The sequence below is a fragment of the Pseudomonas sp. Tun-23181 genome, assembly GCF_057415455.1.
In genome coordinates this window covers 5573629-5631299 of the sequence record NZ_CM171630.1, presented here as the reverse complement: position 1 = coordinate 5631299, position 57671 = coordinate 5573629, and the positions used below count along the sequence as shown (strand labels likewise).

46 protein-coding genes (2 of these 46 only partly in view) are annotated in these 57671 nt (G+C 63.7%); 20 read left to right on the top strand and 26 right to left on the bottom strand.

Going from position 1 to position 57671, the window contains the following annotated elements; genetic code table 11:
* Positions 1 to 217, bottom strand: partial view of an efflux transporter outer membrane subunit gene (locus ACDI39_RS26455; RefSeq protein ID WP_000078291.1) — the beginning only. Its footprint begins 1187 nt before the window's first position; only the first 217 of its 1404 coding nucleotides appear in the window; the start codon lies at positions 215 to 217; its stop codon lies beyond the left edge, outside the window.
* 100 nt (positions 218 to 317) lie between these two features.
* Here ACDI39_RS26455 and ACDI39_RS26450 point away from each other — a divergent pair, with 100 nt between their 5' ends.
* From ACDI39_RS26450 to ACDI39_RS26410, 9 genes are all read left to right on the top strand, one after another.
* Complete coding sequence (locus tag ACDI39_RS26450; protein ID WP_024944154.1) at positions 318 to 959, top strand: TetR/AcrR family transcriptional regulator; 642 nt, start codon at positions 318 to 320, stop codon at positions 957 to 959.
* A complete protein-coding gene (locus ACDI39_RS26445; protein ID WP_003092290.1) occupies positions 956 to 2122 on the top strand; it encodes an efflux RND transporter periplasmic adaptor subunit in 1167 nt (388 codons plus the stop codon). The genes ACDI39_RS26450 and ACDI39_RS26445 overlap by 4 nt, the downstream gene beginning before the upstream one ends.
* 24 nt (positions 2123 to 2146) lie before the next feature.
* On the top strand, positions 2147 to 5251 hold the full coding sequence (locus ACDI39_RS26440; protein ID WP_003092293.1) for an efflux RND transporter permease subunit: 3105 nt from the start codon (positions 2147 to 2149) through the stop codon (positions 5249 to 5251).
* A gap of 80 nt (positions 5252 to 5331) precedes the next feature.
* Positions 5332 to 5679, top strand: a complete 348-nt coding sequence (locus tag ACDI39_RS26435) for a DMT family transporter (RefSeq protein ID WP_038421338.1) — start codon at positions 5332 to 5334, stop codon at positions 5677 to 5679.
* Positions 5680 to 5694: 15 nt separating this feature from the next.
* Positions 5695 to 6315, top strand: coding sequence for a DUF3313 family protein (locus ACDI39_RS26430; protein ID WP_000837791.1), 621 nt, complete (start codon positions 5695 to 5697; stop codon positions 6313 to 6315).
* The gene (locus ACDI39_RS26425) at positions 6312 to 7469 is read left to right on the top strand and encodes an MlaE family ABC transporter permease (RefSeq protein WP_000063629.1); all 1158 of its coding nucleotides are present in this window, start codon (positions 6312 to 6314) and stop codon (positions 7467 to 7469) included. Before ACDI39_RS26430 ends, ACDI39_RS26425 begins: the two co-directional genes overlap by 4 nt.
* 5 nt (positions 7470 to 7474) lie before the next feature.
* Positions 7475 to 8287, top strand: a complete 813-nt coding sequence (locus tag ACDI39_RS26420; protein WP_024944155.1) for an ABC transporter ATP-binding protein — start codon at positions 7475 to 7477, stop codon at positions 8285 to 8287.
* Between the two features lie 91 nt (positions 8288 to 8378).
* On the top strand, positions 8379 to 9308 hold the full coding sequence (locus tag ACDI39_RS26415) for an MlaD family protein (protein WP_000433686.1): 930 nt from the start codon (positions 8379 to 8381) through the stop codon (positions 9306 to 9308).
* A gap of 92 nt (positions 9309 to 9400) precedes the next feature.
* Positions 9401 to 10000: an ABC-type transport auxiliary lipoprotein family protein gene (locus tag ACDI39_RS26410; protein ID WP_003124411.1), complete on the top strand. Its 600-nt coding sequence runs from the start codon at positions 9401 to 9403 to the stop codon at positions 9998 to 10000.
* 66 nt (positions 10001 to 10066) lie between these two features.
* On the opposite strand, the gene ACDI39_RS26405 is transcribed toward ACDI39_RS26410, so the two are convergent.
* The 9 genes from ACDI39_RS26405 to ACDI39_RS26365 all read right to left on the bottom strand — a co-directional run bounded on the left by ACDI39_RS26405 (position 10067) and on the right by ACDI39_RS26365 (position 17525).
* Positions 10067 to 12070 carry a relaxase/mobilization nuclease domain-containing protein gene (locus ACDI39_RS26405; RefSeq protein WP_000132148.1) on the bottom strand — a complete coding sequence of 668 codons (2004 nt, stop codon included), beginning with the start codon at positions 12068 to 12070 and terminating at the stop codon, positions 10067 to 10069.
* A gap of 448 nt (positions 12071 to 12518) precedes the next feature.
* Positions 12519 to 13106, bottom strand: coding sequence for a S26 family signal peptidase (locus ACDI39_RS26400; RefSeq protein WP_003092304.1), 588 nt, complete (start codon positions 13104 to 13106; stop codon positions 12519 to 12521).
* Entirely contained in the window at positions 13103 to 13660 is a 558-nt protein-coding gene (locus ACDI39_RS26395) for a DUF2840 domain-containing protein (RefSeq protein ID WP_023093372.1), read from the bottom strand. Before ACDI39_RS26395 ends, ACDI39_RS26400 begins: the two co-directional genes overlap by 4 nt.
* Positions 13657 to 13920 carry a hypothetical protein gene (locus ACDI39_RS26390; protein ID WP_000147048.1) on the bottom strand — a complete coding sequence of 88 codons (264 nt, stop codon included), beginning with the start codon at positions 13918 to 13920 and terminating at the stop codon, positions 13657 to 13659. The genes ACDI39_RS26395 and ACDI39_RS26390 overlap by 4 nt, the downstream gene beginning before the upstream one ends.
* Entirely contained in the window at positions 13917 to 14555 is a 639-nt protein-coding gene (parA, locus tag ACDI39_RS26385; RefSeq protein ID WP_003092312.1) for a ParA family partition ATPase, read from the bottom strand. The genes ACDI39_RS26390 and parA overlap by 4 nt, the downstream gene beginning before the upstream one ends.
* Before the next feature lie 241 nt (positions 14556 to 14796).
* Entirely contained in the window at positions 14797 to 15642 is an 846-nt protein-coding gene (locus ACDI39_RS26380; protein WP_022652188.1) for a replication initiator protein A, read from the bottom strand.
* A 26-nt stretch (positions 15643 to 15668) separates the two neighbouring features.
* Complete coding sequence (locus ACDI39_RS26375; protein WP_001247107.1) at positions 15669 to 15953, bottom strand: helix-turn-helix transcriptional regulator; 285 nt, start codon at positions 15951 to 15953, stop codon at positions 15669 to 15671.
* Between the two features lie 111 nt (positions 15954 to 16064).
* Positions 16065 to 16835, bottom strand: coding sequence for a DUF2285 domain-containing protein (locus ACDI39_RS26370; RefSeq protein WP_003092318.1), 771 nt, complete (start codon positions 16833 to 16835; stop codon positions 16065 to 16067).
* 342 nt (positions 16836 to 17177) lie between these two features.
* Positions 17178 to 17525 (bottom strand): DUF2958 domain-containing protein, encoded by a 348-nt coding sequence (locus ACDI39_RS26365; protein ID WP_016487838.1) that lies wholly within the window; start codon positions 17523 to 17525, stop codon positions 17178 to 17180.
* Between the two features lie 287 nt (positions 17526 to 17812).
* Between ACDI39_RS26365 and ACDI39_RS26360 the strand changes: the two genes are divergently transcribed.
* Positions 17813 to 18106 (top strand): helix-turn-helix domain-containing protein, encoded by a 294-nt coding sequence (locus ACDI39_RS26360; protein WP_006379425.1) that lies wholly within the window; start codon positions 17813 to 17815, stop codon positions 18104 to 18106.
* A gap of 312 nt (positions 18107 to 18418) precedes the next feature.
* Here ACDI39_RS26360 and ACDI39_RS26355 read toward each other — a convergent pair whose 3' ends face one another.
* The 5 genes from ACDI39_RS26355 to ACDI39_RS26335 form a co-directional block, all read right to left on the bottom strand.
* Positions 18419 to 18733 (bottom strand): DUF736 domain-containing protein, encoded by a 315-nt coding sequence (locus ACDI39_RS26355; protein ID WP_001273857.1) that lies wholly within the window; start codon positions 18731 to 18733, stop codon positions 18419 to 18421.
* A 775-nt stretch (positions 18734 to 19508) separates the two neighbouring features.
* Positions 19509 to 19718: a hypothetical protein gene (locus ACDI39_RS26350; protein ID WP_022580212.1), complete on the bottom strand. Its 210-nt coding sequence runs from the start codon at positions 19716 to 19718 to the stop codon at positions 19509 to 19511.
* Between the two features lie 61 nt (positions 19719 to 19779).
* Positions 19780 to 21849 carry a ParB/RepB/Spo0J family partition protein gene (locus ACDI39_RS26345; protein ID WP_000994919.1) on the bottom strand — a complete coding sequence of 690 codons (2070 nt, stop codon included), beginning with the start codon at positions 21847 to 21849 and terminating at the stop codon, positions 19780 to 19782.
* An 80-nt stretch (positions 21850 to 21929) separates the two neighbouring features.
* Positions 21930 to 22757, bottom strand: coding sequence for a DUF932 domain-containing protein (locus ACDI39_RS26340; RefSeq protein WP_003092327.1), 828 nt, complete (start codon positions 22755 to 22757; stop codon positions 21930 to 21932).
* A gap of 599 nt (positions 22758 to 23356) precedes the next feature.
* Complete coding sequence (locus tag ACDI39_RS26335; protein ID WP_010793081.1) at positions 23357 to 24661, bottom strand: IS1380-like element ISPa33 family transposase; 1305 nt, start codon at positions 24659 to 24661, stop codon at positions 23357 to 23359.
* Between ACDI39_RS26335 and ACDI39_RS26330 the strand changes: the two genes are divergently transcribed.
* The gene (locus ACDI39_RS26330) at positions 24634 to 27171 is read left to right on the top strand and encodes an ATP-binding protein (protein ID WP_486537170.1); all 2538 of its coding nucleotides are present in this window, start codon (positions 24634 to 24636) and stop codon (positions 27169 to 27171) included. The two genes, ACDI39_RS26335 and ACDI39_RS26330, sit on opposite strands and share 28 nt — an antisense overlap.
* 66 nt (positions 27172 to 27237) lie before the next feature.
* On the opposite strand, the gene radC is transcribed toward ACDI39_RS26330, so the two are convergent.
* From radC to ACDI39_RS26305, 5 genes are all read right to left on the bottom strand, one after another.
* Positions 27238 to 27747, bottom strand: a complete 510-nt coding sequence (radC, locus tag ACDI39_RS26325; RefSeq protein WP_003092330.1) for a RadC family protein — start codon at positions 27745 to 27747, stop codon at positions 27238 to 27240.
* 351 nt (positions 27748 to 28098) lie between these two features.
* Positions 28099 to 29163 carry a PDDEXK nuclease domain-containing protein gene (locus tag ACDI39_RS26320; protein ID WP_003092331.1) on the bottom strand — a complete coding sequence of 355 codons (1065 nt, stop codon included), beginning with the start codon at positions 29161 to 29163 and terminating at the stop codon, positions 28099 to 28101.
* A complete protein-coding gene (locus tag ACDI39_RS26315; RefSeq protein ID WP_001062689.1) occupies positions 29160 to 30359 on the bottom strand; it encodes a tyrosine-type recombinase/integrase in 1200 nt (399 codons plus the stop codon). Before ACDI39_RS26315 ends, ACDI39_RS26320 begins: the two co-directional genes overlap by 4 nt.
* Before the next feature lie 235 nt (positions 30360 to 30594).
* Positions 30595 to 31524 carry an electron transfer flavoprotein subunit alpha/FixB family protein gene (locus tag ACDI39_RS26310; RefSeq protein WP_225790371.1) on the bottom strand — a complete coding sequence of 310 codons (930 nt, stop codon included), beginning with the start codon at positions 31522 to 31524 and terminating at the stop codon, positions 30595 to 30597.
* Positions 31525 to 32274, bottom strand: a complete 750-nt coding sequence (locus ACDI39_RS26305) for an electron transfer flavoprotein subunit beta/FixA family protein (RefSeq protein ID WP_225790370.1) — start codon at positions 32272 to 32274, stop codon at positions 31525 to 31527.
* Between the two features lie 590 nt (positions 32275 to 32864).
* Between ACDI39_RS26305 and ACDI39_RS26300 the strand changes: the two genes are divergently transcribed.
* Positions 32865 to 34529 (top strand): electron transfer flavoprotein-ubiquinone oxidoreductase, encoded by a 1665-nt coding sequence (locus tag ACDI39_RS26300; RefSeq protein ID WP_410045688.1) that lies wholly within the window; start codon positions 32865 to 32867, stop codon positions 34527 to 34529.
* A gap of 167 nt (positions 34530 to 34696) precedes the next feature.
* On the opposite strand, the gene ACDI39_RS26295 is transcribed toward ACDI39_RS26300, so the two are convergent.
* The 3 genes from ACDI39_RS26295 to ACDI39_RS26285 all read right to left on the bottom strand — a co-directional run bounded on the left by ACDI39_RS26295 (position 34697) and on the right by ACDI39_RS26285 (position 37267).
* Positions 34697 to 36022 (bottom strand): MFS transporter, encoded by a 1326-nt coding sequence (locus ACDI39_RS26295; RefSeq protein WP_225790368.1) that lies wholly within the window; start codon positions 36020 to 36022, stop codon positions 34697 to 34699.
* A 70-nt stretch (positions 36023 to 36092) separates the two neighbouring features.
* On the bottom strand, positions 36093 to 36578 hold the full coding sequence (locus tag ACDI39_RS26290; RefSeq protein WP_368816149.1) for a histidine kinase: 486 nt from the start codon (positions 36576 to 36578) through the stop codon (positions 36093 to 36095).
* A 212-nt stretch (positions 36579 to 36790) separates the two neighbouring features.
* Entirely contained in the window at positions 36791 to 37267 is a 477-nt protein-coding gene (locus ACDI39_RS26285) for a sigma-70 family RNA polymerase sigma factor (protein ID WP_225790366.1), read from the bottom strand.
* Positions 37268 to 37483: 216 nt separating this feature from the next.
* Here ACDI39_RS26285 and ACDI39_RS26280 point away from each other — a divergent pair, with 216 nt between their 5' ends.
* The 3 genes from ACDI39_RS26280 to ACDI39_RS26270 are packed head-to-tail and all read left to right on the top strand — an operon-like array spanning position 37484 to position 42040.
* Positions 37484 to 38662 (top strand): efflux RND transporter periplasmic adaptor subunit, encoded by a 1179-nt coding sequence (locus ACDI39_RS26280; RefSeq protein WP_253080419.1) that lies wholly within the window; start codon positions 37484 to 37486, stop codon positions 38660 to 38662.
* Positions 38663 to 40627: a MacB family efflux pump subunit gene (locus ACDI39_RS26275; RefSeq protein ID WP_486537169.1), complete on the top strand. Its 1965-nt coding sequence runs from the start codon at positions 38663 to 38665 to the stop codon at positions 40625 to 40627.
* Positions 40628 to 40630: 3 nt separating this feature from the next.
* Entirely contained in the window at positions 40631 to 42040 is a 1410-nt protein-coding gene (locus tag ACDI39_RS26270; protein ID WP_253091008.1) for an efflux transporter outer membrane subunit, read from the top strand.
* A 120-nt stretch (positions 42041 to 42160) separates the two neighbouring features.
* Here the strand turns inward: ACDI39_RS26270 and pvdP are convergent, their stop codons facing one another.
* Entirely contained in the window at positions 42161 to 43783 is a 1623-nt protein-coding gene (gene pvdP, locus ACDI39_RS26265; RefSeq protein WP_225789855.1) for a pyoverdine maturation tyrosinase PvdP, read from the bottom strand.
* A 179-nt stretch (positions 43784 to 43962) separates the two neighbouring features.
* Here pvdP and pvdM point away from each other — a divergent pair, with 179 nt between their 5' ends.
* From pvdM to ACDI39_RS26240, 5 genes are all read left to right on the top strand, one after another.
* Positions 43963 to 45315, top strand: a complete 1353-nt coding sequence (gene pvdM / locus ACDI39_RS26260) for a pyoverdine-tailoring dipeptidase-like protein PvdM (RefSeq protein ID WP_225789856.1) — start codon at positions 43963 to 43965, stop codon at positions 45313 to 45315.
* An 8-nt stretch (positions 45316 to 45323) separates the two neighbouring features.
* Positions 45324 to 46604, top strand: a complete 1281-nt coding sequence (pvdN, locus tag ACDI39_RS26255) for a pyoverdine-tailoring periplasmic protein PvdN (protein WP_253080422.1) — start codon at positions 45324 to 45326, stop codon at positions 46602 to 46604.
* A 28-nt stretch (positions 46605 to 46632) separates the two neighbouring features.
* The gene (gene pvdO / locus ACDI39_RS26250; RefSeq protein ID WP_410896960.1) at positions 46633 to 47553 is read left to right on the top strand and encodes a dihydropyoverdine dehydrogenase; all 921 of its coding nucleotides are present in this window, start codon (positions 46633 to 46635) and stop codon (positions 47551 to 47553) included.
* Between the two features lie 114 nt (positions 47554 to 47667).
* The gene (locus tag ACDI39_RS26245) at positions 47668 to 49317 is read left to right on the top strand and encodes a cyclic peptide export ABC transporter (RefSeq protein WP_225789858.1); all 1650 of its coding nucleotides are present in this window, start codon (positions 47668 to 47670) and stop codon (positions 49315 to 49317) included.
* Positions 49318 to 49419: 102 nt separating this feature from the next.
* Positions 49420 to 51861 (top strand): TonB-dependent siderophore receptor, encoded by a 2442-nt coding sequence (locus ACDI39_RS26240; protein ID WP_225789859.1) that lies wholly within the window; start codon positions 49420 to 49422, stop codon positions 51859 to 51861.
* 110 nt (positions 51862 to 51971) lie between these two features.
* Here ACDI39_RS26240 and ACDI39_RS26235 read toward each other — a convergent pair whose 3' ends face one another.
* A complete protein-coding gene (locus tag ACDI39_RS26235; RefSeq protein ID WP_225789860.1) occupies positions 51972 to 52910 on the bottom strand; it encodes an alpha/beta hydrolase in 939 nt (312 codons plus the stop codon).
* A 63-nt stretch (positions 52911 to 52973) separates the two neighbouring features.
* A protein-coding gene (locus ACDI39_RS26230; protein ID WP_486537168.1) for an amino acid adenylation domain-containing protein crosses the window boundary here: on the bottom strand, positions 52974 to 57671 show its end. 7143 nt of this gene lie beyond the right edge of the window; 4698 of the gene's 11841 nt are visible here — the last part of the coding sequence; its start codon lies off the right edge, out of view; it ends in the stop codon at positions 52974 to 52976.

Sequence of the window (57671 nt, the reverse complement as noted above, 5' to 3'; positions counted from 1 at the left end):
TGAGGTGCGGATCGCCGTAGGCCGTCCACCAATCGACGGGAAGAGTACGGCGGGACGATTTGTCCAAGATGCCTTCACCTCCCTCTTCATTTGAGAAATGGGCCGGTACATCCAGGCGAGGTGGATCGGCAGAGTGCGGGGCATGGCTGCAGGCCGCAAGAAGCAGTAGCGGAGAAATCATGGCAATGAGGCGATAGCGTTCAAGAATTTGAGACATGGCAGCTCCTTGCGCTCCGAAAAAGTCTTGACGGACTGTTGTATGGCTTCTACTATACCGTCTGGACTGTATATGACTCAAGCTTTTTTGGAGCACGACCATGCCGCCCCGCGCTAAAACAAAGTTGCCCCCCCCGTCCACTGCCCATAGCAGCGCCGATGCGCAGCCCGGCCTCCAGCAAGGAGCCCAGCGAACTCGCGACCGCATCCTGCAGGCCGCCCGCGAACTGGTGCTGGAGGAAGGTGCCAGTCGCTTGACACTGGACGCCGTCGTTGTGCGGGCCGGGTTGAGCAAAGGGGCGTTTCTCTATCACTTCAAGACCAAACGCGATTTGTTCGTGACACTGATCGACGAGATGATCCGGGCGTTCGACGCGGTACAAGCCAATCACGAGCGCAGGTTTGCCGGAGATCCGGACCCCTGGCTGTCGAGCCAGGTGGAAGCGATGCCCGACGACGAGATGCAGAAGATGGGCGCAGCGCTGCTCGCGGCAGCTGCGGAAGATCCAACACTTCTCGACCCACTGCGCGAGTGTTACCGCGTGCAGTACGAACGCGTGCGTCGATCCCCGCGTGGCACCGAGACCGCGGCACTCATCATGCTGGCATTGGATGGCGCCCTGTTCGCCGATCTTCTGGGTTTGCCAATACTCGCACCCGCAGAGCGGCGGCATTTCTTTCGGGCGCTCCAGGATCTCGCCTCGGGCCATCTCGAACTTGTCCCGGCAAAAGGACGCACATGAGTCGCGTCCGTAGCGGTGTCATGACCGCGTGCGCACCGCGCTCCTTGGCGGTTGCTTGCACACTATCCATTTCGACTCTGCTCTCAGGGTGCGGAAACTCGCAATCCACCGTATCCGAGCCTCCGCGCGCAGTGAAGCTCGCCGCCGCGCAGTCGGATCTCCCGCATAGCTCTCGCATCGAATTGACTGGCTCGGCGCGAGCAACCGAGCGCAGCATCCTAGGATTTGAAACAGGAGGACGGATCGCCAAGTTGAACGTCGACGTGGGTGAACGGTTCTCCCGCGGCCAAGTCCTGGCAGAACTTGATGCGCAACCTGACCGGCTTCGCGTGACACAAGCGCAAGCATCCCTGGCGGCCGCCGAAGCCGGCCTGATGGATCGACGTGTACAGACAGATCAACAGCGCCGGTTGCTCGAAAGCGAAGTCATCTCCCCTGCTGCGTTCGAGAGCGCGAAGGCGCAGCTAGCGGTCGCAGAGGGTCAAGCGCGCACTGCCAAGGCGGCGCTTGGCCTGGCCGAACGAGCACAACGTGGCACGATGATCGTCGCTCCTTTCGATGGTGTCGTGGCGGAAAAGCTGGCTTTGGCGTTCACCGACATTGCTGCTGGTGCGCCGGTATTTCAGGTCGACGGCGTGCGCAGTGGCACTGAGATCATCGCGAACGCGTCTACTACACAGGCACCTCACATAGATGTCGGCCAACGCGCAGAACTGAGCTGGAGCGGAGCCGAACAACCAATCCGAGCGGTGGTACGTCGTGTCGGTCTGCGCGCCGAAAATGGCTCGCTCCTACCCGTGGTGCTAGTGCCTGAAGATAACGCGCAAGCGCGCGCACTTCGGCCAGGTATTCCCGTACAGGTCGTGCTCGACGCACCTGCGGCAACCTCCAAGACCTCTCGGCCCGAGACTGTATCCATACCTTATGCCTCGCTGGTGCTCGGCACGAAGCCGGGCGAGGCTTCCGTCTTCGTCTACACCCCTGAAGATAAGAAGGTGCACCGTCGCGCGGTGCGCTTCACGCCGGTACAGGAAGGAGACAGCGCGCGCGTCCTCGCTGGACTCAAGCCCGGCGAGACGGTGGTTGCCGCCGGAGGAGGATGGCTCACCGATGGACAGCCAGTGACACCACTGGAAGCCACCACTCAATTGACCAAGCGCTAACGCGATCCACCAGGTTACTTCATCATGAAGATCACCGAGATGGCGCTGCGCGCCAGTCGACTTACCTACTTTGTAGCGCTCATCATTTTCGTCGCCGGCATCGCGACCTTCCTGAATTTTCCTTCTCAGGAGGAGCCGACTGTCACGGTCCGCGATGCGATGGTCACGGCGTTGAACCCGGGGCTGCCCGCCGAACGCGTTGAGCAACTCATTGCCCGGCCGATCGAGGAGCGCTTGCGCGAACTGGCAGAGGTCAAGCGCGTGACGAGCACCGTGCGCGCAGGCAGCGCCATGATCCAGGTCACGATCTGGGACCGCTACACCGACTTGGCACCGATCTGGCAGCGCGTCCGGGCCAAGGTCGCCGATTCGAAGGATGCCTTACCACAGAGCACGATGGGGCCTTTCGTCGACGAAGACTTCGGCCGCGTCGCGGTTGCCTCGATTGCGGTCACTGCACCAGGTTACTCCATGAGCGAGATGCGCGTCGCGCTCAAGCAGATGCGCGACCGCCTGTACACCGTGCCTGGTATTGAGCGCATCACTTTCTACGGCCTGCAGGAAGAGCGCGTCTATCTCGAATTCGATCGGCCTAGGCTCGCGCGATTGGAGCTGACACCACAGGGGGTGATCGACCAACTCGTCAAACAGAACGTCGTCGCTTCGGGTGGACAAATTGTTGTCGGCGGCATCAATGCAACCTTGGCGGTCAGTGGCGAAGTGCGTGACGCTCCCTCCCTGCGAGCAATGCCGATCGCGCTGCCACGACCGCAAAGTAGTACGGCGCCCGTGCCGACGATCGCATTGGGTGAACTGGCGCAGGTGAGTGTGCGGCCAGCCGATCCGCCGGAATCTGCTGCCATCTACAAAGGCCAGCCCGCTGTCGTCATGGCGGTTTCGATGGCCTCCGGTCAGAACGTGGAGCAGTTCGGAAAAGCGCTCAAAGCACGGGTTGCAGACCAGGAGAAGCTGCTGCCGGCGGGTTTCGATCTGTCATACGTCACTTTCCAGGCCGATGTCGTCAAGCACGAGATGGGCAAAATGAACCACGTCATGATGGAGACGATCATCGTCGTCCTCGGTGTCGTCGTGCTATTTCTCGGTTGGCGCACCGGGATCATCGTGGGCATGATCGTGCCGTTGACGATCCTCAGTGCACTCATCGTCATGCGCGCGATGAACATCGAGCTTCAGAACGTCTCGATGGGCGCCATCATCATTGCGCTCGGCTTGTTGGTGGACAACGGCATTGTGATTGCCGAAGACATCGAACGCCGCCTGGCCGGTGGCGAAGATCGTAAGCATGCCTGCCTCGAGGCGGGCCGCACGCTCGCCATTCCGCTGCTCACGTCCTCGCTCGTGATCGTGATCGTGTTCTCGCCGTTCTTTTTTGGCCAGAACGCCACGAGCGAGTATCTGCACAATCTCGTGGTCGTGCTGGCACTGACGTTGTTCGCTTCGTGGCTGCTGTGCCTGACTGTCACGCCCCTATTGTGCTACCACTTCGCCAAACCCCATCACAAGCAGGAGCAGGGCGACGCCTATGACACCCGCTTCTACCGTGGCTACCGGCGCGTACTGGAGTGGGTGCTCCACCATAAGGCGGTCTATGTAGCGTCGATGATCGCGGCGCTTGCCATTGCGCTGTATGGCTTCACCACCCTGCCGTACGATTTCATGCCCAAGTCCGACCGGCTTCAGTTCCAGATTCCGGTGCAGCTCGCCCCCGGTACCGACTCGCGCGAAACGCTCGCCCGCGTGAAGCAGATCAGTGGTTGGCTGGGCGACACGAACATCAATCCAGAAGTCTCCGATCACATCGGCTACGTCGCCGATGGTGGCCCGCGCTTCATCCTTAGCCTGAATCCACCACTGCCGGCATCGAACATCGCGTACTTCGTTGTCACATTGAAGCCGAAGAGCGACATCGACGCCGTCCTCGCCCGCACCCGCAGCTACTTTGCGCAAGCACATGGCGACGTGCGCGCCGAGCCCAAGCGTTTCTCGCTCGGTGCGACCGAGTCAGGGACTGCCATTTATCGCGTCAGCGGTCCGGATGAGGAGGTATTGTTGGGGGCCGCGTCCAAAATCGAAGCAGCGCTGCGCAAGCTGCCCGGCACCATCAACGTCAAGAACGATTGGGATACGCGCGTTGGCCGCATCGACGTACGGGTCGACCAGGACCGCGCGCGTCGGGCGGGCGTGACGACTGAAGACATCGCTGGCGGGCTGGATGTCCGCTACAGCGGCAGATCGATCTCGGTTATTCGCGACGGTGACACCTCCGTCCCGATCGTCCTGCGCAGTATCGTAAGCGAGCGTCGCAGCACGGCAGACGTAGGCGCGACGCTCATCTATCCCACCAACGGCGGTCCAGCGGTGACGCTGGCTCAGGTCGCAGACGTATCGCTCGCGAGCGAGCCCTCGGTCATCCAACGGCGCAATCTCATCCGCACGATCACCGTGCAAGGACAGAACACCTCTTACACCGCCCAGGAGATCATCAACCGCCTGGCGCCTAGCGTCGCTGCCCTGGACCTGCCCGCGGGCTACTCGGTTGAACTTGGCGGCGAGATCGAGGAAGCCGCCGAATCGAACGCCGCGCTGTCGACCTACATGCCCCTCGCATTTCTGGCGATGCTGATGCTGTTCGTATGGCAGTTCAATTCTTTCCGCAAGCTCGGTGTGATCCTCGCGACGATCCCTTTCACGCTTATCGGCGTGGTATTGGCTCTGAAGCTGACCGGCACACCTTTCAGCTTCATGGCGACCTTCGGCGTACTGGCCCTGTTCGGGATCATTGTCAACAACGCCGTGCTCTTGCTGGAACGCATCGACCAGGGGCTAGCGGAAGGCCTGCCACGCCATGAAGCCTTGGTTGGGGCCGCGATACAACGGCTTCGTCCAATCGTGATGACCAAGGTCACCTGCATTTCGGGACTGGTGCCACTCATGCTCTTCTCCGGACCATTATGGAAAGGGATGGCGATCGCGATGATCGGTGGGCTGGCACTCGGAACGCTGGTGACGTTGGGCTTGATTCCGCTGCTTTACGAAGTCCTGTTTGGAATCAAGCGAATTGGGCCGTGGAACCTGAGTGTCGCCACCGCGCATGGAGATCGCTCATGAGTCTCTTGCGAGCCGCCGCGTGCTGCGCATTCTCAGAATTCGTATGCACCCACGCTTCATGCGTATGTCTCGCTAGGCTTATGCGATTCAGCACCCATCCGCTGATCTGGAAATCCTGGTCGATTGTCATTGCCGCAGGGGTTCTAGGAGCGGGCTATCCACTGGGCCTGCGGGCCATCACGGCGGGCGGTCCGATGCGCTGGGTCGGCCTCTGTGTGGCAGTGACGTGCATGGCGGCCAGCGGCGCACTTTTGTGGTTCGCGCTCAAGCGGATTCCGATCAGCGCGGCCTCTGCAGCCTGGGCAGGAATCGGGCTACTTGGAAACTTGGGCGTCGGCGCCCTCCTACTAGGCGATGTCGCATCGGTAACGCGCTGGTCTGGCACCGCCCTCATCGCAGCAGGCATTGCCTGTCTTAGTTTCGTTTGATCAAGGAGACCCATTATGAAGAGCAAAACTGCATTGATCCGCGGCGGCATCTTTTTTTGCGTAGCAGGCGCGCTCTCTGGATGCGCGACCAACAGCATGACGCGCTCCGGATTTCTCGGCGACTACGAGAAGTTATCGCCGACACGATACGAGAACGTACTGATGTACCGCGCAGCGGGATTCGAGCCCAAGCGTTATGCCGCTGTCGTGGTGGAAGAAGCGCAGATCAAGACCGCCTCGGGTCGCATCGATGGGCTCGATGACGCGCAGCAGCGCGAAGTGCTAGACCATGTGACGAGCGAACTGAAACGCCAGGAAGGCAAAAGTCCCGCCCCCCCAGGTGGCGCGGGACAGGTTCGGGTGCGTGTAGCGGTCACCGAACTGCAGACACCGAATCGGGCAGTCAATGCAATGACGACCCTGCTGGTTGGACCCGTGACGACGGGTGGTGCCAGCCTAGAGTTCGAAGCAGTCGATTTAAGGACGGGACGCCGGGTTGCTGCCGCCAGTTGCTTCGAGCGCGGCAACGTCATTAAAGAGTTCGCCGGTTCGTACACATTGCTGGGTCATGCCAAAGCGGCGATCACGAACTGCATCGAGCGCATCGACAGCGCTTGGCGGGACACGCAGCCATGAGCAACGCTTCACAGGCTTGGCTCCGGCAGGATGCCATGGTCGGCGGTGATCACAAATGGCTGGCGGGTGGCGACTGGACGATAGAGCACTACGCCAGTCTGGCAAAATCCGTGTCCGCCGCCCGCATCAGTCATGCCGAGGGGTACGCCACTCCCTTACTCGACTGGACGCAAGTCCAGAGACTGGACACCGCCGGCGCGGCTCTGCTGGTGGAAATTCTCGGGCCAGACTCGATACTCGACCGGCCGGAGGCAGCTCCAAATCTGTCCTCGGATCGCCTCGCCCTAATGAGAGCGCTGGCCGCCGCTGCTACCGATCAGCAGAAGACGGAGAAAGCAGCGGTGAGCGGGAATCCTCTGCTCCGCGGTCTGGGACGCATAGGCCTGACCTTGGAACAGGGCTGTCGTGCGTGTCTTGGTCTGGCCGGGTTCGTGGGCCAGATCATCGAAACATGGAGCCGTACCGTTCGTCACCCGCGTCGCTGGCGCGCGACCTCGGTGATCGCTCAAATCCAGCGATCAGCGGTGGACGCCATTCCCATCGTGGCGCTACTGAGCTTCATGGTAGGAATGGTGGTGGCGTTCCTGGGAGCAACGGTGCTGGCCAACTTCGGTGCGAGCATCTTCTCGGTGCATCTGGTCGCCTTCTCGTTCATGCGCGAGTTCGGAGTGCTGCTCCCGGCCATATTGATTGCAGGCCGTACCGCAAGCGCGTACACCGCCCAAATCGGTTCGATGAAGGCAAATGAAGAGATCGATGCGCTTCGCTCCAACGCGCTCGACCCCATCGAGTTACTGGTGCTGCCACGCGTGCTGGCGCTTCTTGTGTCCTTGCCACTGCTCACCTTAGTAGGCATCTTGGCTGGCATTGCGGGCGGCGCCACCGTATGCGCACTGAGCTTGGAAATTCCTCCCGCACAGTTCCTTGCCATCGTGCAGGAAAAAATCGAGGTGCGCCATTTTCTTGTCGGAATGAGCAAGTCCCCGCTCTTCGCGGTGATGATCGCCGCTATCGGCTGCCATGAAGGGTTCAAGGTCGCCGGTAGCGCTGAGTCGGTAGGCGACCACACGACGTCTAGTGTCGTGCAATCAATCTTCATGGTGATCCTGATAGACGCCATCGCTGCACTGTTCTTCATGGAGATGGGCTGGTGAGCGCGGTGAAGCAAGACACCGACAACGGTGTGCGACACGCTATTGAAGTGCGCGGCCTGGACAACAGGTTTGGAACCCAGCAGGTCCATCAGGACCTAGACCTGGACGTGCGGCGCGGGGAAATCCTTGGCGTGGTGGGAGGGTCAGGCACCGGGAAATCCGTGCTCTTGCGTAGCGTCGTCGGGCTGCAGAAGCCGCATTCGGGCGTGGTCCGTATCGGGGGGCGCGACCTACTGCGAGCCCAATGGCTTGCGCGCGCGCGTATGGAGCGAAGGTTCGGCATTCTGTTCCAGAAGGGCGCGTTGTATTCATCGCTGACCGTCTTGGAGAACGTCGCTCTTCCTTTGATCGAGCATGTCGGTCTGGCGCGGCCTCTTGCCGAGCGTTTGGCAAGAAGCAAGCTGGGCTTGGTGGGGTTGCCTGCCGGAGCGGGAGACAAGTATCCGGCCTCGTTGTCCGGAGGCATGGTGAAACGAGCAGCACTGGCGAGAGCCTTGGCGCTTGATGCGAACATCCTGTTTCTTGACGAACCCACCGCAGGACTGGATCCAATCGGGGCTGCATCTTTCGACCAATTGATTCTGACCCTGCGCAATGCACTGGGCCTCACGGTGTTTCTGGTAACCCACGACCTCGATACGCTGTACACCATATGCGACCGTGTCGCGGTCCTGGCGAACCAGAAGGTACTCATCAACGACGGCATCGAGGCAGTCGAGCGCTTCAAGCACCCGTGGATACAGGAATACTTTCACGGCCCCCGTGGCCGTGCGGCCGCACAGGCCACTGGTGCTTCCAGCCAAGAGACGCAGCCATGAAACCCCTCCGCATCTGCATCATTCTTCCGTCGCGCACGCATTGGGCTGGGCGCACGCAATATTTAAACTCTGAGAACGAGGTGGTCTGATCATGGAACCACGTGCCCATCATGTATTCATTGGTCTGTTCGTCGTGCTGCTCGGTGCGATTGGTATTGGCTTCGCGCTTTGGCTCAGCGACACACGTTCCGACCACGATTACCAGTATTACCGGATTATGTTCGATGAGCCAGTGACCGGGCTTACGCCCGGCAGCCAGGTTCAGTACAGCGGAATCACGATTGGCGAAGTCGTTGCACTTTCTCTTTCACCGCGAGACCCAAGGCGGGCGATAGCGCGCGTACGCATCAATGCCACCATCCCGGTCCGGCAGGATACCCGCGCTGAATTGGTCATCACGGGAATTACCGGCAACGCGGTGATCGAGTTGAGCGACGGTGGGCCAAACGTGCCATTGCTGGATCGGAGAGAGGACGAGGAACCGTTGATCCTCGCACCACGTTCGGCGATGGCATCCCTGGTCTCCGGTGAGGGGAACAGCATGACGACACTCAACGGCATCTTGCTGCGCACGCAGGAGTTACTGTCGAAGGAGAATTTGGCTCTTGTGCACCGCAGTCTGGTGAATCTTGAACAGACCACGGGCGCGGTCGCTGACCAGAGGGCCGAGATCGCGACGTTAATCAGCAATCTGACCGAAGCAAGCAGAGAATCGACAGCTGCCGTGCGCCAAGCAAATAGCACTCTTCGCGATGCCAACCTGCTACTAAATAACGATGGTAAGCAAATCATGGTGAACACGCGTGATGCAACGGCATCCCTCGAACGCGCCGCTTTCAGGGTTGAGACGCTACTGCAAAACAATCAGGAATCGCTGAACCAGGGCTTGGCCGCCACAGGTCCTGCCATGCACGAACTCCAGCAGGCGCTGGCCAATCTAAACACCGTGCTGCGCCGACTGGATCGCAATCCGGCGCAATACCTGCTCGGTGGAGAGAACATTGAGGAAACCAAGCCGTGAACACTTCCGCCAGGATGATTCCCGTCGCTGCCGTGACTATGACGCTAGTACTCGGCTTGTCCGCGTGCAGTGTGCTTCCCAAAGCAGCTCCAATGGTCACCTACAAATTGCCCGACTATCACATCGCCCAGGCGGAGAGTACGCCGCGCGCCGTTCCGGGACCCGGGGCGCTGCGCGTCTACGCCCCTGAGAGTAGTCGCGTCCTGGATTCGGAGCGGCTGTTCATTGCGCAGCCCGATGGTCGCTTGTCGGCTTGGCAAGGAGTGCGTTGGGCCGACCCCGCACCGGTGCTGCTGCGTGACCGAATCGTCGAAGCCTTCATGCGCGATGGGCGGTCGACTTCCGTGATTACCGATAGCACCCCAATGAGCGCCGATATGGAGTTGCGCAGTACGCTGCGGGCGTTCCAGCTCGAATACCGCGGCACTGAAGCGATCGCCGCGGTTCGGCTCGATGTGCAACTGGTCGATCCGGCCAAACGGACTGCTATTGCCAGTAGACGCTTCGAAGCAATCCAAGCCACAGGCAGCAAGCGAGAGGCCGATGTGGTGAGCGCGTTCGGTGTCGCCACGGATATATTGGCCGGGCAGATCGTTGAATGGGCAGTTCAGGTCGGGGCAGCGCGTTTGCGAGTTGCACCGGAATTGGCAAGCAACCATGCACCCACAGCGTCGTCGATAAGCACAGACTAGTCGTCTTAACGGAGCACAGAAGCTAGGGCCAAAACGCTGCTCGACACCTTAACTCGGTACGACAGCCTACGGCCCCGATCCAATCCCAGGACCTCTTTGCCGTCCAACCTCCCATGACACACCGCCGCCGCGTACAGTCGCGGCGATCTGCTGCCCCAGTCGTGGCTCGATTATCGGCCGCCAAGGCACCAGACTGAATCCCATGCCGTCATCGAGCAGCGCATAGCGACCGCTGGCGAGCATGACCGAGCGCCGGTAGATGCCGGCTACGCGCTGCCCGTCTGTGACGTGCCGATGCTCCAATCCGCTATCGGCGGCAATGTGCTGGGCGGCCTGCGCCAGCTCCCGATTGCGCAGCGTTTCCAGCAGATTCCGGGAGAGAATCAGCCGCTGCCCGCGCCGCTGGGCCAGCCCCTGTTCTTCGAGGAAGTCGGCGCGCTGCTGCAAGGCTTGCCTAGCATCGCCGCCAAAGCCCAGGTCGCCCAGTCCCTTGCCGCCGCCGATCAACTGCTGATCCAGCCAGGTCGCGCCGATGACGCGGGCCTGCCGTTCAATCGGCAGATGCGATTTCAGTTCGACCGCCACGCCGCCCAGCCGCTGCGCGTCGTACTGGCGGCCACGCTCGGCCAAGTCGTCCGGCACCTTCCATAACCCCTCGGCCACGCGCTCCACGATGCCGGCCCGCCGTAGGGCTTCCAGCCGGCGGATATGGGCCGCCACAGCCTCTTGCGGGTCGCGGCCGGGCTTGGCTCGGCCTTGCTCGATCGCCAGGTGGTGATCGGTGCGGTACAGGCCATTGCTCGCCAGCGTGGCGATGTTCTTGTCGGCCGCCCGCACCTCGGCGGAACCGCGTACCTCCACCACCGCGCCGATGGGATAGTTCGCCAGCTCGTCGCGGGCGTCCAACGCGACGTAGTGGGCTTTGCCGTCCAACCCGTCGATGACCAGATAGCCGCGGTCGTGCAGCTCGTCGGCCAGACCCTTAGCAGCCACGCGACCGACGATAGTGCGGCCGTCGTCGCCCGGCTCGAACACCGCCAGCTCGCGAGGCTTGCCGCTCATGGCCCGCTGCATCGTTCGGATGATGTCGCCACGCTCGCCCAGGGCACGCAAGGTCTTCTCCGCGTCCGCATGGACGGCCCAGGTGCCGGGCTGCACCTCGTCGGCCAGGCCCAGGCGCTGCAAGTGTTGCAGGCGGCCGATCAGCAGCAGGCGCTGGCGTTGCAGCCGGGGTTCGTTGAAGCGTTCGATCTGCACCCGGCCATCCTCGCCGGCCTCGCGCTGCAACGTGCGGTCGAGGCTCGTCCACCGCTCTTGCTCCACCTCGCGCTGCAAGGTCTGCTGGATCTCCAGTTCGGTGCGCGGCCCCAGCCATTCCGTCGCCAGCTCGGCGGCGCGATGGCGGAAGCCGTGGGCGATGTAGTCGCCCGCGATGATGAGGTCTTTGCCGGTATCGTCGCGTCCGCGCACGATCAGGTGCGTGTGCGGGTTGTCGGTGTTCCAGTGATCGACCGCCACCCAATCCAGCCGCGTCCCCAGGTCGGCCTCCATCCGGTTCATCAGGTGCCGGGTGTAGGTGCGCAGGTCGTCCAGCTCCGCACTGTCTTCAGGTGAGACGATGAAGCGGAAATGATGTCGGTCGTCCTGGCAGCGTTCCTTGAAGGCATCGAGGTCGGCTTCGTCGGTCTGCGGCCCGTAGGCACGGCCCGGCTCGCCGTTCCGGCCGGCACCGTCGCGCTCGATGTAGCGCAGGTGCTTGGCGAGCGACTGCGGACTGGCGTTGCGCTGGTTGACCAGCAGCGTCTTGATGGTCACGCGCCGTGACATAGGGGTCAGCTTTGCGCCTGCGAAGCGCGCCGCCGTATGGCCGCGTCCAAGCCGTGAGCCGGGCCGCTGGCCGGCGTGCTGGCCGCTCCCGCCAGCGGTAGGACGGCGCACCGCCGACTTGCCGCCGCTGGCCTTGCCAGCCTGCTTGAGCACCTTGGAAACGAAGCTCTGGCCCTGGCCTTTGCCTCGGTTCTTCGGCGCGCCAGGGCGCACCCAGAAATCATGGTCGCCGCGGTCGGTCATGGCTGTGCTCCCTGCAAGCTCCGGCGTGTCCGAGCGTGCGAAGCACGCGGACATGCCTGCATCGGCGCGTGCCTCGCGCCCCACGCGGCACGGCGGCGAAGCCGCGCCGTGCCGCGCCACCCCCACGTGCAGACTGGCTTTGCGGGCGGCAGAGTGCCGAACCCTTTTGTCTTGCCTTCCGCCTTTGCCCCTCGCTCCCGCTCCGGGCATCGGCGGCCCGGCGGCGCTGCTGCACGAGCAGCCAGCCCGCCGGCGAACACGCCAATGGCCGCAGGCCAGGCGCGTTCGAGGCAAGACGCCTGCACGTTGGGCGGCTGCGCCGAAGGCAGCGCGAAGTGCGGTGCGAATGCACCCGCACTGCACGCGCGACGACACGGCGACGAACAGTAGAACGACATGCCCGATGGCACGATGAGAGGCGCGGCAAAGTGCAGCGAATCGGCGGCCATCATGGACGTGTCTCCAGCCAGATCGGATGCGCAACGCCGATCACGGCGAACGCGCTGACCGGCCCGAAATAGCGGCTGTCGAACGACGCCGGGTTGGTCGCGCTCAACAGGAACAGTTCGCCCGGTTGGAGACGGCGGCAAAGCTGCAAGGATGGCAGCGGCCGGCCCAGCCGGTCGGCAGGCAGGGCGGCGGCCACCGGCACGCCGTCGATGCGAACCTGGCCGGCGACGATGCAAACGTGTTGTGGCGCGACTGCGCCCACACGTTTGAGCAGCGGAACGCGGGTCGGCAGGTAGCCGCGCTGCGCAGCCAGCATGGCGGCCCTGTCGGGCAGCGGCATCAGCACGATGCTGTCCACGGACAGCGGACGTGGCCGCGAGGCGGTGCGCGGGTCGAACGGTTCGATGCGATACCAACCGACCGCCACGCTGTCGGACGGGTTGTAGGCCATTCGCGGCAGGGGCTGCACGAACGCCGCCCAGGCCAGCGCAGCGAGGCCGACGGTGGCGAAGCCTGCCAGCACGAGGCGAGCGCGCAGGCGCGAGCGAGGATGCGGCACGGGGCCGGTCGTGGAAATCGTGGTCATGGCAATGCCCTCCCGGCCAGCCAGGCGGCGTGCCGTTCTGCGGTGTATGTGGGTAGCGCCGAGCGCGCTGCGAGCCGGTTCGCGAGCGTGCGCCAGTACGCGGGCGATGTGTCTGCGGCTGCGATGCCCAGCGCCTCGATGCCGTCGATGCGTTCCAGCACGGCGCGCACGTTGGCATCGCCTTCGGCGTGCAGCAGCAGACGCGCGCCCGGCTGCACGCCGGGGATGCGCTGCACGGCGTCCAGCGGCGTGGCGGTCTGCATCACCATGAGCTGCCAGCGGATCGTGCCGTAGTCGTTGGCCTGCCAACGGATGCGGCACAGAACCGCGTTCGGCAGGAACACGGCGCAGCGCCGCCAGCGGTCGAGCTGGAGCGTGCGCGCCGGTTCGCCGAAGCGCAGGTAGAGCTTGAAGCGCGGTTCGATGTAGGCCAGCGCCACGCGCGTCAGCGGCACGTTGCCGGCCTGGCCGGCGAGTGTCGAAGGCGCCGGCGGCGGCGCAGCCGTGGGCGCACTTGCTTTGGGGGTGTGGGCGGTCGAAGCGGATGCGTTCACGGCGTGCCCTCCGGGGGAAACTCCCGCTCCAGCAGGTCGCGCAGCAGTTCGGCTACGGTCACGCCTCGCGTGAAGGCCGACACCTTGATGCGCGCCCGCATGGCGGGCGTGATGTCGAGCGTCAGTCGAGCGGTGTAGAGGTCGCCTTTCTGCACGGCATCTGCGTCGCCCTGGCGAATCCACGCTTCGGCGTGCGGATTCGCTGGGGGACGCGCACCGATGCCGACGCGCTTGCTGCGTGGTGGTGGCTTCCCAGTCATGTCGGCCACCGCAGCAGTTCGTCGGTGAGCGCGGCGATCTCGCGGGCAGCGGCGCTGTCGGGCGCGGTTTCGCGGGCGAGCCGGCCAGCGGCTACGCTGTCGGCAAAGACGATGCGCTGGTGGATCTCCGAGCGCAGCGCGGGCAGCGGCTGTTCGGCCAGCGATTGCCGTGCCTCCCTGCCGATGATGGTGGTGCTGACGCGCCGGTTGATGACGAAGGCCGCGCGCAGCGCTGGCCGGAACACCTGTGCTTCGCGGATCAGTGCGACCATCTCGGCAGAAGCCCATACGTCGTAGGGGCTGGGCTGCACGGGGATCAGCACGCGCTCGGCCGCCAGCAGCGCGGAACGCGCGAGGGCGGCGATGCGCGGCGGGCCGTCGATGATGATGTGATCGGCCCGCCTGGCGAGTTCTGGCGCTTCCTGATGCAGCGTTTCGCGGGCAAGGCCCACGGCGCTGAACAGACGGGGCAGGCCCTGCTGGCTACGCCGCTGCGTCCAGTCGAGCGATGACCCCTGCGGGTCGGCATCCAGCAGGATGACATGCAGGCCGCGCATCGCCAGTTCGCCGGCGATGTGCGTGGCGAGCGTGGTCTTGCCGACGCCGCCTTTCTGGTTGAGAAACGCGAAGATCATGGCGCGGCCCTCCGAGCTGGAAAGCCGGCCTGGCCGTGCCGTTTCGTGGTTGTCCACCGAAACGGCGCGCTTCTACTAAAAGTTATGTATTTCTTGTTAGGTAAGTTAGAGGGAACGCAAACCCGCGCCGTTGTTGGCTTTCCGGCGTTTTCGTACTCCTGATAGCACGAGGGTCGTACTCCTGATAGCACGATACCCGGTACTCCTGATAGCACGAGGCCGTCCACAGGTTCTCCCGCAGTTATCCCCGTGCCGCGTGCGGCACGGGCCGGAAGGTCAGCAGCTCGGTGTTGTCGTCCGGCATCCGCTCGATGCCGAGGACGTAGCCGGGCAACGACTGCCGCGCCACCAGGGCGCGCACGTCGTAGGCGAAGTCCGAGAAGCGGGCCGCGCTGCCGGATTTGCGGTACAGGTGTCGGAAGTCGAATTGCCAGCCGTGCTCCTGCCGCCCGCCATGCTTGCGCACCAGGCGGTACAGCCAGCGTTCGATACCGCCCTTCAAGCGGAAATAGGCCGGGTCGATGGTCAGCACCAGGGCGGCGTCGAGCACGCCGGCATAGAACCAGTCCGGCAAGATCAGCTCGATGCCCAGCGGGGTGCCGCTGGCGTCGGCGAGTTCCTTCCACTCGTTGATCCACGAGAAGCGATGCAAGCGCCTTCCCGTGGTTTCGCGGATGGACGTGGCCACCGTGGTCGATTGCAGCCGGTCGAGGGCGGCCTTCAGGCGCTGGTAGTCGTTGAGGGACGTGCCGCGCCCGATGAAGCGCAAAATCTCGTAAGGCGTGGCGCGTATCCAGCGCGACGGGCGCAGGCCCGCGTCGCGCGCCTCCACGATCTGCGAGGCGGCCCATATCAGCACGTCGGCATCCCATATCGTTGCGATGCCGTGCTCCTGCGTGCCTTCCACGCGAATGGTGACGTTCCCGCTGCGGAAGTCGATCGGCGCCGTGCGCCGCGACTTGGCAAGCGAGAAGAACGGAAAGGCCATCAAGTCCTGGGAATCGCGTGGCGCCATGTCGCCCGGCAGCGCGCGGAACAGATCGAGCTGTTCGCGCTGCGGCAAGGCTTGCCCTGGCGGGCTGGACATGGCGAAGGCCACCCACGCGCCGACGATCAGCGGCCATCACGGTAGTCGCCCGCGTGGCGCTCGGCGTATTCGGGATCGGACGTGGCCTCGTAGCTGCGCTGGTCGGCCCAGGCATCGAGGTCGGACACCGCGTACATGACGCGGCGGCCGAACTTGCGGAACTTGGGGCCGCCGCCGATCACCCGCTGCTTCTCCAGCGTGCGCGGCGACAGCCGCAGGTAGTCGGCGGCTTCGTCGTTTGTCAGGTAGCGTTGAGGCTGCGAGGTCGCAGTGACGGCAGCGGCGGCAGGCCGCGAGGGAGCAGGTCGCATGGGATGTACCTCCATCAAGCCCGGCCACACCACGCGGCCGGATAGAGGCACTCTCAAGAAAGCAAGGCTTCTTGCTAAGGGACGATTCGCACGGGTCGAGAAACGTCCCCCCTAATGCGACGGGAACATTGGAAGCTGCGCTAGTCGGCGGTAGCCGCCGTGCATCAGCTCATCGCCGCGGCGTACCAGCCGCCGTACGCGGGCACGCAATGCACTGTCTTTGTGCCAGTCGGCCGCGACGGCATCCGCGCCGAACAGACCTTCGCCCACCTCGCGCAAGGAGGCTCCCGCGAGGGTCGCGTCGAGCGCTTGCAAGGTATGCAGTTCCAGCAGCGCGGCGGGCGTGGGGCGGGAGCGGGCTGTTGCCACAGGCGTGGCCACGGTTGCGGCAGATAGCGCATCCAGCTTCGCAGCGAGCGTGCGGTAGCGCGCACAGGGCGTGGCGCAGGCGCGTGTGGCGTAGAGATAGGCCGAACCATCTTCCAGGTCGGGTGCGAGTGCCAGCCGAACGCAGCAGCCTGGCCAATGCGATACGAGCACCAGGCGCTTGCCGTCGTGGGTCAGTTGCTTGCGCCCAGGAATGCGCCAGAACTCGAAGGTATGCGCATCGGGTGGTGGGTCGGCGTCGGGGTATAGCTGCACCACGGCATCGTGATCGGGGAACCAAGCAGGATGTGCGTCGCGCGCATCCAGGCCGGGATCTTCCAGCAGGCGCAGGCCCCAGGCCTGCGCCGCATCAGGCTTGCGACGCCGGCGTAGCCAGTCGCGCCGGTAGCTTGGATTCCTGCGCAAATACTCCCAAGCCAGCGCTGGGCCATCGAGGTGCAGCGTGTAGAGATACGCGGCCGTGGGATACCAGTGTTGGCTGCTGCGGTCAGTCATGGCGAAACCTCCCTGTTTCTGGGAACGTCGCCACAATTCCGCTGTGCGGGAGCTATCGAATCGCCATCAAGTGGTCATCAAACTCGGGTTACGCTTTAACTGCTGGTGTCAAGACAGATTCGCTCCAGTGCATTGCCGAAATCGTCTAAATGCGACGACTGCACCGCCCGGAAATGGGGTGCAGCATTGAACACCGTGCCGAATCTCGCGCCTGGCATCATGACTGTTTTGGTCAGGAGCGCACCACCCTGGTGCAAGCATGCGGATCAAGACTTGCCAGGTCTTGGCTAAGACCGAAATAGTCACAATGCGATACTTTTTGCCTGGTCGCGCTGGAATGCGTCAATCGGTGATCGAACCGTTTTCCTGAGCCAGTCGAACGTATTCCGACAGCGGCCGCGTCGGCTGGAAATACCGATCTCGTATCACGGGCTGCTTGAGCGGCCCGACGATGGACGCCAGATCGGACAGCTTCACCGTCGCCAGGGCAGGCATCCCGATCCCGAGGTCGATCAGGCCGTAGGCCGTATCGCCATCGGTCGGATCGAGCGCGGCCAATAGCCAGGTCGCATGTGCGTCCGGTGTGAACAGGCGCACCACGGGCAGCGGGTCACATTCCTGGCCTGCGGCGCGGGTGAGGCCGTGGGCCAGTAGGTGCACCCGGTCTTCCTCGGTGACAAGCGTGGTCAAGGCCGCGCCCCTTCCACGAACACACGCAATCGCCGAGGCGCATCTGTGCCTGCGGACGGATGCACGTATGCGCAAGCGCACGAAGCCGCAAAAGCGGAGAGGCACGAAGGCGTATTGGTGGAAGTCAGGAAAGACACGGATGCGGTTCCCTGGGTCTGAGGAAATCCGCAGATGCGGATCTCCGTAAAAGCACGGAAAAGGAAAACATCACCACCAAATGAACACTATAGATTGTAGTCCTATAGGGCGCAATGGGCTGTCATCTTGGTTTTTTGGGGAAACCATAGGTGGCAGCGAAGAACTCATTGGCAGCGGCGATTCGGACGGTAAGGAAGGCGCGTGGTTTGAGCCAGGAAGCGTTCTCCAACGTGTCCAGTCGCACCTACATGAGCACGCTGGAGCGCGACCTGAAAAGCCCAACCATCCAGAAGCTGGCCGATCTGTGCGAGGTCATGGAAGTGCATCCGCTCACGCTGCTCACATTGGCTTATGCCGGTGACAGCACCCGCGAAGCTGATGAATTGCTGGCACAGGTGCGCCAGGAACTCAGGGCGATATTGGAAGAGCCCGACACGCCTTAGCGCGTTGGCGTGTGGTACTGAATTGCAGCAAGCGGAGCGCGCAGCGCCGCAGGCGCGAAGGCGTGAGGGATTGAAGCCGGATGGCCGTGACGGCTTGCCGGCACGGGGCGAAGCCCGAAAGCCCGGCGGCGCTTACAGCGCCGACACGCCACACACCGCTCGTTGACACGGATTGCGAGCCACAAGGCACGCATGCAGGCCCGCCGTGACGGGCGTATCCAGCACGCGGCAGCAGCAGAAATCCTGCGCGTGCGGTGCTGCGATCAGCAGCATCGCGCCCCGCCGCAGTGGGCGGGACGCGGTAAGCGGCTGTCAGGCCGCCTTCGGCTTGTTGCGCGACCAGATCAGGTCGTGCGTGCCGTCCTCGTTCTCGATCAGGCGGGCATAGACCGTCGCCGGGAACGAAGGGTCGTCGATGGATACGGACAGGTATTCCCGCCCGGCCTCGCTGGTCTTCTTCCACGCTGCGCCGACTTCGTGGCCAGCCGCTTGCAGGTGGAAGTCGGGGGCGTTCTCGGTGTCGCCCTTGTCGTTGGGAACCAGCTTGACCTTGACGTTGAGCGTCAGGGTGCGAAGCGTGCCGGTGAAGCCGTCTTTCTCTGCGGTGAAGGTGCCGATGTTAGCCATGATGTTTCTCCTTTCGGGTTGAACAAGGTCGCGCCAGTGCGTCCTTGTTGTGATCCGGCCGGCGGGGGATGGGCTGGTCGCACCGCACAGCGGTCGCAACAACGTGGAGAACCTGGAAGCGAAAAGAATTTGTCCCGCGAGGAATGCGCGCAGCGCAGGGGAAATTGTTTTCGCTGCAAGGTTGCGGCCATCAAGCACAAGGCGCAGCCGCGCCACCGCCAGGATTCACAACAAGACAAGGACGCACAGGCCGCCCGCTCCCGAATGGAGACGTGGCCAACTCGGCATCCCCGCGTGACGGCTGCACCGGCTTGCGCCCTGACGCGGGCCAGGTCAATGCCCCGACGACAAGGCCAGAGCGCCCCTGCCGCAGCTCACGGCCACATACTGAGGCGTGGTGTGGAAGCTCCATAGAAGCGAGGCTGGGCGGCGTGTCGGTGAACCGTCTTTCGTGACGTACAGACAACGAACCGCCAGCGTCGGGGACGGCACGCTTTCGTGCAACCTGCCGCAGCAAGCCGGGGCGTAGCCACACCAGCCCCGCCCATTGCGGCGGGGCTCGGTCGAATCGTTGGCGGCGCGATGCGCCGCCACACTTGCTGGCTTCGTGGATTTCGCGCACGAGCGCCCTTGTGCGTGGCCCCATCGCCGCCTGTCCGAAGGCGGCGATGGGGCGTTTTGGCTTTGAGCAGTGAAACCGGGCGCGGCCACCGCCGCGCCCGGAGTTTTCGACCACCGGCCCCAAGGCGGCACGGCTTGGGGCCGGTGCGGCTCGTTATTCCTTGGTTTCGATGATCCACCACACGGCGCGCGGCAAGGCGCGGCCCGTGAGGGGATGCAGATCGGTCAGGTCGGCGCGGGCCGTCCAGCCACGCGGCGGACGGTAGCCGCGCACGTCGCCGTCGCCGTGCCAGCGGCGGGCGCGCACCGTGCCGGAGGCATAGGTCGCAGCTATGCGGGGGCGGTTTGCGGGTTGGTGGGTCATGGCAGGCATCCTCAACATGAAGCGCCCCGGCCGGAACCGGGGCGCTATCTACGGTGCGAAGTCACGCGGCCAAAGCCTCGGCCTGCGGCTGGTCATCCGCCACGGCGGCCACTTCTTCCTGTGCTTCGGCTTCGCCATCCGCCGGCGCGTCCTGCCCGGTCTGCTGCGGGCCTTCGGAGCGGAAGATGGCGGGCATCCAGCCGGTGCCAGCGGCCAGCCGTTCGGCTTCGCTGGCAATGTCGCCCTTCTTCAACTTCGCCAGTCGGGTGACGTGCGAGGGCGCGAACCCGCCAACGGCTTCCAGAATCGCGGCCTTCGGCACATGCCGGAAGTAACCCTCATTGGTGGGCTGCCACCACGCGGCCATATCCAGCCCCACGGCCTGCGCCAGTTCCGCGCCGGGCTGGTGCGGCGTGGCGCGAGGCGTCACCACGTCCACCGTGGAAGCTAAGCACACGGCCAACAGCCGCACCAGTTCATCCTGTGATTTCGCCAGCAGCGCGGCGAACAGTTCGGCGCTGTCCTCCGGCAAGGTTTCGCCTGCCACCTGTTGCAGTTCGCGCAGCGCCACGGCGGCGGGTGATTCCGGCCAGTCCGGGGCCATGCCTTCCAGCCGGTCTTGCACCGTGAGGCGCACACCCAGCGGCAGGTCGTGCCCGTAGTGCCTTTCCTGCAAGACGGTCTGCACCATGCCATGCACCACGGCGGCCAGCGCTGCTTGCGGATGCCGTGCAACTTCGATTTGCAGCGCAGCGGTACGGTGCGCGCTCAACCGCTGCGCCAGTCGGTCAGACATGGCGGCGGTCTTGGGCTGCTCGTCGTCCTCGCCTGCGTCCTCGTTCGCGGCTTCGCCTTCGCTGCCGAAACCCTGCCGCAGCCGCTCCAGCGTGCGCAGTGCCTTGGCCTCCGCTTCGCGCAGCAGCCCGCGATGAATCGCGGCCTGCCCGTCGCGGTCGATGGTGACAATGGCACCGGCTGCGGCCTTCACGTTGGCCGCATAGTCCAGCAAGCCATCTTCCAGCGCCTGCAACTGCTCGCCCAGGCGTTCGCCTTCTTCCTGCAAGGCATCGGCCTTTTCCTCGTCCTCGTCGTCCAGCGCGGCATCCACCGCCTCGGCCAGTTCGTGCAGCTTGGTTTGCAGCTTCTCGATGCGCTGCGCGTCGCGCTTGTTCGGACTGCGGCGTTCCCTTGGCGCACGCTGGAAGGCTTGCAGATCGGCATGGGTCATGCCCGGCGTGGCATCCACCCACGCCCAGCCCTCGGCCTGCACCTTGGCGGCGATACCTGCCAGCTTGTCCTGCGCCAGCCGTTCCAGCAGTGCGGCATCGGTCAGATACACGCCTTTGTCGCCCTCCGCGAACAGGTCGCGGCGGATGCCACCGCCTTCCTGCTCGTAGCCGTCCAGCCCGACAAAGCGCACCAGCGGATGCCGGTAGGCGTCGATTTCGCGTTCGGTCAGGCGGTCGCGCAGGTTGTGCGGGCCGCGCTGCCATGTGGGCGCATCGTAGAACGCGGCTTCCTGCGCAGCATGGTCGTCGGTGATGGCGAGGGCCATCAACTGGTCAAGGCTCACGGCCTCGGCCCGGTAGTCGGCCAGCAGGCGCGGCGACACGTTGGCGAGTTTCAGACGGCGCTGCACCACCAGCGGCGTGACGCTGAAATCCGCTGCAATGTCCTCGATGCTGCGGCCTTCGGCCACGAGCGCGGCGAACGCCTCGAACTGGTCGGCGGGGTGCATGGCTTCGCGCTGCACGTTCTCGGTGAGGCTGGCCGTGCGGGCGGTGCCATCGGCCACCAGCAGGCAAGGCACCTCCCATTCCTTGCTAATGCGGTGCTTTTTCGCCAGCAGCTTCAACGCTGCGAGGCGACGGTCACCGGCCACGACCTCGTAATGCTCGCCATCGGCGGCGGCAATCACGATGAGGTTTTGCAGCAGGCCGACACGCTGGATGCTGGCGGCGAGTTCGGGAATGGACATGCGCGGGGTCTTGCGCACGTTGCGGCCAGTGGGACGCGACACCAGCCGCGACAGCGGAACCAGAATCAGGTTCTTGGTCGGATCAGCGGCTTCCAGCGGGATAGCGGCGGCGGTGTTGATGGCGCGGGCTTCGGTTTGGGTAACGGCGTTCATGGTGATAACTCCTATCGGTTCAGGGATGCAGCAGCGAAGAAAGCGACAAGGGCTGCTGCCTGCCCCTGCCGCGTGGGGATTCAGGCTTTCAACTGGCGCATGCCATCGGCCAGCAGCCAGAGGGCGCGATTTAGTCGGATGTTTTGGTCGATGCCCTGCACCGGGCGGGTTTGCTGTCGGCGCCCGTTGGCGCTGCGGCCACGCAGCCCGCCTTGGGTCAGGTTTTCTTGGGTGCGGTTGAACACGCTCCACAGGTCGGGGCGGCGGTCGTCGAAGCGGCGCGGCATCAGGATTTGCGATTCCGTGATGGGCGCGGGCTTGTCGGGGTCGTCGTACTTGAGGGCGAGCGCGGCGCGGGCGAACACTTCGGATTCGCCATCGTCCAAGGTGATGCCGCGCATGGCATCGCGCGATTCCTTCACCCGATCGAAACCGCTCAAGACTTCGTAAGCCCCCTCAATGACCAGACCGGCCACGTCGCCTTTATGGGGCACTCGCACATCGGCCACGGTGTTGCCGCAGACAAGGCCATTGCTGCACACGAACCGGAACATTCCGGCCAGCATCTGATAGCTGCTGGTGCCGTCGTGCGAGTTCAGCAGCACGATTTCGTTGGCCTCCGCGCCGTTGATCTGGCTGGCATGGCGCAAGCGAATCATGTGTTTGGTGTGCTCGCGCTTGCCTTCGTCGCGCACGCGGGTTTGCGTCACCATGAAAGGCTGGAAGCCTTCTTTGCGAAGCTCGGTCAGCACGGCGGCGGTGGGGATATAGGCGTACCGCTGCGAACGGCTCTCGTGCGGGGCATCCGCGAAGATGGACGGGGCCACGCGGTGAATCTGGTCGTCGGACAGCGGGTAATCGCTGCGCAGCGAGGGGGAGCGGAAAGCGAAACGGGATGCGAGTTGCATGGTCTTTCTCCTGACAAAAGAGGTTTGCTGTTCACACCGCACACCGGATTTCTAGATTCGGAGCCCAGCCTTTCGGCTGTTTGGTGCGGTCGGCACGAGGAACCCGGTTGGCCCTGTTGCCACCGTCTTTCCTGAGTTCATCGCCCGCGCCCAAAGGAGCGCGCGGACGGGGGCCGTCAAGGAGCCAAGCGCAGGGTTGGTGCGGCCCGCAGGCGCAGCCGAGGACACGGCCCTGCGCGCCTTGACGGCACACGGTCGCGGGCTACGGTCGCGGGTAAGGTGATGAAGTCAGGGGAGACGGCTGGACAAGGCAACGGCCATCCCTTTGTGCTGACCGCACGCAAGCGAAGCGCGCAGGCCCGAAGCTGGAAGCCGGGCCGTAGGCGTCAGCGATGCGGAAGGCTGGCGAAGCCAGTCCCGCCAGGGATGAGCGACTAGCCCGGATTTCTCATGAGGCCGGCAGGCGTGGCCGGTGAAGCCTCGGCGTATCAACAACCTGCCTTCCACCGCTAAAAATTGATCGTTTTTTATTCAATTCCCGCGTATGGGGCGCACTGCCCCCTTTCCCCCATTGAGCCGGGCCGGGGGCGCCCGCCTGTTCAGGTCGGCTTGAGGCGGGCAACCAGCCCCGCAAAGAGTTCCTGATGCGGATAGGCCTCGCTGATCAGCACGCGGATGCGCCGGCTGTTGCGAATGATCACCGCACCGATCTTGAGCAGTTTCAAGCGCAGGTTATGGATGCTCATGCGCGCCAATGCGGTGCCCTGGAGATGATCGCGTAGCCGTTCGAACAGCACATAGGCAAAGGCCGACAGCATCAGCCGCCACTGGTTGGTCCACCAGCGTGGGCTGGAGGTGCGGTCGGCGAACAGATCCAACTGTTGGTCCTTGATCCGATTCTCCATGTCGCCACGGCCGCAGTAGTCTTCGTAGTACTGCTGGGCAGCATCCTCGGCAAAGCGGGACACGACGATGAAGCGTGGATTGGCACCCTGCTCGCCATGTTCCAGGCGCGACACGACCAGGCGGCGCCTACGCCAACTACCGGCCTGATAGAGGAAGCGATACACGCCGGACATCTTCTGCCCGGTTTCTTGGTAGGCCTCGGCGACCGCTTGCATGGCCGGCGCCGCCATCCGCTGCAGGCGGGTGTTGCGGGCCAGACCCACCACATAATCCACCTGCTTGCGGTCACACCAGTCGAGCATGCGATGTCGGCAAAAACCGCCGTCACCGCGGAACACGATGCGGGTCTCTGGCCAGAAGCGGCGAATGAACTTGACCAGCAGTGCCAGGATGGCCCAACTGTGTCGGGCGCCATCGATGTTGCTCGGGCGCAAATAGCTCACCAGCAGATGGCGACCACAGAACACATAGAGCGGCAGGAAGCAGTAATGGTCGTAATAGCCATGGAAGAAGCGCCCTTCCTGATCTCCATGCACCGGCACATCGGTCGCATCGAAGTCGAGCACGATCTCAGCCGGCGCCTGGTCATGCTGGGCGATGAAGTGCTCCCACAGCAGGCGATGGGCTTGCACCACCGTTTCGCGATCGGCTTGCTGTTCCAGGCGCCCCAGAGTGGATTTGCCGGCCAGCGGTTGCAGGCGGTTGACCGCAGTCTGCAGCGCGTAGTCATGGCGCAGGCCGTCATGATCGTTGAGATCCTCGTAGCCGGCGGCCAGTGCATAGATACGCTGGGCGAGCAGTGTCTGCAGTCCATGCTGGACACGCCCAGGATCACGCCGATCGGGAACGATTTTGGCCAGGCGGCGGGTCAAGCCATGTTGCCGGTCGACCTCGCGCAGCAGCAACAAGCCCGCATCCGAGGTGATGTGACCACCGGTGAAAGAGGCCTCGACGAGGCGGCGAGAGAGGGGTGAAAAGTGGAGTTTTTCTGGTAGCATTTTGTGCGCGGCTGAAGACTTATGGGGCTTTGTTTGGCGACAAGAATCATAAGGCTTTCAGCCGTTTTTGTTTATGCGGTCATGAGAAATCCGGGCTAGCGAACCTGGAGCAGCGCGATCCGCGAAGCGGAGACGCAAGAGGACTCTTCGTTTACCATTTGTTTCGCAAGCAAATGATGGGAAAGCAAGAACACGGAGATATAGAGATGATTGTCTGCATCAACCGCCTCAAACAGTTCGGAATCTTCAGCGACTTCAATGGAACGAAGATCCAAAAGTTCGGCCGGTACAACCTGGTCTATGGTTGGAATGGAACAGGCAAGTCAACGTTATCGAATCTATTCTCTTGCTTTGAGCTTCGCTCGATGGTTCCCCGCTTCAGCACGGGCCAATTTTCAGTAGTTCTGGAGGATGGCTCAACGATCACGGAATCCACACTCCACTCATCCCAATTGAATATTCATGTTTTCAATCAACGCTTCGTGCATGAGAACATTGATTGGGACAAATCCGTAAAGAGCATCCTTCTTATTGCGAAAGAGAAGATTGATGACTTGCAGAAGCTGGAGAAGCTGAAGAGCGAGCTTCAGTCGAAAAAGAAGGCTCACGACGACAAGCAAAGCGATATCAAGAAGCAGCGTGAGGCATTAGAGAAGTTCCTGACCAATGCTGCCAAGAAAATGAAGCTTGGACTTCAGGCGATTGATACGAGCGACAGTTATTACTTGAATTACGACCGCCGCAAGCTCTTCAACTTCATACAGAATAACGGCGAGACAATTATCAAGGCGGAGTCGGTTCTTCCAGATGAGAGGGTTATCGACCTTACGAATGCCGCCAAGCCAGATCAGCTTCCAAGCATTGCTTTCGCCTCAACGGCCATTGAGCCGGACTACTTTAAGAAAGCGGCGGGCCGCATCAGAGATTTGATTGGGACTACGGCGGTCAATCAAGCAATCCAGCGGCTGACCGATAACCCGGAAATCCGCGAATGGGTTCAAGCAGGCTTGGAAATCCATAAAAACCACGACTCGCAATCCTGCGAGTTCTGCGGCTCTCCGTTCGCCCAGCTTCGTGCCGAGGCGCTTGCTGCCCACTTCAGCAAGGAGTTCACGGAGTTTCAGAGCCGACTTCAGAACGCGGCGACATGGATTGAATCTCAAGGCGCTCCAGCTAATCAGTTTCCCGCATCGACCGAGTTTTATAAAGAACTATCGGCCGAGGCAGAGAAGCTTCAAAAGGACTACGCAACTGCTGCTGAAAAGATCGACCAGCAAATCGACGCCTGGCGGGAAGCCCTGAAGGCCAAGATCACAGACCCTGGGAAGACAGACATTCAGATCTCGGATGTGGTTGAAGACGATGTCACCAATTTCAATGACATCCTGAAATCGATTGTTGCTCTCGTTGGAAAGCACAACAATAAGACTTCAAATTTCAAATCTGAGACCTCAAAAAGCAAGGTGGCACTGGAGCTTCACTTTGCTGCGGCTGAGGTGCAAGAGTTTGACTATGCTGGAAGTGAGAAGAAGTGCAATGACCTTGAGTCAGAAGCAAAGAACGACCATAAGGAAATTGAAAAAATTAGTCTAGAGGTCGGAGCCATAGAAGCGGCGCTCTCGAATGAAACGGTCGGGGCAAAGGAGTTCAATGACATCCTGCATCGCTTCATTGGCCGCTCTGAGCTTTGCCTGAACTTCAATCAGAAGAAGAAAGGCTATGAGATCATCAGAAACGGGGTTGGTGAGCACGATGGGAATTTGAGCGAAGGTGAGAAAACTGCGATTGCATTTGTCTATTTCATCACGAAGCTCAAAGAAAATGGAAATAACATCAAGGATACGATCGTCGTCGTTGACGATCCGGTCTCAAGCTTTGATTCTAATCACTTGTTTCACGCCTACTCGTTTTTGAGAACGCAATGCACTGAAGCCAAGCAACTTTTTGTGCTGACTCACAACTTCACTTACTTTAAGCTAGTGAGAGACTGGTTCACTGGCACCAATAGGAATCGAGTCAAAAAAGGCAACGCCGAGAATTGCTTCTTTTATCGCCTGGATGCGCCACCTGGCTCCCCTCGTCACTCCCTACTTGTGGATGCCGACGACTCACTCAAGAACTACGGTTCCGAGTACCACTATATCTTCAAGAAGCTCTACGAATATAGGGCGCACACAACACTCAATCGAGATGAGGCGTTCTTGACCGCCAACCTCGCCCGAAAGCTTGTTGAATCGTTTTTCACCTTCAAATATCCAAGGCGTCGAAGCGACATTAGTCAATTGATGGAGGCTGGCCTAAAAGATTGCACCATCACGACACCAGAGCTTAAAGAAAAAATCTACCGCTTTATCAATAAGTATTCACATAGCGACGTTATTGAGATAACAGAGGAATCCGCAGAAAACTTGGCAGGCGAAAGCCACAGCGTCATCGGGAACATCTTCCAGTGGCTGGAAGAGGTGGACAAGAAACATTACGACGAGATGATTCAGGTTGCGACGGCCTGAGCATCAGGCCGCGAGGGCCATAGCTATGCCACCAGGCGCAGCAAAAAGGGGCCGAAGCCCCTTGGGCTAGATCAGCCCATGCTCGGCGAACGATGCCGTTTCGTTGCCCGCAACGATGATGTGATCGAGCACGCGCACGTCCACCAGACCCAACGCTTCCTTGAGCCGCTGGGTCAGCGCCCGGTCAGCCGCGCTCGGCTCGGGGTTTCCGCTCGGATGGTTGTGCGAAACGACGACCGCCGCCGCATTGAGCCGCAGCGCCTCCTTGACCACTTCGCGCGGATACACCGACGCACCGTCAATAGTGCCGTGGAACATCTCCCTGTATTCGATCAGACGATGGCGCGTATCCATGAACAGCACTACGAACACCTCATGCTCGAAGCTGGCCAACTTTGTACGCAAGTATTCCTTGACCGCCGCCGGCGAAGTGAACTCTGCTCCGCGCCGCATTTTCCGGTCAATGACCTGGCGCGCAGCTTCCAGAATGTCGTCGGCCGATGCCGGTAGATAGCGCCCGTGCGCGTCGCGCACCAGCAGACAGGAATCGAACGAGGGAAAGGACAGTTGCGACATGATCGTGCTCCGGTTGCTCGGGCGGAATTGCCCGGAACCGGCGGCAGCACGGCGCAGCGCAAGCAGTCAGGGGTCGCAGACGGCCGCCAGGACGCAAGCGCGCATGGCGCGCGCCGCCCTTGACGGCGAGAACGCCGTGATACGGTGAAGGGAACAGCAAGACCGCCCACACCCGCCCACTGCACAGAGTCGATTTTTGGCAAGCGGAGCGCGCAGGCCCGGATCAACGAGCCGGGACGGAGGCGTCAGTGATGGAAGCCCGACAGGGGCGAGACTCGCGCAGCGAAGCTCGATGCGCAGCACGACAGCGCGACGGCGGCACGCCGGGACGCCCGACTGCTTGGGACAGGACTACTCGTTGTCCGTCTTGCGCTGCTCGATTTGCAACTGCGCCCGTTGCGTTGCCTGTTGCAGCCGCTCCACCAGCACGCCCCTCGGCGGCAAGGCGGTCAGATACTCGGCAACGTGGATGCCGGACTTGTCCAGCTCCAGCAATTCGATCTGCTCGCGCTTCTTGCCGGTGCAAAGGATGATCCCGAGCGGCGAGGCTTCCTCCGGCTCCCGTTCGTGCTTGTCTAGCCACCGAAGGTAAAGCTCCATCTGCCCTTTGTAGGCCGCCTTGAAGTCACCTACCTTCAACTCCACCGCAACCAGCCGCCGCAGCTTGCGGTTGTAGAACAGAAGGTCAAGGTGGAAATCCTCGTCGTCGATCGGAATGCGCTTCTGCCGGGCGACGAATGAGAAGCCCGCGCCCAGCTCCAGCAGGAAGGACTCCATTTCACGGATGATCGCCGCTTCCAAGTCGCCTTCCTGCCAAGTGTCCCGCAGGCCCAGGAAGTCGAGGATGTACGGGTCGCGCATGACCAGGGCCGGCGACATGCGCTGCGCATCGCGCAGGGTCGCCAACTCCTGCGCTATGGTTTCTTCCGGCTTTTGGGAAAGCGCCGTGCGCTCGTACAGCATCGAGTCGATACGCTCGCGCAGCGTCCGCACGCTCCAGCGTTGGGTGCTGGCCATCTGTGCGTAGTAGTCCCGCTGGAGCGGGTCTTTCAGCGGCATCAGGGCGATGAAGTGCGTCCAGCTCAATTCTCGTATCAGTGATACGAGAATTCGCTCGTCGGGGAAGGTGGCGGCGAACTGCACCATGCGGCGCAAGTTCTGCTCTGCAAAGCTGCTGCCGTACTCCTCCACCAACTGCGCAGCCAAGGTGGGCAGAACTTCCTTGCCGTAGGCGCCCCGGCGCCTGTCCAAGACCTGCGTGTGGATGCGTTGGCCGATGCGCCAGTAGAGCATCGTAAGCTCGCTATTCACCGTCGAGGCGGCGCGCAAGCGCGCCGCCTCGATCAGTGCCCGAATGTCGCCCAGCAGCGCCGCGGGCGCTGCGAGCGATGCTGCTGATGGCCGGCGCCCGTTCATGCCACCGCCTCCGCAAGCTGCCGCGCGCCCGTGATGGCTTGGCGGCGGCTGGCCACCAGCTCGGCCGCCTCGCGCACCGGCTTGTCCTCGGTGTGGACGTAGTGCATGAACATCGCCACGGTCTTGTGGCCCGTCAGCTTCATTCCCACTTTGGTCGGCACACCGGAATTGGCAATGTCGGTGGTCGAGCGATGACGGATGCCGTGCGTGCCTACGTGCGGCACGCTGGCGGCCTTGAGCGTCCGGCACCAGCCGCCATAGTGCTCGCCAAAGGTCAGGTGCTTGGCCGGGTCGTTCGGCGACGGCAGGACGTAAGGGCAGCCTTCCAGACGCGGCGCCGTCGAAAGCAGCCGATAGGCTTCCTCGCTCATGGGCTTGGAAATGCCGCCAACCTTGCTGTCGGGCCACACCACGCGCCGGTTCTCGAAGTCCAGCCAGCTCCATTCGAGCGGGCAGATTTCGGAGCGCCGCGCCGCAAACTCGAATTGCAGCCGGATCGCCAACGGGATGACGTAGTTCTCCAGCCCCTCCGCCTCCAGTTTCTCCAACTGGCGGAAGATCCGCACCATTTCCTCGTCCACGATGAGCCGGGTTTCCTTGCCCGGCGGGTACATCGGGACGTGGCGGCACGGATTCGTGCCGTCCGGGCGGAAGCCCCAGACTTCGGCCAAGTTGAACATCTTGCGCAGCACGCCGAAGGTCTTGTTGGCCTCGGTCGGCTTGTAGGCCAGCTTTTCCATGAGCCCCGCAATGTCGGGCCGCTTCACGTCATGCACCTTCTTGCGGCCCAGCAGCGGGATGATGTTGCGGTCGATGACGCCCTGGTAGCCGTCCTGCGTGCTGACCTTGTTGCGCTTCTTGGAGTAGTCCTCCATGAACTTTTTGCACAACTCGGCCATCGTGGGCGCCTTGCGCGCCTCGGCCTTGGCACCGCCGGGATCACCACCCCGGCGAACCTCGGCCAGCCAGTCCTGCGCTTTGACCCGCGCCTGTTCGACGGTTAGCTCCCCGTAGAGTCCCAGCGAGGGCTTGCGGGGCTGGCCAGAGTTCGTGCGGTACTGGAGCATGAACACCCGGCGTCCCGTCGAGGTAATCTTGCAAAGGAAGCCGGGCACGACGGTATCCCGTAGTTCGATGTCCTTCGCCTGGGGTTGCGCCGACTCTACGGCGGTCTTGGTGAGCTTGATCTTTGCCATGATGACTCCTTGGAACGACCCGGATTCCAGGAGCCAGATAGGAGCGGCGCGAGGGAGAACCGGGTCAAGTTTCAGAAAGCACCGGCATATGATGGAAGCGCGTAAGCTATTGATAAACCTGCTGTATCGGGCTACGTCGCAGTCCAGCGAACTACCGGGCTGGAGTCATCGTGAAACAAAAAAAGCCCGGCCCCCTGCAGGAGGGCCGGGCTTCTTTATAAGTGAAGCAGGCGGATCAGACCAGCTTTTCCAGCTCCGGAACCGCTTCGAACAGGTCCGCGACCAGGCCGTAGTCGGCGACCTGGAAGATCGGCGCCTCCTCGTCCTTGTTGATCGCCACGATCACCTTGGAGTCCTTCATGCCCGCCAGGTGCTGGATGGCACCGGAGATACCCACGGCGATGTACAGCTGCGGCGCGACGATCTTGCCGGTCTGGCCGACCTGCATGTCGTTGGGCACGAAGCCTGCGTCGACCGCGGCGCGGGAAGCGCCGACGGCAGCGCCGAGCTTGTCGGCCAGGGCGTACAGGTGCTTGAAGTTGTCACCGTTGCCCATGCCGCGGCCGCCGGAAACGACGATCTTGGCAGCGGTCAGCTCAGGACGGTCGGACTTGGCCAGCTCTTCACCGACGAAGGCGGACTTGCCGGCGTCGTGCACGGCGCCAACGGCCTCGACCGCGGCCGAGCCACCTTCGGCGGCCACGGCGTCGAAGCCGGTGGCGCGCACGGTGATGACCTTGACGCCAGCGCTGGATTGCACGGTGGCAATGGCGTTACCGGCGTAGATCGGGCGCTTGAAGGTGTCGGCGGACTCGACCGAGATGATCTCGGAGATCTGGTCGACGTCCAGCAGTGCGGCGACGCGCGGCAGGATGTTCTTGCCGTTGGTGGTGGCCGGGGCCAGCACGTGGCTGTAAGCCTTGCCCAGCTCGGCAACCAGCGGGGCGACGTTTTCCGGCAGCAGGTGGGCGTAGGCGGCGTTGTCCGCGACCAGCACCTTGGCAACGCCGGCGATCTTGGCGGCGGCCTCGGCAACGCCAGCGACGTTCTGGCCAGCGACCAGCACGTGGATATCACCACCGATCTTGGCGGCGGCAGCGACAGTGTTCAGGGTAGCCGGGGCTACGGCACCGTTTTCGTGTTCAGCGACAACCAGGATAGTCATTTAGATTACCTTCGCTTCGTTCTTCAGCTTCTCGACCAGTTCGGCCACCGACTTGACCTTGATACCGGCGCTGCGCGCAGCCGGCGCTTCGACCTTCAGGGTCTTGTTGGTGGAGGCGGTGGAAACGCCCAGCGCGTCCGGCGTCACGGTCTCCAGCGGCTTCTTCTTGGCCTTCATGATGTTCGGCAGCGACGCGTAGCGTGGCTCGTTCAGGCGCAGGTCGGTGGTCACGATCGCCGGCAGGTTCAGCGCGACGGTCTGCAGGCCGCCATCGATCTCGCGGGTGACGTTCAGCTTGTCGCCAGCGACCTCGACCTTGGAGGCGAAGGTGCCCTGGGCATAGCCGGTCAGCGCAGCGAGCATCTGGCCAGTCTGGTTGTTGTCGCTATCGATGGCCTGCTTGCCGAGGATCACCAGTTGTGGCTGTTCCTTGTCGACCACGGCCTTGAGGGCCTTGGCCACGGCCAGGGAGTTCAGCTCTTCACTGGTTTCGACCAGGATGGCGCGGTCGGCGCCGAGGGCCAGGGCGGTACGCAGCTGCTCCTGGGCAGCGGTGGGGCCGATGGTAACGGCGACGATCTCGGTGGCCACACCCTTCTCTTTCAGGCGCACGGCTTCTTCGACGGCGATCTCGCAGAAGGGGTTCATGGACATCTTGACGTTTGCAAGGTCGACGCCGGAGTTGTCCGCCTTGACGCGAACCTTGACGTTGTAGTCGACCACTCGTTTGACAGCTACAAGAACCTTCATGGATTCCTCGTTACTCTCCGGTGAAAAGAATGTCGCCTGGGGCAATTAGGCTTTGTACGAAAAGTGCCTGCGCGATCTTTCGTACAAACCCTACCCCTGCGATTGCGCGTGGGTACAAGGGCACCTCTAAAAACGTTCCGGCGCAGAGGAAATTTCCAGTGACCGATAAGTCCTATCGCGACTGCCAGGGCAAAACCGACGGGTCATTTCCTGTCGTGGCGTGTAGACTCCACTACAAAACGGGATTCGGCCTGAAAACCCTGCTCCACGCCTGGTCTTTAGGGGTGCACCTGCGCCCGACGGTCAGCCTACGGCGAGCGTAAAACCGCTCGTATCTTGACCGTAACACCCAATCCGGTCAATACGGCAAATTGGCCAGCCTCCAGCCGCGCTCCAGTGATTTTACTGGGCTCCGGCAAATTCAAACAAACGTTTGTATTGGACCCGCCAAGTGGTGTAGATATAATGCGCGGCCAAGAGAAAACGGTGTAGTCCGTCGTTCACGAAGCTACAGCTTGCGTAGCCGTGCGTAGGTATCCGACACCCAATAAGACAAGCAACAGCGATGAGCCTTGAGTAGGAGAGAACCAGTGGAACGCGAATACATGGAATTCGACGTGGTCATCGTCGGCGCCGGCCCGGCGGGCCTGTCCGCCGCCTGCCGCCTGAAGCAGAAGGCCGCCGAAGCCGGTAGCGAGATCAGCGTCTGCGTGGTCGAGAAAGGCTCCGAGGTCGGCGCCCACATCCTCTCCGGCGCGGTGTTCGAACCCCGTGCCCTGAACGAGCTGTTCCCCGACTGGAAAGAGCTCGGCGCGCCGCTGAACACCGAGGTCAAGCGCGACGACATCTATGTGCTCAAGGATGCCGGCAGCTCGACCAAGGTCCCTGACCTGTTCGTGCCCAAGACCATGCACAACCAGGGCAACTACATCATCTCCCTGGGCAACCTGTGCCGCTGGCTGGCCCAGCAGGCCGAGAACCTGGGCGTGGAGATCTACCCGGGCTTCGCCGCCCAGGAAGCGCTGTTCGACGACAACGGCGTAGTCCGCGGCATCGTCACGGGCGATCTGGGTGTCGACCGCGAAGGCAACCCCAAGGACGGCCTGTACACCCCCGGCATGGAGCTGCGCGCCAAGTACACCCTGTTCGCCGAAGGCTGCCGTGGCCACATCGGCAAGCAGCTGATCAAGCGCTTCGACCTCGACAGCGAGTCCGACGTCCAGCACTACGGCATTGGCCTGAAGGAAATCTGGGAAATCGACCCGGCCAAGCACGAACAAGGCCTGGTGGTGCACACCGCCGGCTGGCCGCTGGATGTGCTGAGCGCCGAGAACACCGGTGGCTCCTTCCTCTATCACCTGGAGAACAACCAGGTCGTGGTCGGCCTGATCGTCGACCTGTCCTACGCCAACCCCTACCTGTCGCCGTTCGATGAGTTCCAGCGCCTTAAGCACCACCCGGTGATCAGCCAGTACCTCGAAGGCGGCAAGCGCATCAGCTACGGCGCCCGCGCCATCTGCAAGGGCGGCCTGAACTCGCTGCCGAAGATGGTGTTCGACGGTGGCGCACTGATCGGTTGCGACCTCGGCACCCTGAACTTCGCCAAGATCAAGGGCAGCCACACGGCCATGAAGTCCGGCATGCTCGCCGCCGAGGCAGTGGCCGACGCGCTGGCCGCCGGCCGCGAAGGCGGCGACAAGCTCGAGGGCTATGTCGATGCCTTCAAGGCCAGCTGGCTGTACGAAGAACTGTACGCCAGCCGCAACTTCGGCCCGGCCATGCACAAGTTCGGCCCGATCTTCGGCGCAGCCTTCAACTATGTCGACCAGAACTGGTTCGGCGGCAAGCTGCCGTTCACCTTGCACGACACCAAGCCGGACTACGCCTGCCTCAAGCTCGCGGCCGACGCGAAGAAGATCGACTACCCCAAACCCGACGGCAAACTCAGCTTCGACAAACTCAGCTCGGTGTTCCTCTCCAGCACCAACCATGAAGAAGAACAGCCCTGCCACCTGAAGCTCGCCGACCCGAGCGTGCCGATCGCCAGCAACCTGCCGCTGTACGACGAGCCAGCCCAGCGCTACTGCCCGGCTGGCGTGTACGAAGTGGTCACCCAGGAAGACGGCAGCAAGCGCTTCCAGATCAACGCGCAGAACTGCGTGCACTGCAAGACCTGCGACATCAAGGACCCGGCCCAGAACATCACCTGGGTCACCCCTGAAGGCGCGGGCGGGCCGAACTACCCGAACATGTAAGATCCACTGCGGGCCCCAGGGGCCGCTTTGCAGCCCCAAATGGCGACTGAAGGCCTTGAATGACCACATGAGGCCTTCCCCGCCCCACGAAAAAGCCCCCTGGCCACATGGCTCGGGGGCTTTTTCATATCTGGCAGTGCGTACTTCCTCGATCAGGCGCTATCGCCTCATTTGTCACCACACATGATCGGCACAGGCTCCGCGGCGAACCCCAAGGGCTCCCGACGCCCGAAGTACAAGGCCGTGAGCAACCCGACCACACCCATGGCCAGACAGAAGCCGACACACACCCACGGGCTCCACGGCATCAGCGCGATCAGCGCCAGCGGCGTGGTGCTAGCCCACAGGGCGTAGGCGATGTTGTAAGTGAAGGAGATACCAGAGACACGAATCTCGGCCGGGAACAACCCGACCATCACCGACGGCACCACCCCCACCACACCGCAAGACAACCCGGCCAACGCATAGGCCAGCCAGGTCCAGCCCACCTGCCCCACCAGGCTCGCGTACAGCGCACCGATCCCCACGGGCAGCAGCAGGCTGTAGATCACCAGCGCGCGCCAGGCACCGATGCGGTCGACCAGCATGCCTGCCAGCACGCAGCCGATGTTGAGAAAGACGATCCCCACGCTGCTCAAGGCGAAGGTGTCTGCGGCGGCGATGCCGAAGCGCTGTTGCATCACTGTCGGGGTGATCACCACCAGCACCACCACCGCCGAGGTCAGCACGCAGGTCAACAGTGCCGCCGGGACCAGGGCACGGCGATGCTCGCCCAGCACGCTGCGCAGCGGGAAGGCCACCGGCTGCGCCTGGCGCTCGCGCAAGGCCAGGAACACCGGCGTCTCGCTCAGCCAACGGCGCAGCCAGACACCGATGACGCCAAAAACACCACCGAGCAGGAAGGGATAACGCCAGGCGTAGTCGAGGATCTCCTGCGGGCTGTACAGCTGCGCCAGCAAGGTCGCGGTCAGGGCGCCGAGCAGGTAGCCGAACGTCAGCCCGGCCTGCAGGAAGCCCAGGGCATAGCCTCGCCGCCCGGGCGGGGCATGCTCGGCGACGAAGGTCCAAGCACTGGGCACCTCGCCCCCCACCGCCGCGCCCTGCAGGATGCGCAGGGCCAGCAGGAGCAGCGGCGCGGCATAGCCGATGTCGGCGTAGGTCGGCATCACCCCGATCAGCAGGCACGGCAGGGCCATCATCAGGATGCTCAGGCTGAACACCCGCTTGCGCCCCAGGTGATCGGCGAAGTGGGCCATGAGGATGCCCCCCAGGGGCCTGGCCAGGTAGCCGGTGACGAAGATCCCGAAACTTTGCAGCAGGCGCAGCCATTCGGGCATCTGCGGCGGAAAGAACAGCTGGCTCAGGGTCAGGGCGAAGAACACGAAGATGATGAAATCGTAGATTTCCAGCGCGCCGCCCAGCGCCGCCAGGCCAAGGGTCCGGTGGTCGCTGCGGCTTAACCGGGCCTGGCGCGGGGTATCGATGGCAGTCATGGCAGGGGTCCTGCAGATCGGCAAAGGGCAAGAGGATAGCAAATGCCCGCTGCCTGTGGTCCTGCATGCCTCAGCTCGTGCGGCTGAACACGGTCTGGGCGAAGTTCATGCGTGGCCTGGGACGCGGCGCCCCGGCACAGAGCCCAGGCGGCAGGGGCACCTGCCCCACCACCACCGGCAGGTCGATGATCGCCATGAACGACTCCAGCGCCTCGCTGTCCGGCACCCTGGCCAGGCTGACATTCACCGCATGCCGTTCGGCCTGCGGCACCGCGGGTACTTTCAGGTGCTGCGCGTGGTACAACAGGGCATGCTGAATCTGCGGGCTGACGCGGCAGAAGCGCGCCAGGTCGACGCCGGCATGGCTGGCCAGCTCGATATTGCCGACCAGCAGGTTGAACGGCTGCAACGCGCTCTCGACCAGGCGTTGCAGGTCGTCGAAGCTGTCCACCGGGGCGATGCGGTAATAGCCCAGCCCATTGAGCATCTTCTCCAGTTGCAGGCGCTGGCAGGGGTGCTCTTCGGCGATGAGGATGCGCATGGATTTGTTCGGCATCATCCGGACCTGGGCAGTTGGCTGTTGAGAGACGCTCCCTGACCATACTGCGCCAGTGCAGGCTGCCGCCAGGACGGTGCCTGGCGGGGTCTTCATTGATAGTTGTCGGGAAACCAGGAGAAATCAAGTCGCCAGCACCGGGAATTTCCACGCCCTGGGGTTTTCAGCGACGCCCCTGCCTGCCAGGGGCCACCTGGCCATCGACCGGCGTCTCAGGACTCCCACTGGCGCATGCGCAGCCGGCAGTGCTTCATGGCATTGACGATGTGCTTTTCCACCAGGCTGCGCGAGATCCCCAACTGCTCGGCGATCTGCTGGTGCGACAGGCCCTCGAGCTTGCGCAGCAAGAAGCTGTCGCGGCAAGGCCCACTGAGTTCGTCCAGGGCCCGCTGCATCAGGTCCAGGCGCTGGTCCAGTTGCAGGCGCTGCGATAGCGCCGGGCCATGCCAGCGCTCATCGCTGTCGAGCACTTCCAGCGGCTCGGCCTGGCGCACCAGGTGGCGCCGATGACGATCGACCACCAGGTTCAACGCGGTGCGATAGAGAAAGGCGCGCGGATGCTCGATCCGCTGTGCGTCGGTACGTTCCAGTACACGCAGGTAGGCATCATGGGCGACATCCTCCGCCGCCTGGCGATTGCCCAGGCGCGCGGATAAGAAGCTCACCAGTTCGCGATAGTAATGTTCCACGACGGCACCTGGGGTCTCCCTGCTGACGCTGAAAAACAGGGGTGCGGGACTTGAGTGATATCAACACGGCATCTTACAAATTATAATTATTCTCAGCAACATACAGCCCTCGCCTCCATCCAGCTAAATCCCCGCTCCTTGCCTTCGTTTATCTGGGACCGCCTTGCACGCTACGATCTGGCAGCGAGCGGCCATCACCTCTGGCTGGAAGTACGCATGAGACGTTTAACCAACACCCGCCGTCGTATCCTGCTCGGTGGCCTGGGCTTGCTTGGCCTGGGTGCGCTGCTGGCCTGGAAGACCCTGCCCTTCGGCGCGCTGCCGGTCGATACCGTGACCGTCACCCGCGCCGACATCGAGAGCAGCGTCACCGCCCTGGGCACCCTGCAGCCGCGCCGCTACGTCGATGTCGGCGCCCAGGCCTCCGGGCAGATCCGCAAGTTGCACGTGGAAGTCGGCGACGAAGTCCGCCAGGGCCAGTTGCTGGTGGAGATCGATCCCTCCACCCAGCAGGCCAGGCTCGACGCCGGGCGCTACTCGATCGAGAACCTCAAGGCCCAGCTCGCCGAACAGCGCGCCCAGTTCCAACTGGCCCAGCAGCAATACCGGCGCCAGCGCGACCTGGCCGCCGCCGGCGCCACCCGCGAAGAAGACCTGCAGGCAGCCGACGCCCAGCTCAAGGTGACCCAGGCCCGCATCGACATGTACCAGGCGCAGATCCGCCAGGCCCAGGCCAGCCTGCGCAGCGACGAGGCGGAGCTGGGCTATACCCGCATCTATGCCCCCATGACCGGCACCGTGGTCGCCGTGGACGCCCGCGAAGGCCAGACCCTCAACGCCCAGCAGCAGACACCGTTGATCCTGCGCATCGCCAAACTCTCGCCGATGACCGTCTGGGCCCAGGTGTCCGAGGCCGACATCGGCAAGGTCGAGCCCGGCATGACTGCCTACTTCACCACCCTGGCCGGTGGCAAGCGCCGCTGGACCAGCACCGTGCGGCAGATCCTGCCGATCCCGCCCAAGCCGCTGGACCAGGCCAGCCAGGGCGGCGGCAGCCCTACCAGCGCCACCGCCGGCACCACCGGCGCCCAGGTGGTGCAATACACCGTGCTGCTCGACGTGGACAACCCGGACGGCGCCCTGATGGCCGAGATGACCACCCAGGTGTTCTTCGTCGCCGGCCAGGCCAGCCAGGTGCTCACCGCGCCGCTGGCGGCCCTGGACGACGCCGGCACCGACGGCCTGCGCCTGGCCCAGGTGCTCACCCGCGACGGCAAGGTCGAACAGCGCAAGGTGCGCACCGGCCTGAGCGACCGCCTGCGCGTGCAGATCCTCGATGGCCTCGCCGAAGGCGAGCAACTGGTCATCGGCGCCCCGGCCGCCAGCGGAGGTTGAATGACAGCGCCCCTGATCGAACTCAGCGACATCCGCAAGCACTACGGCGGCATCGACTCGCCGAAGGTGGAAGTCCTGCGCGGCATCAGCCTGAGCATCCACCCCGGTGAGTTCGTCGCCATCGTCGGCGCCTCCGGCTCGGGCAAGTCGACCCTGATGAACATCCTCGGCTGCCTCGACCGTCCCACCAGCGGCAGCTACCGCTTCGCCGGCAAGGATGTCGCCGAACTGGACAGCGACGAACTGGCCTGGCTACGCCGCGAGGCCTTTGGCTTCGTGTTCCAAGGCTATCACCTGATCCCCTCCGGCTCGGCCCAGGAGAACGTCGAGATGCCGGCCATCTATGCCGGCACCCCGGCCGCCGAGCGCCACGCCCGCGCAGCTGCCCTGCTCGATCGCCTGGGCCTGGCCAGCCGCACCGGCAATCGTCCGCACCAGTTGTCTGGCGGCCAGCAGCAGCGGGTGTCGATCGCCAGGGCCCTGATGAACGGCGGCCACATCATCCTCGCCGACGAACCCACCGGCGCCCTGGACAGCCACAGCGGCGCCGAAGTCATGGCCCTGCTCGACGAACTGGCCAGCCAGGGCCATGTGATCATCCTCATCACCCACGACCGCGAAGTGGCGGCCCGGGCGCGACGGGTGATCGAGATCCGCGACGGCCTGATGATCAGCGACTCGGCGGCCGACCAGCCTGCCGGCCAAGCGCACCCCGGCCTGCAGGCCGACGACCTGCGCCAGCGCCTGGACCGCGGCGCCACCCTGCGCGGGGCCTGGAAGGGCGAATTGCTCGAGGCCCTGCAGGCGGCCTGGCGGGTCATGTGGATCAACCGCTTCCGCACCGCGCTGACCCTGCTCGGTATCGTCATCGGCGTCGCCTCGGTGGTGGTGATGCTGGCCGTCGGCGAAGGCAGCAAGCGCCAGGTCATGGCGCAGATGGCCGCGTTCGGCTCGAACATTCTCTACCTCAATGGCCACCACGCCACCCTGCGCGAACCGGCCGGCATCGTCACCCTGGACGATGTCGCCGCGATCGCCCAGTTGCCCCAGGTCAAGCGCATCATGCCAGTGATCGGCGATCAACTGACCGTGCGCCACGGCAACAACAACCAGCAGTTCTATGTCGGCGGCAACAACACCCAGTTCTCCGAGATCCTCAACTGGCCGGTGGTCGAAGGCAGCTTCTTCAGCGAAGCCGACGAGCAGGCCGGCGCTGCCGTCGCGGTGATCGGCCAGAAGGTCCGGGACAAACTCATGGAGCCCGGCAGCGACCCGCTAGGGCAGTACCTGCTGATCGGCAACGTACCCTTCCAGGTGGTCGGCCTGCTCGCCGGCAAGGGGGCCAGCTCCGGCGACCAGGACAGCGACGAGCGCATCGTGGTGCCCTACTCCGCCGCTTCCGTGCGCCTGTTCGGCAAGCACGACCCGGAATATGTGATCATCGCCGCCGCCGACTCGAGCCGGGTGAGCGAGACCGAACGGGCCATCGATCACCTGATGCGCCAGCGCCACCAGGGCAAGCGGGACTTCGAGCTGACCAACGACGCTGCACTGATCCAGGCCGAGGCGCGCACGCAGAACAGCCTGTCGCTGATGCTCGGTGCCATCGCTGCCATTTCCCTGCTGGTCGGCGGCATCGGCGTGATGAACATCATGCTCATGACCGTGCGCGAGCGTACCCGCGAGATCGGCATCCGCATGGCCACCGGCGCCCGCCAGCGCGACATCCTGCGCCAGTTCCTCAGCGAGGCGGTGATGCTGTCGATGGTCGGCGGGGTGACCGGTATCGTGCTGGCCCTGGGCATCGGCGCTGGCCTTATGCTGGGAGGTGTCGCCGTGGCCTTTGCCCTACCCGCCATCCTCGGCGCCTTCGCCTGCGCCGTGATCACCGGCATCGTGTTTGGCTTCATGCCTGCCCGCAAGGCGGCCCGTCTCGACCCGGTCAAAGCCCTTACCAGCGAATAATCCATGACATTGCCAAGCCGCATCAGCCTGCTGACCCTGAGTCTCTGCCTCGCCGCCTGCAGCACGCCCCCACCACCCGCCAGCGACATCAGCCCACCCCGCACCTGGCAGGGTGATTCCGGCGCCCCCTCGCTCGCCCCCCCCCAGGCCCAATGGTGGCAGGCCTTCGCCAGCCGCGAGCTGGACCGGCTGGTCGAGCGCGCCCGCCATAATAGTCACGACCTCGCCGCCGCCACCGCCCGGGTGCGCCAGGCCCAGGCTCGGGCCGTGATCGCCGGGGCACCGTTGTTGCCGGAACTGACCTTCGGCCTAGATGGCAGCCGCCAGCACCTGATGCGCGAGGCGGGCAGCGACCAGCTCGACGCCAGCAGCAGCGAACGCACCAGCACCTCGTTCGGCACCCGGTTGAGCGCGACCTACGAAATCGACTTCTGGGGCGGGCTGCGCGCAGCCCGCGACAGTGCCAGGCTCGACCTTGACGCCAGCCGCTTCGACCGCCAGACAGTGGAACTGACCCTAGTCAGTGCCGTGGCAGACAGCTACTTGCAAGGGCTGGCGCTGAATGAGCAGTTGCGCATTGCTCGCCTCAACCTGCGCAATGCCCGGGATGTGCTGGGCCTGGTCGAGGCGCGCCAGCGTTCCGGCTCGGCCACGCGCCTGGAGCTGGCGCAGCAACGCAGCCTGGTGGCGGCCCAGGAACGCCAGTTGCCGCTGCTGGAACAACGCCGGCAGGACAACCGAGTGACCCTGGCCACCCTGCTTGGCGACCCCGTGCAGAACCTGTCCAATAGCGACGAACGTATCGACGCCGTGCTCTGGCCAACGATCGGCAGCGGCGTGCCCAGCGAGTTGCTGACCCGCCGCCCCGACATCGCCGCAGCCGAAGCACGCCTGGCTGCGGCCAGCGCCAACGTGCAGGTGGCCAGGGCCGCCATGCTGCCCAGGCTAACCCTCGGCGCCGAGCTAGGCAGCAGGGTACGCACCCTCCCGGAAGTCTTCGAAAACCCCTATTACACGCTGACCGCCGGCCTGGTCGCGCCGATCTTCAACAACGGTCGCCTGCGCGCCTCGCATGATTTGGCCAAGGCCGAGCAGGAGGAATTGCTGGAAGCTTATCGCAGCAGCATCCTGGCCGGTTTCGCCGATGTCGAGAAAGCGCTCAACGCCATCTACGGCGTCGACCGCCAACGGCAGTGGCAGGACGAGGAAGTGCAACAGGCGCGCCTGGCCTTCGACCTTGCCCAGCAGCGTTATAGTGCCGGCGCCGAAACGCTGCTGACGGTACTGGAAACCCAACGCACGCTGTATGAGGCGCAGGATCAGCAAGCGCAGCTGCGACTGGCGCGGCTGCAAGGAAGCGTGGCGCTGTACAAGGCGCTGGGAGGCGGCTGGCACGTCGGGACGATGCAGTAGACACCTGGGCTACGTCTTAAAAGCCAGACTGATGTTCAACGTCTTGGGAGGGTAACCAAGCCCAGCGGGATCCGGCCTGGGAGCGTCGGCTGCACAGTCGCGCCCTGCCCTGTAAAGCCCTCAGGCCAGCAATCCCTTCAGCGACAGATGCCGCGCATACCACGGTCGCTTCGGCACCTGGCGCATGAGCCCGGCCAGCTTGCCTTCGTCTTCGCCAAAAATGATGCGCAACGCCAGCTTCATGGTCTCGACATCCATTTCCACCGATTTGCCCGGCCTGCCCCCTGGCACCGTGCTGCAACCATGGGTATCCGGCCCCAGCCAAGGGTCGGCCACTTCCACCCAGCGCCCCGGCGCAAACCAGGGGACGCCGTTGACCTGCAAGCGGCTGACCTCCCCCGGATGGAAACGCTCGTGTGCCGCGAACCAGTCCTCCAGACGATCATCGATCCAACCATGGAAACACCAGAACACCGGGTGCACATGTGACGAGAACGGGTCGCCCAGAAAGTCGTTTTCCGCCGCGAACCAACGTGGCGCGAAGTCGTCTAGCTCACGGGCCAACGGCACCGGCGCCCCGTTGGAAGGGTCGCGTGGTACCGAAGCCCAGCGCATGTGCAACCAGTCGTGCAGGCCCAGCTCCATCTCCGAACCCAGTTGCCCCAAGGTCATCCGCGACAGGTAGCGTGGATCTCGGTACTGCGACTCCCAGACCGCGAAGTTGCCATGGAACGTCTCGGCCCGCTTGATGCCGTTGAGCCACTCGCTGAACGAGTCGTCCCCCGGGGCCAACCAGGTCGGCGGCACCGAACAACCGTCGAGGTTATCGAAGTAACGGGCAAAGCCCAGGCGATCACGTTCTAGCTCCGGCTGCGGCAACGGAAAGCGCGACCACGACGGGAGTGGCTGCAAGGCACGGGCAGCGGCCAGCATGTGCCGGTGCATGAAGAAAAAGTCCTCGCCCGAACCGTTGCGGTCCTTGAGCTTGCCCCGAGCATCGCGCTCCCGATCACGGGGGCCGGGTTGCCAGCCCAGGCCGCGCAGGGCATCACGCTTGTCATCCGGCAGGCTATGCCATTTGTCTCGCGAGGCATGCCAGAGCTGGTGGAACAGACGGTGCTCCGGTGAAATCAGCCAGTCCAGCAATGGCGGTTCCAGGGCGATGGTCTGGCGCGCTTCGGGGAAGCGCTGGCGAATGGCGACGAAACGGTTGTCCTGTAGCGGCAGCGCTAGCGGCCGGTTCAGCGCGGCGATGCGCCCACTCAAGGTCTCGCTGCCGGCATTGCCGAACTCGCCCCACACTTCATCGAAGGTGATCGCCATTTCGTAACCCAGGTGGCTGCCATCCTCCGGCTTGAGGCGCCAATACAGGCGGTTGGGCTCGGCCTCGACCAGGTCGCCGATCAGCTGGTAACGCGGCGCCTGTTCGCTGCGCAGACGTTGCGCGCTGTCCAGGCAACCGCGCACGCCACGCCCACGCGCGGCAATATCGATGAACAGTTCCAGCCCCTCCGCCGGCAAGCCCTCAAGACCGGCATCGGCCCCCTCCAGACGCAAGCTCCAGATACCGCGCAGGCGGTTGCCCAGCCGCTGACCGGCGGCGTCGGCAAGCTCCACGCTGGCCTCTGCGGGAGTTACCGGGAATTCGTCCTTGGTCAGTTCGCGGTGCGCGTAATAGGCCGCCGGCAAGGCCGCGCCCGCCAGGGCCACACCGGCCATGAACCCTCGTCGAGAAATCGTCATTACCCTACCTGTGTCCGCCATGAAGCAGGCTCTATCCCAGCAAGGACGTATGTTGCCCGGCAAAATTTAGCGACGACGCAACGCGCCCAGCCCCTCCCCGGGTAAATTTTCGCCCAAGCCGCTCGTCCCTCCCAGATAGCTCAAGCCCCCGGCATTCGCGGACCTGAATCGAGATGGCAATGACAAGACCTCGCTGGAAGAAAACCTTGTACATCGGCGTGCCCCTGGCCCTGCTGCTCGGCGCCGGCAGCTACCTGGCCTGGGATCGGTGGCTCAGCCCGACGCCTCACTACCCACGGGAAGTGATGAAGCAGGCCGATGAACTGCAAGAGAGGCTGATCTCCTTCGACAGCCACATCACCCTGCCACTGGACTTCGGCACCTACGGCCAGGAAGCCGATAAGGATGGTGACGGCCAGTTCGACTTGGTCAAGGCTGCCAAAGGCAGGCTGTCAGGTGCGGCGCTGACTATCTTCGGCTGGCCGGAAATCTGGAACGGCCCCAACGCGCCGCATCGGCCGACCGCAGGTTTTCTCGATGAAGCCCGCAACCAGCAGGAAGTACGCTACAAGATCATTTCTGGCCTGGTGCGCGACTTCCCCAACCAGGTCGGCATCGCCTACACCCCTGACGACTTCCGCCGCCTGCACGGCGAAGGCAAGTTCGCCATCTTCATCAGCATGCTCAACGCCTACCCGTTGGGCAACGACCTGGACCTGCTGGACAAATGGGCCGCACGGGGCATGCGCATGTTCGGCTTCAGCTACATCGGTAACAACGACTGGGCCGACTCGTCGCGCCCGCTACCGTTCTTCAACGACTCGCCAGACGCCCTTGGCGGCCTCTCGCCCATTGGCAAGCAAGCCGTACAGCGGCTCAACGACCTAGGGGTGATCATCGACGTCTCGCAGATGTCCACCCAGGCCCTGGAGCAGGTCAGCGCCCTGACCCGTGCCCCCATCGTCGCCTCGCACTCGGCACCGCGGGCCATGGTCGACATTCCGCGCAACCTCAGCGATCGCGAGCTGCAGCTGATCAAGAACAGTGGCGGCGTGGTGCAGATCGTCGCCTTCTCCAGCTACCTGCGGCCACTCACGCAAAAGACCCAGGACAAACTCAACGCCCTGCGTGCCAAATTCGACCTGCCACCGCTGCCCAACCTGGCGATGGCCCTGATGCCGGGCGACCCGATCATCGCCGCTTGGCCCGAACAACGCTTCGGCAGCTACGCCAGCCAGCTCTACGCCATCCTCGACGAAGAGCCCAAGGCCAGCCTCAAGGACCTGGGCGATGCCATCGACTACACCGTGCGCAAGATCGGCATCGACCACGTCGGCATCGCCTCGGACTTCAACGAAGGCGGCGGTGTGCAGGGCTGGGATGATGTCAGCCAAGTGCGCAACGTAACCGCCGAACTGATCCAGCGCGGCTATTCCGAGGCCGATATCGCCAAGCTCTGGGGCGGCAATTTCCTGCGTGTCTGGGCTCAGGTGGAAAAAGCCGCCAGCCCTTCTCTCTCCTCGACCCGGTAAGCGCAACCATGAGCGACCGCCGTACCTTCCTCAAACACGCCAGCCTGCTCGCCGTCACTCTGCCCCTGAGCGGCGGCCTCGGCCAGGCCCTGGCCAGCTCCGCCAGTGCGCCGGCAGCGGGGGATCGATGGGCGCAACTGCGCCGACTGTTCAACCAGGACCCGGACTACCTGCATCTTTCCAACTTCCTGATCACCCCCCACCCCAGCCCCGTGCAGGACGCCATCGACCGCTACCGTGCCCGTATCGATCGCAACCCAGGCCTGGTGATGGACTGGGACCGTCAGGAGCCCTGGCAGCACGAAGCCCGCGTGCGCGAATGGGCCGGTAAGTACCTGCAAGCGCGCCCCGGCCAGATCGCCCTGACCGGCAGCACCACCGAAGGGCTGGCGATCATCTATGGCGGGCTGCACGTGCGCCCTGATCAAGAGATCCTGACCACCGAGCACGAGCACTCGGCCGTCGAAGCGATTCTCGATTTCCGCACCCAACGCCAGGGCACCCAGGTCCGTCGGATCCGCCTGTTCAAGGACCCGGCCAAGGTCAGCACCGACGAGATCGTCGGCAACATCGACCGCAGCATCCGCCCCAACACGCGCGTGCTGGGTATGACCTGGGTGCAGTCGGGCAGCGGCGTGAAGCTGCCCCTGGCCGACATCGGCGCCCTGGTCGAGCGGCACAACCGCGATCGTGCCGAAGCCGATCGCATCCTTTATGTAGTCGACGGTGTGCATGGCTTTGGTGTGGAAGATGTGAGCTTCCCGCAGATGAACTGCGACTATTTCATCGCCGGCACCCACAAGTGGATGTTCGGCCCGCGCGGCACCGGAATCGTCTGCGCGCGCAGCGAGCAACTCAAGGACATCACACCACTGATCCCAACCTTCTCCCAGGACACCGACTTCGCCACCAGCCTCACCCCCGGCGGCTACCACGCCTTCGAGCACCGCTGGGCATTGGACGAAGCCTTCAAGCTGCACCTGCAACTGGGCAAGGCCGAGGTCCAAGGCCGTATTCACCAGCTCAACAGCTATCTCAAGCAGCGCCTGAGCGAACATGCCCAGGTGGAACTGGTCACGCCGCTGTCCCCCGAGCACAGCGCTGGTTTCACCTTCTTCCGGGTCAAGGACCGCGACAGCGACAAGGTCGCCGCTGCCCTGCTTCAGCGCAAGGCGATCGTCGATGCGGTGTACCGCGACGTTGGCCCGGTTGTCCGCACCGCACCGGGCCTGCTCAACGACGAATCGGAAATCGACCGTTTCATGACCCTGCTCAGCGCCCAGCTGTGATCTCTGACCACCTTGAACGAGACGCCCCATGAACCCGACCCTACCTGCTGCCCCGCGCAGCCCGCTGATCGCCTTCGCCCCACTGACGTTGCTGGCCCTGCTGTGCGCGGCCGCCCCGGCACAAGCCGACACGGCTGCGCCCGGCACTGTCTTCAAGGACTGCGCAAAGGACTGCCCCGAGATGGTCGTGCTGCCGACCGGCTCATTCATCATGGGCACTCCCGACGACGAAGTCGGTCGCCAGGCCGATGAAGGCCCCCAGCACAAGGTCACCTTCAGCAAACCGTTCGCCATCAGTCGCTTCCAGATCACCTTCGGCGAATGGGATGCGTTCATCAAGGCCACCGGCTACAAGATGCCCAGCGGCGACGACCGCCCCGGCCGCCTGTGCCAGGCAGGCACATCGACCCAGGGTGGCCGGCCCACTTACGGTGGCAACCACCAGGTCACCAGCCGACACCCGGCCGTGTGCATGAACCTCGAGGAAGTCCAGAGCTACGTCGCCTGGCTATCGGAAAAAACCGGCAAGCAGTACCGCCTGACCAGCGAATCGATCCGCGAATATGCCGCCCGCGCCGGCAGCACCGGCCCCTTCCCCTTCCCCTTCGATGAGGGCAAGGAATACAGCATCGCCAAACACGCCAACACCTATGGCCCCGCCGACGGCTACAGCTACACCGCGCCGGTCGGCAGCTTCCCGGCCAACGCCTTCGGCGTGTACGACATGCACGGCAACGTCTACGAATGGACCGCTGACTGCAAGCACGACAATTATGTCGGGGCACCGGCCGACGGCAGCCCCTGGCTGGAAAAGGACTGCAAGTTCCAGAGCATTCGCGGCAACGACTACGGAGAAGCCCCGGTGTTCTCCCGCTCCGGCAACCGCAACGACCTGTATCCGAACGAGCGTGGCGACTGGATCGGTTTTCGTGTAGTGCGCGATCTTTAGTCGACGTAAGGCCCGGGGCTGCCTTGCAGCCCCCCAGATTCCCGCTAAATTCCCCCGCCCACCAGTCGTCCTACAGGGAGCCCAAAGCCATTTTCCTAAGCGGAACCCTGCCCCATGACTCAGCCACCCCGCGGCGCCCTCAGCGAACTGTTCGCCCTGCTCAGACCCTTCTGGCCCATCGTCGCCCTCTCCATCGTCCTGGGCATGGTCGGCGGCCTCAGCGTCACCGCCCTGCTCGCCAGCATCAACACCGCCCTGCACAGTGACGGCAACATCACCAGCACCGCCATCGCCGCCTTCGCCGGCCTGTGCCTGCTGGCCCTGGCCTGCTCGATCAGCTCCGACATCGGCACCAACTACGTCGGCCAGAACATCATCGCCAAGCTGCGCAAGGAGCTGGGCGAGAAAACCCTCGCCGCCCCCATCGAGCAGATCGAACGCTACCGCAGCCATCGCCTGATTCCGGTGCTGACCCACGACGTCGACACCATCAGCGACTTCGCCTTCGCCTTCGCCCCGCTGGCCATCTCGATGACCGTCACCCTCGGCTGCCTGGGTTACCTGGCCATGCTGTCCTGGCCGATGTTCCTGCTGATGGTGGTGGCCATCGCCATCGGCAGCGTCGCCCAGTTCGTCGCCCAGGCCAGCGGCGGCCGTGGCTTCGCCGCCGCGCGTGAAGCCGAAGACACCCTGCAGAAGAACTACAGCGCCATTGCCGAAGGCGCCAAGGAACTGCGCATCCACCGCCCGCGCCGCAACCGCATGTTCAGCCAGGGCGTACAGGCCACCGCAGACTTCATCTGCAAGACCCAGATCAAGGCCATCAACACCTTCGTGGTGGCCAAGACCTTCGGCTCCATGTTGTTCTTCGTGGTCATCGGCATGGCCCTGGTGCTGCAGTCGCTGTGGCCTAGCAACGACAAGACGGTCATGAGCGGCTTCGTGCTGGTGCTGCTGTACATGAAAGGCCCGCTGGAACACCTGATCGGCACCCTACCCATCGTCAGCCGCGCCAAGGTGGCCTTCGCCCGCATCGCCCAGCTGTCCGAGCAGTTCTCCTCGCCCGAACCGCACCTGCTGCTCGACGCCAAGGCCAGCAAGCCCGAGCCGGTGCACAGCCTGGAGCTGGTGAACGTGGGTTACGCCTTCCCGCCGGTCGAAGGCAGCGAGCCATTCCGCCTGGGCCCGGTCAACCTGCGCATCGAGCAAGGCGACATCATCTTCATCGTCGGCGAGAACGGCTGCGGCAAGACCACTCTGATCAAACTGCTGCTGGGCCTGTACGCCCCGCACCAGGGGGAGATCCGCCTCAACGGCAAGGCCATCGACCCAAGCAACCGTGACGAGTACCGCCAGCTGTTTACCACCATCTTCGCCGACTACTACCTGTTCGACGACGTGGTCGAAGGCGACCTGCACATCCCCGACGATGCCAACCGCTACCTGCAACGCCTGGAAATCGGCCACAAGGTCAGCGTGCGCGACGGCAGCTTCACCACCACCGACCTGTCGACCGGCCAGCGCAAGCGCCTGGCCCTGATCAACGCCTGGCTCGAAGAGCGCCCGGTACTGGTCTTCGACGAGTGGGCGGCGGACCAAGACCCGACCTTCCGCCGCATTTTCTACACCGAGCTGCTGCCCGACCTTAAACGGCTGGGCAAGACCATCATCGTCATCTCCCACGACGACCGCTATTTCGATGTGGCGGACCAGTTGGTGAGGATGAACAGCGGCAAAGTGAGCTCATCCCCCGTACCGGCCTGAGACGACAAAAAACAGCGACGGATTCTTTCCGGAATTTGTCGATGAATGCGTCTTCTTATCAACAACCAAAAAATCTGCCGTTCACTTACATGAGCATTTGAAATGTCGCCCGTCCACAAACCCTTGAGCCTCGCCGGCTTCGTCATGCGCTGCACCCTCCGTCTCAAACCTCTGCCACGCTTCGGCCTGCTGCTGGCACTGCCCATCACAGCCCAGGTCCAGGCCCAGGAGGCCAGCTTCGACATCCCTGCCCAGTCACTGGCCAGCGCCCTGCAAACCTTCGGCCACCAGGCCGACATGCAGATCCTGTTCAACCCCGATGACGTCAGCGGCCTCACCAGCCAGGCGATCAAGCAGCGCACCGAACCGGCCCGTGCACTGGCCCAACTGCTCGGTGGCACCGGCATGACCTTCACCCTGCAGGGCAACCCGCAGGTGATTCTGCTGCGCAAGAGCAACAGTTCTGGCATGGAGCTGGCACCGACCAACATCAGTGGCGCTGCCCTGGGCAACACCACCGAAGGCACCCACTCCTACGCCACCGGTACCTCCAATACCGCCACCAAGCTGCCCATGTCCCTGCGTGAAACACCGCAATCGGTGACCGTGGTCACCCGTCAACGCATGGACGACCAGAACATGCAGACCCTCGACGACGTGATGAAGAACGCCACCGGCATCACCATCGTCAAGAACGGCGGCGAGCGCTCGATTTACCAGGCGCGCGGCCAGTCGGTAGACAACCTGCAGATCGACGGTGTACCGACCAACATCAGCAACCCCTACTCGATGGACGTCATCTCCAAGCCCAACACCGATATCTACGACCGTATTGAAATCGTGCGTGGCGCCACCGGCCTGATGGAAGGCGCGGGCAACCCTTCGGCCTCCATCAACATGGTCCGCAAGCGCCCTACCGCCGAGCCTCAGGCCCTGATCGAGACCTCTGTCGGTTCCTGGGACAACTACAAGACCATGGTCGATTTGTCCTCGCCGCTGAACGAAGCCGGTACCGTGCGGGGTCGCTCGGTGATTTCGTACAACAATGCAAACAGCTACCTGGACACCGCCCAGAAAGAAAACCAGCTGTTCTACAGCATCCTCGAGGCCGACCTGAGCGAGTCGACCATGGCCACCTTCGGCTTCACCTACCAGAAGGAACGTAACTCCGGTTACGACTGGTCGGGCCTGCCAAGTCGGGAAAACGGCGAGTTCTACCCGATTTCCCGCTCCACCTCGCTGACCGGCGACTGGAACCACCTGGACAAGCGCAACACCACGCTGTTCGCCGATATCCAGCACACCTTCGACAATGGCTGGAAAGGCGTCCTCGCCGTCAACCAGATGTGGTCCAAGTCGGACTTCCTGGGCAACTACACCTTCCCAGGCGGTGGCACCGACCTGTTTACCCTGAACCCACGCCTGTTTCGTTACGACGACACCCAGACCAGCATCGATGGGTACTTCACCGGCCCTTTCCAACTGCTCGGACGCCAGCATGACCTGATCATCGGCGGTAACTGGAACAAAGATGATCACGACTATCATGGCGGCCGCGATGCTTCCTATCGCTACATCGTCGACATGAACAACCTCGGTGCGTTCGACCCACCCAAGCCGACCGGCCTGGACGTCAACCAGTGGAAATACAACCGCACCCAGGAACAGAAAGGCATCTATGTCGCCAGCCGCTTCAGCCTGACCGACACCACCAAGTTCATTCTCGGCAGCCGCATCAGTTGGTACAGCTTCGACTCCCTGACCGACACCAACGGCATCCGTGAAGACAGTGACCATGGTCACTTCTCCAAAAGTGGCGAGATCACCCCGTACGCCGGCCTGGTCCAGGATTTGAACGAGAACTGGTCGGCTTATGCCAGCTACACCGAAATCTTCAAACCGCAAGACAACCAGGCCCTCGACGGCAGCATGCTCAAGCCGATGACCGGCACCAACTACGAGATCGGCTTGAAAGGCGAGTTCTTCGACAAGCGCCTGCAAACCTCCATCGCCGTGTTCCAGGCCGACCAGACCGGTCGTGCGGAGGCGATCTTCTGCGACCGGCCTTGGTCGTGCTACCGCTCGTCCGACAAGGTGCGCAACAAGGGCATCGAACTTGAGATGAACGGTGAAATCCTGCCGGACTGGAACCTGTCCGCGGGCTACACCTATACCCAGTCCAAGTACATCGGCGGCGAGCAGAAGGGCGATGACTTCAACGGCGCCTCGCCACGTCACCTGTTCAAAGTGGCCACCGACTACCGTCTGCCGGGCGCGCTCAACCACCTGCGTGTGGGCGGCAGCTTCTACGCCCAGAGCAAAATGACCCAGACCGAGGTTGGCGAGACCTACAAGATCCAGCAGGACGCCTACCACCTGACCAACTTGCACGCGATCTACGAGATCAACAAGAACCTCGAAGTCCAGTACAACTTGGATAACGTGTTCGACAAGAAGTACTACCAGACCCTGGGTAACCCCAACTACTGGAACTTCTACGGCGAGCCACGCAACTTCAACCTGGCGCTGCGAGCCAAGTTCTGATTTAGTCTGACGCCCCCATCGCCGGCAAGCCGGCTCCTACAGAAGTTACGCAGTCCCTGTAGGAGCCGGCTTGCCGGCGATGCAGACAACGTGATGTATGGCGCCGGCTCCTACAGCCGCCGCAACGCCTCGGCAATCACTTCCAACGCCTCTTGCGCCTCGTCCACCAGTGCATCCATGCGCATGAAGTCATGGGTCATACCTTCGTAAACCCGCTCCTCCACCTCGACACCCGCCGCACGCAGGTGCGCGGCATAGGCACGCCCTTCATCGAACAGCGGGTCGCATTCGGCAACCAGCAGCAACGCCGGCACACGCAAACGCTCGCTCGCTTCGAGCAGTGGCGAAAAACGCGGGTCGAAGCGGTCTTCGGCGCTGCGCTGATAATGCTGGTAGAACCACTCCAGGGTGTCGGCCTCCAGCAAGTAGCCGGTGGCGTAGCGCTGCACCGAATCGTGCCAGCGGCTGGCATCGGTGACCGGGTAGATCATCACCTGCAGGCGCGGCGCCACCGCTGCGTGGTTGGCCACCACCGTGGCCAGGCTGCCACCGACGCTGTCACCGGCAACGGCCAGGCGCCCGGCATCGATGCCGATCCCCGCGCCCTGGGCCTGCAGCCACTGCCAGGCATCCAGGGCGTCCTCCACCGCGGTGGGGAAGCGCCATTGCGGTGCCAGCCGGTAGGCCACCGAAAGAACCACACAACCGGACAACGCCGCCAGGGTGCGGCACAGGGCATCGTGGGAATCCAGGCTACCGACCACATAGCCACCCCCATGAAAATACAACACACCCGGCTGCAGGTGATCACGGTCGATACCGTGGGCGCTGTACAGCCGTGCGGGCAACTGCGTGCCATCACGGGCCGGAATCTCCAGCTCCTCGATGTATTCCAGGTCGTCGCCGCCCGCGCTCATCAGCAGCGACGATTGGTCGAACGCTTCGCGGGCCTGTTCAGGGCTGGCGGCATGCATGGCCAGGGTCTTGCCTTCGGCGCGGCCGGCTTCGACCAGCTGCAGGTAGGCAGCGATATCAAGGTTCAGGGACATGGTGCGAATGCTCCAGGCCGGTCGGCGCAAGGCACGACCGGCGGTTGAGAGAAAAAGAAAGGGTCAGCAGAGGGTAACGGGCAGGGTCAGGGTATCCAGGGCATCTTCGAGCGCCGCGAGCAGGGAAGCCTCGCGCGGGATTTCGAAGTGCCCGCACGGCAACACGTCGCCGGCCAATGACTGGCCGATCTGCTCCGCCAGGGCCTGGCGCTCGGCATCGCGATTCGGCGCCCACCAGCTGATGGGTTCGACAGCCACTTCGCGGCAGCGCGGCAACTGCACCGACAACTGCTTGAGCTTGCGGGCCACCACGAACACGTTGGCCAGCTCGTCGCTGCCCAGCGCCGCATAGGTCGAACGGGCAGTCTCGTCAGCATCGCGCTCGGCGACCATCTGCGTCAGCAAACGGCGAATGGCGTCGGGGCTTTCCGGCACGTCTGCCACCGGTACCGTGGCGCCTGGCAGCATCACCCGGGCGAAGGACTGCAAGTCCTCCAGCCAGTCGTCCTGCACGCTGTGGCTGGCGGACGGCACGAAACTGTCGAGCAGGCCGACGAAGGCAACCTGCTGGCCTTGAGCCTCCAGCTCGGCCGACATCAGCAGCGCCAGGGCTCCGCCCAGCGACCAGCCGGCCAGGTGATACGGCCCCTGGGGCTGGGCCTGGCGCAGGTAGGTCACGTAGTCCCGCGCCATGCTCTCCAGCGAGTCGTCCTGCCACTGCGCGTCGAGCAGCATGCGGTTGCTGATGGCGATCAGCGTGCGCTTGCCGTTCAGGCGTCGGGCCAGCGGCTCGTAGTCGAACACGGTGCCGAACCCTGCGTGCACGCAGAACAACGCCGGCACCTGTTCGACCACACTGTTGAGCGTCAGCAGCGGCGACACCGAGGCACTGTCCTGCTCCCCCGTCAGTTGGCCGATGGTCGGCTTCTGCACCAGGTCGCGCAGCTTCAGGTTCAGCCCCAGCGCTTTCAGACGACGCGCCTTGGCGATCACCTGCAGGCTGAGGATCGAATCGCCGCCCAGGTCGTAGAAGTTGTCCGTCAGGCCCACCCGCTCGACCTTCAGCACCGCCTGCCAGATCTCGGCCAGGGCACACTGCAGTTCGGTCCGCGGCGCGACGAAGTCGTCACCCTGACGCACGGCCTCCGGCGCTGGCAGCGCCTTGCGGTCGACCTTGCCATTGGGGGTCAATGGCAAGCTGTCGAGCACCACCCATTGGGCAGGCACCATGTAGTCCGGCAGACGTTGCTGCAGTTGCGCACGAAGCGCCTCGCACAGGCCCGTTGTCTGGCCGCTGGCCGTCACCACATAGGCGACCAGCTGCTTGCCGCTGCCACCCTCGCGGGCCACTACCACGGCATCGGCCACGCTCGAAGCCTGGCGCAGGCTGGCCTCGATCTCGCCCAGCTCGATACGGAAACCGCGGATCTTCACCTGGTTGTCGATACGGCCCAGGTAGTCGTAGATACCATCGGCACGCTTGCGCACCAGGTCGCCGGTGCGATACAGGCGGTCACCCGGACCACCGAACGGGTCGGCGACGAAGCGCTCGGCGCTTTGTCCGGCACGGTCCAGATAGCCACGGGCCAGGCCTTCGCCGCCCAGGTAAAGCTCTCCGGCAGCGCCCACCGGCAATGGGTTGAGGTCCTGGTCGAGGACATAGCCGACCCGCGCCCCGACACAGCGCCCGATGGGCGCGTAGGCCGCATCGCATGCCTCGCCTTCGGCCGCCTTCCATAGCAGCGGGGTCACCACCGTTTCGGTCGGGCCATAGCCGTTGATGATGTAGCGCGGCTGCAATGCCCGGCGCGCCTGATCGTAACTGGCCTGCGGCACGGCATCGCCACCGAAGCAATAGACCCGCACCGCAGGCGGGTTACCGGCCTGTTCGGCGTGTTCGGCCAACTGTTGCAGGTAGGCCGGCGGGAATGCGGCCACGGTCACGCCGTGGCGCTGCATGGCATGGTAGGTCTGCTCCGGCGTCCACAGGTTGTCGTCGCGCAACAACAGGCTGCCGCCATGGGTCAGGGTGGTCAGCCAACGTTCGTGGGCACCGTCGAAGGCGAACGACATGAAGTGCAGTTCACAGTCTTGCGGGCTCATCTCGTAAAGCTCGCCGATCGCCTGGCAATGCATGGCCAGCGGGCCATGGCTGACCGCCACGCCCTTGGGTCGGCCAGTGGAGCCAGAGGTGTAGATCACGTAGGCCAGGCTGTGGGCATGCAGTTCGACCTGCGGCGCGGTGCGTGGCTGGTCGTCCAGCGCCAGGGTGTCGAGGCTCAGCACCTGCAGGGTGGCCGGCACCGGCAGGCGCGGCAGCAGCGACGACTCGGTCAGCAGCAAGGCGATGCCGGAATCCTGGATCAGGTACCCCAGGCGTTCACGGGGGTAGTTGCTGTCCAGCGGCACATAGCCCGCGCCGGCCTTGAGCACCGCCAGCAGGGCAATCACCTGCCCGGCATTGCGCGGCATCGCCACGCCCACGCGAATCTCCGGACCAACGCCACGGGCGATCAGCGCATGGGCCAGGGCATTGGCACGGGTGTCAAGCTCAGCGAAGTCGAGCACCTGCTCGCCCACCCGCACGGCCGGCCGTTCGCCCTGGCTGAGGGCAAGCTGGGCGATGCGCTGGTGCACCGGCACCAAGGCCGGCTCGTCCAGAGGCGCGGGCAAGCGAGGCCCGTCGAGCTGGGCCAAGCCCTCGGGCAGGCCGATCTCACCGAGCAGGCGGTCGGCGTCGCTGGCCAGCAGCGTCAGCAAGCCCTGCATGTTGGCGCGGATAGACGCTACTGCCGCCTCGCTGAAGTGCTCGCGCATATACATGTATTCGATCACCAGGCCTTCTTCGAGGGTGACCATCAGGTCCATCGGGAAGTTGGTCACACCGGCGCTTTCCAGGTCGCCGAAGCGCAGCGATTCACCGCTCCACTCGCGCAGGGTGCGGTCCACTGGCTGGTTTTCGAAAACGATGATGCTGTCGAACAACGACTGGCCACTGCGGCCCGACCAGCGCTGGATGTCGCTGAGCGGGGTGTATTCGTGCTCGCGCATTTCCAGGTTGTAGTCCTGCAGCGCGCGCAGCCATTGGCCGACCGACTGGCCTGGGGCAATCTCCTGGATCACCGGCAAGGTGTTGATGAACAGGCCCATAATACGCTCGCTGTGCGCCAGGTTTGCCGGGCGGCCGGCCATGGTCGCACCGAAGGCCACGGTGCGCTGGCCACTGTAACGGCTGAGCAGCAACAGCCAGGCACCTTGCACCAGGGTGTTGAGGGTGACTTGTTCAGCCTTGGCGAAAGCCTTGAGCTGTTCGGTGGCCTGGGCGTCCAGGCGGGTGTACAGGACATGGTGGCCCTGCCCGGCCGGTTGCACCGGGAAGCCATTGACCAGGTAGGTCGGCTCGTCCAGGCGCGCCAGCTGGCGGCGCCAGAAGCCTTCGGCGGCGTTCACGTCCTGGGTGCGCAGCCAGGCGATGTAGTTGCCATAGGCGACCACCGGTTCCAGCGTCTGCCCGGCGTAGTGGGCCAGCACCTCGCCCATCAGTTGCGACGTGCTCCAGCCGTCGACGAGGATGTGGTGGTAGGTCCAGATCAGTTGATGGCTGTCTTCGCCGGTGCGTACCAGCACCAGTCGTTGCAAGGGCGGCGCCTCGAGGGCGAAACCGCGCTTGCGCTCGGCCTCGGCCAATGCCTGCACCCGCGTCTCGATCTCCTGCCCGCCGCGCCAGTCGTAAGTGCTCAGCGGCACCGGCAGCTCGCCCATGACGAACTGCAGCGGCTCTTCCAAGTCCTGCCACAGGAAGCCGGTACGCAGCACCGCATGGCGCTGGCTGACGGCGGCCCAGGCGGCAGCGAAGCGCTCACCATCCAGACCCTGCACCGGAATGCTCAGCTGGTTGACGTACAGGTCGGCCTCTGGAGTGTTGAGTCCAAGGAACAGCATGCCCTTCTGCATCGGCGACAGGCTGTAGAGCGCCTCGACCCGCGCATGCTCGATCGGCAGGGCCGCCACTTGCGCTTCGCTCAGGCCATGCAGCGGCACCACCGGCACGGCTGTGGCCGGCGCTTGATCGCTGTTGCCACAGCACAGCGCCAGCTTCTCGATGGTCTGCTGCTGGAACAGGTCCTTGGCGCTGAAGACGATGCCCATCTGACGGGCGCGGCTGACCAGTTGGATGGAGATGATCGAGTCACCGCCCAGGGCGAAGAAGTTGTCGGTGACACCCACCTGCTCCAAGCCAAGCACGTCCTGCCAGATCTGCACCAGGCTGGCTTCCAGGTCATTGCGCGGCGCCACCAGGGCAGCAGTGCCTGAACCGGTATCAGGGCGCGGCAGGGCCTTGCGGTCGAGCTTGCCGTTGGGGCTGAGCGGCATGCGCGCCAGCACCAGGGTCTGGGTCGGCACCATGTAGTCCGGCAGGTCGCGCAGCAGCGCCTGGCTCAGGGTCTCATGCAGGGCCTGCTGGCCTTGCGCATCGTCCAGCAGACTGGCGTCGGTGGGCACCAGGTAGGTGACCAGGCGCTTGCTGCCATTGAACTCCACGGCAAGCACCACGGCCTCGCGAACCTGCGGTTGCTCCAGCAGACGCGATTCGATCTCCCCCAGCTCGATGCGCAAACCGCGGATCTTCACCTGGTGGTCGGTGCGGCCCAGGTACTCGATCACCCCATCGGCGCGCTGACGGCACAGGTCGCCGGTGCGATACAGGCGTGCTCCGGGCACGAACGGGCTGGCTACGAAGCGCTCGGCGGTCAGCGCCGG

Excerpts from the sequence above, each read along its gene's own strand:
- ACDI39_RS26450 (WP_024944154.1), top strand. The coding sequence starts at position 318 with ATGCCGCCCCGCGCTAAAACAAAGTTGCCCCCCCCGTCCACTGCCCAT.
- ACDI39_RS26445 (WP_003092290.1), top strand. The coding sequence starts at position 956 with ATGAGTCGCGTCCGTAGCGGTGTCATGACCGCGTGCGCACCGCGCTCC.
- ACDI39_RS26440 (WP_003092293.1), top strand. The coding sequence starts at position 2,147 with ATGAAGATCACCGAGATGGCGCTGCGCGCCAGTCGACTTACCTACTTT.
- ACDI39_RS26435 (WP_038421338.1), top strand. The coding sequence starts at position 5,332 with ATGCGATTCAGCACCCATCCGCTGATCTGGAAATCCTGGTCGATTGTC.
- ACDI39_RS26430 (WP_000837791.1), top strand. The coding sequence starts at position 5,695 with ATGAAGAGCAAAACTGCATTGATCCGCGGCGGCATCTTTTTTTGCGTA.
- ACDI39_RS26425 (WP_000063629.1), top strand. The coding sequence starts at position 6,312 with ATGAGCAACGCTTCACAGGCTTGGCTCCGGCAGGATGCCATGGTCGGC.
- ACDI39_RS26415 (WP_000433686.1), top strand. The coding sequence starts at position 8,379 with ATGGAACCACGTGCCCATCATGTATTCATTGGTCTGTTCGTCGTGCTG.
- ACDI39_RS26410 (WP_003124411.1), top strand. The coding sequence starts at position 9,401 with ATGGTCACCTACAAATTGCCCGACTATCACATCGCCCAGGCGGAGAGT.
- ACDI39_RS26405 (WP_000132148.1), bottom strand. The coding sequence starts at position 12,070 with ATGACCGACCGCGGCGACCATGATTTCTGGGTGCGCCCTGGCGCGCCG.
- ACDI39_RS26400 (WP_003092304.1), bottom strand. The coding sequence starts at position 13,106 with ATGACCACGATTTCCACGACCGGCCCCGTGCCGCATCCTCGCTCGCGC.
- ACDI39_RS26390 (WP_000147048.1), bottom strand. The coding sequence starts at position 13,920 with ATGACTGGGAAGCCACCACCACGCAGCAAGCGCGTCGGCATCGGTGCG.
- parA (WP_003092312.1), bottom strand. The coding sequence starts at position 14,555 with ATGATCTTCGCGTTTCTCAACCAGAAAGGCGGCGTCGGCAAGACCACG.
- ACDI39_RS26380 (WP_022652188.1), bottom strand. The coding sequence starts at position 15,642 with ATGTCCAGCCCGCCAGGGCAAGCCTTGCCGCAGCGCGAACAGCTCGAT.
- ACDI39_RS26375 (WP_001247107.1), bottom strand. The coding sequence starts at position 15,953 with ATGCGACCTGCTCCCTCGCGGCCTGCCGCCGCTGCCGTCACTGCGACC.
- ACDI39_RS26370 (WP_003092318.1), bottom strand. The coding sequence starts at position 16,835 with ATGACTGACCGCAGCAGCCAACACTGGTATCCCACGGCCGCGTATCTC.
- ACDI39_RS26355 (WP_001273857.1), bottom strand. The coding sequence starts at position 18,733 with ATGGCTAACATCGGCACCTTCACCGCAGAGAAAGACGGCTTCACCGGC.
- ACDI39_RS26350 (WP_022580212.1), bottom strand. The coding sequence starts at position 19,718 with ATGACCCACCAACCCGCAAACCGCCCCCGCATAGCTGCGACCTATGCC.
- ACDI39_RS26345 (WP_000994919.1), bottom strand. The coding sequence starts at position 21,849 with ATGAACGCCGTTACCCAAACCGAAGCCCGCGCCATCAACACCGCCGCC.
- ACDI39_RS26340 (WP_003092327.1), bottom strand. The coding sequence starts at position 22,757 with ATGCAACTCGCATCCCGTTTCGCTTTCCGCTCCCCCTCGCTGCGCAGC.
- ACDI39_RS26335 (WP_010793081.1), bottom strand. The coding sequence starts at position 24,661 with ATGCTACCAGAAAAACTCCACTTTTCACCCCTCTCTCGCCGCCTCGTC.
- radC (WP_003092330.1), bottom strand. The coding sequence starts at position 27,747 with ATGTCGCAACTGTCCTTTCCCTCGTTCGATTCCTGTCTGCTGGTGCGC.
- ACDI39_RS26320 (WP_003092331.1), bottom strand. The coding sequence starts at position 29,163 with ATGAACGGGCGCCGGCCATCAGCAGCATCGCTCGCAGCGCCCGCGGCG.
- ACDI39_RS26315 (WP_001062689.1), bottom strand. The coding sequence starts at position 30,359 with ATGGCAAAGATCAAGCTCACCAAGACCGCCGTAGAGTCGGCGCAACCC.
- ACDI39_RS26310 (WP_225790371.1), bottom strand. The coding sequence starts at position 31,524 with ATGACTATCCTGGTTGTCGCTGAACACGAAAACGGTGCCGTAGCCCCG.
- ACDI39_RS26305 (WP_225790370.1), bottom strand. The coding sequence starts at position 32,274 with ATGAAGGTTCTTGTAGCTGTCAAACGAGTGGTCGACTACAACGTCAAG.
- ACDI39_RS26295 (WP_225790368.1), bottom strand. The coding sequence starts at position 36,022 with ATGACTGCCATCGATACCCCGCGCCAGGCCCGGTTAAGCCGCAGCGAC.
- ACDI39_RS26290 (WP_368816149.1), bottom strand. The coding sequence starts at position 36,578 with ATGCCGAACAAATCCATGCGCATCCTCATCGCCGAAGAGCACCCCTGC.
- ACDI39_RS26280 (WP_253080419.1), top strand. The coding sequence starts at position 37,484 with ATGAGACGTTTAACCAACACCCGCCGTCGTATCCTGCTCGGTGGCCTG.
- ACDI39_RS26275 (WP_486537169.1), top strand. The coding sequence starts at position 38,663 with ATGACAGCGCCCCTGATCGAACTCAGCGACATCCGCAAGCACTACGGC.
- ACDI39_RS26270 (WP_253091008.1), top strand. The coding sequence starts at position 40,631 with ATGACATTGCCAAGCCGCATCAGCCTGCTGACCCTGAGTCTCTGCCTC.
- pvdP (WP_225789855.1), bottom strand. The coding sequence starts at position 43,783 with ATGACGATTTCTCGACGAGGGTTCATGGCCGGTGTGGCCCTGGCGGGC.
- pvdM (WP_225789856.1), top strand. The coding sequence starts at position 43,963 with ATGACAAGACCTCGCTGGAAGAAAACCTTGTACATCGGCGTGCCCCTG.
- pvdN (WP_253080422.1), top strand. The coding sequence starts at position 45,324 with ATGAGCGACCGCCGTACCTTCCTCAAACACGCCAGCCTGCTCGCCGTC.
- pvdO (WP_410896960.1), top strand. The coding sequence starts at position 46,633 with ATGAACCCGACCCTACCTGCTGCCCCGCGCAGCCCGCTGATCGCCTTC.
- ACDI39_RS26245 (WP_225789858.1), top strand. The coding sequence starts at position 47,668 with ATGACTCAGCCACCCCGCGGCGCCCTCAGCGAACTGTTCGCCCTGCTC.
- ACDI39_RS26240 (WP_225789859.1), top strand. The coding sequence starts at position 49,420 with ATGTCGCCCGTCCACAAACCCTTGAGCCTCGCCGGCTTCGTCATGCGC.
- ACDI39_RS26235 (WP_225789860.1), bottom strand. The coding sequence starts at position 52,910 with ATGTCCCTGAACCTTGATATCGCTGCCTACCTGCAGCTGGTCGAAGCC.